Genomic DNA, 57422 nt, shown 5'->3' with positions numbered 1-57422 from the left:
TCCTGCGTCTGCATCACAGCCGTGGTCAGATCGAAGGTCTTGAGGTACTCCACCAGCGACCCCGAGTCGCCCTGCTTCGCGATCCACCTGCCGAGAGCGGCCGGCTTCGATTCGGGAACCTCGAGCCCGATCACATCCGCCAGCTCGATGATCGTCGAGGGTCGCACCGCGCCGTCGAGATGGTCGTGCAGCGACACCTTGGGAAGGCTGCGCAGGGATGCCCCCTGGATGGTGACATCGCCGTTCGCGTCGATCGACATGGGGATTCCTCTCGGTCGCGGATTCGCTCTGTTCAGGCTAGCGGTCGGCGGATCAGGCCGTGATGCGCTCCCGCACGATCGGCCCTGCGGCCGGAGCCTCGTCGCCGATCGCCCAGGACCCCTCGAGCGCCTCGAGAGCGCGGGGGAACCGAGCCTCGTCGGCTGCCGAGAGCGTGAACAAGGGCTGTCCGGCCGCTACTCGATCACCGGGCTTGGCGTGCAGGTCGATCCCGGCCTCGAAGATCACCGGGTCCTCAGCCCGCGCACGCCCCGCACCGAGACGCCACGCCGCGATGCCGAACGGCAGCGCGTCCATCTGCGACACCACGCCGTCGCGGGGAGCCGTGACCACATGGGTCTCGCGGGCCGTGGGCAGCGGTGCGTCGGGGTCGCCGCCCTGAGCGCGGATCATGGCCTTCCACCCGTCCATCGCGCGTCCGTCGTCGAGAGCGGCCTCCACGTCGGCATCCGGCTGTCCTGCGAGCGAGAGCATCTCGCGCGCCAGGGCGATCGTCAGTTCGCGGACGTCGGCGGGTCCTCCTCCGGCGAGCACCTCGACGGACTCGCGAACCTCGTTCGCGTTGCCGATCGCGCGACCGAGCGGCACGTTCATGTCCGTGAGGAGGGCGGTGGTGGCGACGCCGGAGTCCGTGCCGAGTGCGACCATGGTGCGCGCGAGCTCGCGTGCCCGGTCGATGTCCTGCATGAACGCACCGGAGCCGAACTTCACGTCGAGCACGAGAGCGTCGGTGCCCTCGGCGATCTTCTTCGACATGATGCTCGAGGCGATCAGCGGGATCGCCTCGACGGTGCCGGTGACGTCGCGCAGCGCGTAGAGCTTCTTGTCGGCGGGCGCGAGGCCTGAGCCTGCCGCGCAGATCACGGCGCCCACATCGCCCTGCATCTGGGCGAACATCTCCTCGTTGCTGAGCGCGGCGCGCCAGCCGGGGATCGACTCGAGCTTGTCGAGCGTTCCGCCGGTGTGGCCGAGACCGCGACCGGAGAGCTGCGGGACCGCCACCCCGAAGACCGCGACGAGCGGAGCGAGCGGAAGAGTGATCTTGTCGCCGACGCCGCCCGTGGAGTGCTTGTCGACCGTCTTCTTGCCGAGGGTCGCGAAGCTCATCCGCTCCCCCGACGCGATCATCGCGTCGGTCAGCACGCGGATCTCGTCGCGCTCCATGCCGCGCTGGAAGATCGCCATCGCGAACGACGCCATCTGTGCGTCCGAGACGTAGCCGCGGGTGTAGGCGTCGACCATCCAGCGCAGCGCCTTCTCGGGCACCGCACCGCCGTCGCGCTTGGCACGGATCACATCGACGGCGTCGAAGGGCTCAACGCTCATCGGGCGTCCTCCAGGTCTCGGGGGCCGAAGGCGTCCGGCAGTACTTCGTCGATGGTCCGGATGCCGGAGACGGTCTCCAGCAGCATTCCGGGCATCGCGTGTTCGTAGAGCAGCTGACGGCAACGGCCGCACGGCATGATGGTCTGCCCGTCGTTGTTGACGCACACGAAGGCGACGAGCTGGCCGCCGCCCGACATGTGCAGGTCGCCCACCAGCGCGCACTCGGCGCACAGCGTCACCCCGTACGAGGCGTTCTCGACGTTGCAGCCGGCCACGATGCGGCCGTCGCCGACGAGCGCGGCGGCTCCGACGCGGTAGCGGGAGTACGGCGCATAGGCCTTGGTCATGGCGTCGGTCGCGACCTGACGGAGCTCGTCCCAGTCGATGTCTGTCATGTCTCTCCTAGGACTTGATGTACGGCTTGCCGCTGGCTGCCGGACCGCGGATCTGACCGGCGAAGCCGGCGACCGCGAGCAGCGTCACGACATACGGGAGCATCAGCATGAACTCGCCGGGGATGGGGGTCTTGAGGATCGACAGCAGGTTCTGCAGGTTCGTGGCGAAGCCGAACAGCAGCGCCGCGAGCGTCGCGCGGATCGGATCCCACCGGCCGAAGATCACCGCGGCGAGGGCGATGAAGCCGAGGCCGGCGGTCATGTCCTTGCCGAACTGCGGCACCGAGACCAGCGTGAAGTACGCTCCACCGATTCCGGCGATCGCGCCCGCGAGCAGCACATTCCAGAACCGGGTCGCATTGACCTTGATGCCGACCGTGTCCGCGGCCTGCGGGTGCTCGCCGACCGCACGGACGCGGAGTCCCCACTTGGTGCGGTAGAGCCCCCAGGCGACGATCGCGACGGTGATGAACATCAGGTACACGATGAAGGTCTGATTGAAGAGCACCGGGCCGATGATCGGGATGTCGCTCAGCAGCGGGATCTCGATGCGGCTGAAGCGCACCGGCGTGTTGAGTGCGGCCTCGTTCGGCGCGAGCAGTGCGCCGTAGAGGAATCCGGTGAGCCCACTGACGAGCACGTTGAGCACGACACCGACGATGACCTGCTCGACGAGGTACTTGATCGCGAATGCGGCCAGCACCGCGGCGACGAGCACGCCGCCCAGCATCGCTCCGAGGAGTCCGACGAACGGGCTGCCCGTGACGCTCGAGAGCAGAGCGGCCGCGAACGCTCCGAGCAGGAGCTGACCCTCGATCGCGACGTTGACCACACCCGCGCGCTCGCCGATGACGCCGCCGAGCGCGCCGAACACGAGCGGGACGGAGAGCGAGACGGCTCCGAAGAGCAGGCTGCTGACGGGCACGAGTCCACCCGCGCCCGCCCAGACGAGGAACCCGAAGACGGCGAGCACGCTGAACGCGATCACCAGCCAGATCGACGGCTTGCGATACGACCACGCCCGAAGGAACGCGAGCACCGACAGCAGCGCGAGGATCACGATCACGACCCAGCTGGTCGGCCCGGTCGGCAGAGCGATATCGGGCAGTGCGAATGGCGACGACGGGTCGTTCAGCCGGAAGCTGCTGGTGCCGCTGCGAGGCACGAGCAGGAAGAGGAGCGCCAGCAGCACCGTGGCTGCGGCGAGGACGATCGGCGCCTTCAGGTGCCGCTCGCGCACGGTGGCGAGCTGCACGGTTCCGTCGGCGGCTTCGCTCTGGACGAGGGAGGTCATGCGGTCACCGCCTTCTTCGCGGCTTTGGCTCTCGCCTTGGCCGCCTTCTCCGCGTCGGTCTTGGGAAGGAAGAACACCGTGCGCAGCAGCGGCGGCGCTGCGATGAACAGCACGACGAGCGACTGCACGACGAGCACGATGTCGACCGGGATGTCCTGAGCCTGCATCGAGAACGAGCCTGCCTTCAGTGCGCCGAACAGGATGCCGGCCGCGAACGTGCCCCAGGCGCGACTGCGGCCGAGCAGTGCGACCGTGATGGCGTCGAAGCCGATGCCGGCGTCGATCGTCTCGGTGATGCCGGTCGTGACGGCGCCCTGCACCTGGTTCATGCCCGCGAGACCGGCGAGACCACCGGCGAGGAGCATGGCGTAGACGTAGACGCGCTGGACGCTGATGCCTGCCGCACGCGCGGCGTGCGGGTTCTCGCCCACGGCGCGCATCCGCATGCCGAGGGAGGAGCGCTCGATCAGCCACCAGACGAACAGGGTCGCGATGATGACGATCACGAATCCGAGGTCGAGCAGAGGGAACTGCGGGCCGAGGAGCGAGGGGAACTGCGCGCTCTCAGGAGTGGCATAGCCGAGCGCCTGGTTCGTTCCGGGCTTCTGGAGCAGTCCGGGGGTGCGGATCATCCACAGCAGCAGGTAGTACGCCACATAGTTGAGCATGATCGTGAGGATGACCTCGTGGGCGCCCGTGCGTGCCTTCAGCAGACCGGCGATCGCCCCCCACAGCGCACCACCGGCGATGCCGGCGATCAGCGTCACGGGGATGTGCAGCCAGAACGGCAGGTCGAGCTGGAACGTGAGGAGTCCTGCCGCGGCGACGCCGATCAGCATCTGGCCGCGGGCACCGATGTTGAACAGACCGACGCGGAACGCGAGGGCGACACCGAGACCGGCGGCGATCAGCGGCGCGGCGAATCCGAGAGTATTGGTCAGCGGACGGATCTGAGCGGCGAAGTCCGCACCTCGTGCGTTGAAGATCGCTCCGCGGAACAGCGCCTCATAGCCGTTGTAGACGGCGTTCCATGCGGCGGCGATCGTGTCGGTCGGACGCGAGAAGAAGTACCCGGAGGCCTCGATCACGTCTTCGTTGGTGAAGGCGATGAGGATGCCGCCGACCACCAGCGCGAGGAAGATCGCGAGGATCGTCGTGACGGCGCTGCCGCGGAGCATCTCCTTGAGGATCACGTTGCCGCGCGGCGGCGGCGGGACGTCACCCGTGTCGCGCTGCGTCGTGGTCGTGTTCAGCGAGAGCTGGTCGCCGGACACGTCGCCCGCCGGTCCACTCCCCTGTGGCGTGATACCGCTCATGCGGCCACCTCTCCCTCGGCGGCGCCCGCCATCATCAGTCCCAGCGTCTCGCGCGGGGTGTCGCCGGGAACGATCCCGACGATGGTGCCTCTGTACATGACCGCGATGCGGTCGGCGAGAGCCGCGACCTCATCGAGCTCGGTCGAGACGACGACCACGGGGATTCCCGCATCCCTGGTCTCGATGATCCGCTTGTGGATGAACTCGATGGAGCCGACATCGACTCCGCGGGTCGGCTGCGCAGCCACGAGCAGCTTCAGCTCGCGACTCATCTCGCGGGCGATCACGACCTTCTGCTGGTTTCCGCCCGAGAGCGTGCCGGCCGGCGTGTGCGGTCCCTGGGTCCGGATGTCGTACTCGCTGATCCGCGCCCGGGCGAAGTCGTCGAGCGCGGCACGGCGGATGGTTCCACCACGGCTGAAGTCGGCGTCGCCCGTGCGGTCGAGGATCAGGTTCTCCGCCACCGAGAACCCGGCCACGAGCCCGTCCTCCGTGCGGTCCTCCGGAACGAAGCCGACACCGGCGTCGAGGATGCCCCGCACGCTCTTGCCGACCAGTTCCGCGCCGCCGAGGGTGATCGATCCCTCGACCCTCGCCGCGAGGCCGACGATGGCCTCGACCAGCTCGGTCTGACCGTTGCCCTGCACGCCGGCGACGGCGAGCACCTCGCCGGGTCGCACGGAGAAGTCAACGCCGTCGACGACGATCGCTCCCGCGGCGGTGAGCACCCGGAGCCCCGAGACCTCGAGGCCGCCTTCGCCGAGCCGCGGCGGATCCTTGTGCACCGTCAGCTCGACGGCGCGTCCGACCATGAGGGAGGCGAGCTCCGCGTTGGTCGCGGACGGCGACGCCTCGCCGACGATCTTGCCGAGGCGGACGATCGTGATGGTGTCGGCGACCTCGCGCACCTCGCGGAGCTTGTGGGTGATGAAGACGATGGCCGTGCCCTCGTCGCGGAGCTGACGCATGATGCCCATCAGCTCGTCGGTCTCCTGCGGCGTGAGCACGGCGGTGGGCTCGTCGAAGACCAGGACCTTCGCGTCGCGCGAGAGCGCCTTGATGATCTCGACCCGCTGCTGCACGCCGACGGGCAGGTCGCCCACGATCGCGTCGGGGTCGATGTCGAAGCCGAAGCGGGCGGCGACGGCGCGGACGTGCTCACGCGCCTTCGTGATGTCGAGGGTGCCGAGTCCCTTGGTCTGCTCGTGGCCGAGCATCACGTTCTCGGCGACCGTGAAGACGGGGACGAGCATGAAGTGCTGGTGCACCATTCCGATGCCGGCGTTCATGGCGTCGCCGGGGCCTCGGAACCGCTGGACGACGTCGTCCAGGAGGATCTCGCCCTCGTCGGCCTGATAGAGGCCGTAGAGCACGTTCATCAGGGTGGACTTGCCTGCGCCGTTCTCACCGAGCAGCGCATGGATCTGACCCGGTTCGACCACCAGGTCGATGTGGTCGTTGGCCACCAGGGTTCCGAACCGCTTGGTGATACCGCGAAGTTCGAGCTTCATATCTGCACCTTATCCAGAAGTGTCATCCAGAGGAGTCCGAAGAATCTCCGGCGCATCGCACGGGGATCACCCGGATGCACCGTGAACAGTCGTCATGGTCCGTCCACGGCGCGGGGCGAGTGGCCACGTGCACCACTCGCCCCGCGCTGGAACTCGATGAATTACGGGGAGTTCGGGGACTCCACCGTGATGTCGCCGGCGATGATCTGCTCCTGCAGAGCCGAGATCTCGTCGAGCAGTCCGTCGGGCAGGTCACCCTCGAAGGAACCGAAGCCCGAGAGCTTCACACCCTCGTTCTCGAGCGTGCCGACGTAGGGAGCCGGGTCGAAGTCGCCCTCGGACGCGGCGATCGTCGCATCCTCGACCGCGACGTCGATGGCCTTCATGATCGAGAAGAGGGTGACGTCCGCCACGCTCTCATCGGCGACGGCGAGGTCGCTGTCGACACCGACGAGGAGCGTGTCCTTGCCGCTGTCCGCGATAGCGGCCGCAGCGCTCTGGTAGATCGGTCCGCCGACGGGAAGGATGACGTCGACGCCCTGGTCGAGCACGCCCTGAGCGGTCTGCTTGGCCGTGTCGTTGGCGTCGAAGCCACCGGTGAACGAGCCCTTCTGCGTGGCGGTGTCCCAGCCGAAGACCTCGACGGCGCCCGACTTGTCCTCGTTGTACTTCTCGACACCGAGCTGGAAGCCGTCCATGAACACGGCGACCGACGGGATCTGCATTCCGCCGAAGGTGCCGACCTTGTTCACGCCGGACTCAGCCGACCAGCCGGCAGCGGCGTATCCGCCGAGGTAGGCGGCCTGAGCGGTGTCGAAGACGAGGGGCTTGATGTTCGGGGCATCGGTGGTGCCGTCGAAGTCGTTGTCCGCGTAGTCGTCGATGATCGCGTAGTTGATCTCGGGGTTCGCCAGCGCCGACTCGACGGTCGCGGCCGACAGCTTGAAGCCGACGGCGACGATGAGCGAGCAGCCTTCCGAGACGGCGGTCTCGAGGTTGGGCGCGTAGTCGTTGTCGTTGGCCGACTCGAACTCGAGCGGCTTGACGCCGAGCTCGTCAGCGGCACGGTCCATGCCCTCCTTGGCGGACTGGTTGAACGACTTGTCGTTCCAGCCGCCCGCGTCCGAGACGAGGCAGGGAAGGAAGTCGGACTCAGCCTCGCCGCCGCCGGTGCCGCCCGATTCGGTCGGAGCCTGGCCGCAGCCGGCGAGTGCGAAGACGACGCCAGCGGCGATGGTTGCGCCGAGCAGCTTCTTGGTGGTGGAGATGGTCAACTCATGCCTCCTGAACGGTGCCGCGGCCCTCGCGGATCGCTCAAAGTTACCTAGTGTTTCGACTTTTGTGCACGTGCGAGGGCGAGGCGCTGACGAATGGTTACAAACCTGAAACCAAGACAGCCGATGAGCGGCGACCCCTGCTCATCAGAGCACGTCGCCCCGTCCGGTCAGCTTCAGGGACTCCACCACGCCCTTCACGCGCTGCGCGTGCTGCACCGTCGTCACGAGCAGAGCGTCCGGTGTGTCGACCACGACGATGTCCTGCACGCCCACGAGGCTGATCACCCTCGATGTCTGACTGACCAGGATGCCGCTGGCCGCGTCGGAGAGCACCCTGGCGTTCGGGCCGAGCACGGCCAGATCGTTCTTGCGCCCGTTCGTGATGAGCTTGGTGAGGGAGGCGAAGTCCCCGACGTCGTCCCAGTCGAAGTGTCCTGGCACGACCGCGAGGCGTCCGCGACGTGCCGCCGGCTCGGCCACCGCATAGTCGATCGCGATCTTCTTCAGTCCCGGCCAGATGCGATCGACCGCAGACCCCCGACGATCGCGATCATCCCAGGCTTCGGCGAGTTCGATCAGGCCGGCGTGGAGTTCCGGCTCGTTGGCCGCGAGTTCGTCGAGGAGGACGCTCGCCTTCGCGATGAACATGCCCGCGTTCCAGAGGTAGCCGCGATCCGCGATGTACGCCTGAGCCGTGGCGAGGTCGGGCTTCTCCACGAAGCTCTCGACGAGGGCTGCCTCGCGCGCGCCGTCGACGACCAGCTCCGGCCCCTTCTTGATGTAGCCGAAGCCGACGGCCGGCTCGGTCGGCGAGATGCCGATCGTGCAGATGTACCCCTCGCGCGCGACCTCCACGGCGTCGCGCACGGCAAACTCGAACACCCGCGTGCCGCGGATCACATGGTCGGCGCTGAAGGATCCGATGATGACGTCGGGATCACGGCGGTGCAGGATCGCCGCGGCGAGGCCGATCGCAGCGGCGGACTCCCGCGGCTCGGACTCGAGGAAGACGTTCAGATCCGGTATTCCGGGCAGTTCGGCCTCTACCGCCGCCCGGTGAGCCCGGCCGGTGACGACGGCGATGCGATCGGCGCCGGCCAGTGGCTCGAGCCGGTCCCAGGTGTCCCGGAGCAGCGAGTGCCCCGAGCCGGTCAGGTCGTGCAGGAATTTCGGCGCGTCCGCGCGGGACAGAGGCCACAGCCTGCTGCCGATGCCGCCGGCGGGAATGACGGCGTAGAAGTCCTCGATAGGTTCGCTCACAGAGTCAGGGTATCCCGACGAAACCTCTCGACATCGAGACACTTAGGCTCGCCTTCGTCGCCCGCACCCGTCACACGGGAATAGGATGGTGTCCGATCGGCCGTGCCTGACGACAGCAGGCTCACGCTTGGAAGACGCATCGCACGCGACCGAGTCACATCGATCCAGGGAGGACGACCGTGTCCACAAGCGCTCGCTTGACACCGTCGATTTCGGAAACCACTTCCAAGACGCCGCGCGGCACCCTCTACCGGGGTCGCGAGGGCATGTGGTCGTGGGTGCTTCACCGCATCACCGGAGTCGCCATCTTCTTCTTCCTGTTGGTGCATGTGCTCGACACTGCACTCATCAGGGTGTCGCCCGAGGCCTACAACGCGGTCATCGGAACCTACAAGAACCCGATCATGGCCCTCGGCGAGGTCGTGCTGGTCGCAGGCATCGTGTTCCACGCGATGAACGGCCTCCGCATCATCGCCGTCGACTTCTGGTCGAAGGGCGCGAAGTACCAGCGTCAGCTGTTCTGGGGCGTGCTCCTCGTCTGGGGCATCATCATGGCCGGCTTCGTGCCGCGTCACCTGATGCTCGCGTTCGCCGGCTTCGGAGGAGGACACTGATGGCCGCTCAGACCGTCGCCGCGCCCATCCGCCGTCAGCGCGGCTTCAACCTCGAGAAGTGGGGCTGGGTGTTCATGCGCGCCTCGGGCGTCGTGCTCGTCGTGCTGATCTTCGGCCACCTCTTCATCAACCTGATGGTCGGCGAGGGCATCCATGCCCTCGACTTCGCGTTCATCGCGGGCAAGTTCGCCACGCCGTTCTGGCAGTGGTGGGACGTCCTGATGCTGTGGCTGGCACTGATCCACGGCGCCAACGGCATGCGCACGATCGTCAACGACTACGTGACGAACAACACCGCTCGCAAGGCGCTGACCTGGGCCCTCGGCCTGGCCGCGGCGCTGCTCATCATCCTCGGCACCCTGGTCGTCTTCACCTTCGACCCGTGCCTCGGCGTGACCGAGTCGAGCACACTGTGGGAACAGTGCCAGACGCTGGGCAAGTAGAAGAGAAGGCATACGAGAAGTGACTACCGAGACCCAGGATTCCGTCGTGCGCGACGGCGTGCATTACCACCAGTTCGACATCGTCATCGTGGGCGCCGGCGGCGCCGGCATGCGAGCGGCCATCGAGGCCGGCTCCGGCGCGAAGACCGCGGTCATCTCCAAGCTCTACCCCACTCGCTCGCACACGGGTGCGGCGCAGGGCGGCATGGCGGCGGCGCTGGCCAACGTCGAGGAGGACAGCTGGGAGTGGCACACCTTCGACACGGTCAAGGGCGGCGACTACCTCGTCGACCAGGATGCGGCGGAGATCCTCGCCAAGGAGGCGATCGACGCGGTCATCGACCTCGAGAACATGGGTCTCCCCTTCAACCGCACGCCCGAGGGCAAGATCGATCAGCGTCGATTCGGCGGCCACACCGCCGAGCACGGCAAGACCCCGGTACGCCGGGCCTGCTACGCCGCTGACCGCACCGGCCACATGATCCTGCAGACGCTCTTCCAGAACTGCGTCAAGCTCGGCATCAACTTCTTCAACGAGTTCTACGTGCTCGATCTGCTCACGGTGAAGGATGCCGACGGCAAGACCCAGGTCTCAGGCGTCGTCGCCTACGACCTCTCGACGGGCGAGCTGCACGTGTTCCAGGCCAAGGCCGTGATCTTCGCGACCGGCGGCTTCGGCAAGATCTTCAAGACGACCTCCAACGCCCACACCCTGACGGGTGACGGAGTCGGCATCGTCTGGCGCAAGGGCCTCCCCCTCGAGGACCTCGAGTTCTTCCAGTTCCACCCGACAGGTCTCGCCGGCCTCGGCATCCTCCTCACCGAGGGAGCGCGAGGCGAGGGCGCGATCCTGCGCAACGCATCGGGCGAGCGCTTCATGGAGCGCTACGCTCCGACCATCAAGGACCTCGCGCCTCGTGACATCGTCGCGCGCTGCATGGTCCAGGAGGTCGCGGAGGGCCGCGGTGCCGGCCCGCACAAGGACTACGTGCTGCTCGATTGCACCCACCTCGGCGCAGAGGTCCTCGAGACCAAGCTGCCCGACATCACCGAGTTCGCACGCACGTACCTCGGCGTCGACCCGGTCGTGGAGCCGGTTCCGGTCATGCCGACCGCGCACTACGCGATGGGCGGCATCCCCACCAACAACGCCGCCGAGGTGCTCGCCGACAACACCACCGTCGTGCCCGGCCTCTACGCGGCCGGCGAATGCGCGTGCGTCTCGGTGCACGGCGCCAACCGGCTCGGAACCAACTCGCTGCTCGACATCAACGTGTTCGGCAAGCGCGCAGGACGCAACGCGGTGGAGTACGTCAAGACCGCCGAGTTCGTGCCGCTGCCCGAGAACCCCGCGGCATTCGTCTCCGACATGCTCGAGGGCCTGCGCAACAACCAGGGAACCGAGCGCATCGCCGTCCTGCGCAAGGCGCTCCAGGACGAGATGGACAAGGGCGCGCAGGTGTTCCGCACGCACGACTCGCTCGAGCACGTCCTCGGCGTGATCGCCGAGCTGCGCGATCGCTACAAGAACGTGCACGTCGACGACAAGGGCAAGCGGTTCAACACCGACCTGCTCGAGGCTGTCGAGCTCGGCTTCCTCCTCGACATCGCGGAGGTCGTCGTCTACGCGGCCCAGAACCGTGAGGAGAGCCGTGGCGGCCACATGCGCGACGACTTCCCCACGCGTGACGACGAGAAGTACATGCAGCACACGATGGCCTACCTGACGGGTGACCCGCACTCCTCCACTCCGAGCGATCACATCAAGCTCGACTGGAAGCCGGTCGTCTTCACGAAGAACGAGCAGGGCGAGTTGAACTACCCGCCGATGGAGAGGAAGTACTGAGCATGTCGAACGCCATCGCCGAAGCTCCCGCGGACACGACGGAGGAGACGGGCATCCAGTCCTTCATCGTCACGTTCAACATCCGCCGGTTCGATCCGGAGATCGACTCCGAGCCGCACTGGGTCGACTACGACGTGGAGCTCTACTCCACGGACCGCGTCCTCGACGCACTGCACAAGATCAAGTGGGAGGTCGACGGGTCGCTGACGTTCCGGCGCTCGTGCGCCCACGGCATCTGCGGCTCCGACGCCATGCGCATCAACGGCCGTAACCGCCTCGCCTGCAAGACGCTGATCAAGGATCTCGACATCTCGAAGCCGATCTACGTCGAGGCGATCAAGGGTCTGCCTCTCGAGAAGGACCTCGTCGTCGACATGGAGCCTTTCTTCGCGTCGTACCGCGAGGTGCAGCCGTTCCTCGTCGCGAACTCGGTGCCCGAGAAGGGCAAGGAGCGCGTCCAGAGCATCGCCGATCGCGAGATCTTCGATGACACCACCAAGTGCATCCTGTGCGCCGCATGCACCTCGTCGTGCCCGGTCTTCTGGACCGACGGACAGTACTTCGGACCGGCGGCGATCGTGAACGCGCATCGGTTCATCTTCGACTCCCGCGACGACAACGCTGCGGTCCGTCTCGACATCCTCAACGACAAGGAGGGCGTCTGGCGCTGCCGCACGACCTTCAACTGCTCCGAGGCGTGCCCCCGCGGCATCGAGGTCACGAAGGCCATCGCCGAGGTCAAGCAGGCGGTCCTGCGCGGTCGTCCCTGACACCGTCGCCGACCTGAGAACGGGCGGGCACCTTGATGGGTGCCCGCCCGTTCTCGTCGCTTGGATAGGGTGAGGACGTGTCCGAACACCACGCCGCCCCCGAGCCCGGTCGCCTGGACGCGGCCGTGGAGAGGGCGACCGCTCTGACCCAGCGCACTCTGGGCCTGTTCCCCGTGCGTGTCTGGCGTCATTTCCTGCAGCACAACGGATTCCTTCTCGCTGCCGGGGTGAGCTATCAGGCCCTCTTCGCGATCTTCGCGGCTGTGTACCTCGCCTTCGCCATCATCGGCATCTGGCTCGGTGGCAGCACGGAGGCGGTCGACGGTCTGATCGTCATCATCAACAGCTACGTTCCCAATCTGATCCTCGATCAGGGCGGGGTGTTCACCCCGGATCAGGTGAAGGAGATCGCCGCGAGCACGGCCAGCCTCCTGGGAGTGACAGGTCTCATCGCCCTCGGCACGGTGATCTGGACCGCGATCGGGTGGGTGACCTTCTCACGTCGCGCCACGAGGGACATCTTCGGCCTCCCCCCGGACACTCGCAGCTACGTGATCCTCAAGGCTCGGGATCTTCTCGCCGCGCTGATCTTCGGCGTCTCGCTCATCGTGGGGTCGATCCTCAGCTCCGCCAGTGCGGCGATGCTGAGCTGGCTCCTGAGCCTCCTCGGCTGGGACTCGGGATCCGACGGGCTGAACCTCAGCATCCGCATCGGCACGGTCATCGTGTCGTTCGTCCTGATGTCCGCCGCTCTGGCCGCGATGGTGCGCTTCCTCACGGGGACGACGCTCCACTGGCGCACGATCTGGCCCGGCGCGATCCTCGGCGGCGCCGCGATGACGGTGCTGCAGTACGGTGCAGGATTCCTCCTCAGCTACACGCCCTCCAACCCGCTTCTGGCGACGTTCGCGATCTTCATCGGCCTGCTGCTGTGGTTCCGGGTGAACGGGGTGGTGATGCTCGTGGCATCGTCATGGATCGCCGTCGCCGCCCAGGACCGGGATCTGCCGCTGCTGGCTCAGTCCGAGGCCGAGCGTCGGATCGTCGAGCATGAGACCCTGCTCATGGCCGCCCGCATCCGCGTCCGCGACGCGCACGCGGCACGCGACACCGCACCCTGGTACGGCGTATGGGGCGCGCGTCGAGCCGTGCAGGCGGCGGAGCGGGAACTGGCGGAGCTGGAGGCGTCCGCGCCCCCGCCCGTCGACACCGCGTCGCCACTCGCGCAGCGGCTGCTGGCCGAGCTGCAGCGGACACGCGATGTCGGTGGCGCTCGTTAGGCTGGAACCATGCCTCATCTGCGAATCGCCACGGTCAATGTCAACGGGATCCGAGCGGCGGCTCGCAATGGCATGAGCGCGTGGCTCGACGCGGCAGACGTCGACGTCCTCACTCTGCAGGAGGTCCGCGGCCAGGACGAGCATCTCGAAGCGGCCTTGCCCGGATGGACGTTCGTGCACGACGAGGCGACCGCCAAGGGTCGCGCCGGCGTGGCCATCGCCAGCCGGCTGCCGGCTCTCGCCTCGCGCACCGACTTCGGCGATGCCGACTTCGACTCGAAGGGTCGCTGGATCGAAGCGGACTTCCTCATCGGCGACCGCCCTCTCACGGTCGTGAGCGCTTACGTACACAGCGGCGAGGCCGACACTCCGAAGCAGGAGGAGAAGTGGAAGTTCCTCGACGCGTTCGGTGACCGGCTGGCGGAGCTCGGCGCGGACGACGGGGCACTCGCGCTCGTCACCGGGGACCTGAACGTGGGCCACCGCGAACTCGACATCAAGAACTGGCGCGGCAACCGCAAGAAGGCGGGATTCCTGCCCCGTGAGCGGGCGTACTTCGACAGATTCCTCGGAGCGGCGGGTGAGACCGTCGAGGGCGTCGACGGCTCGACCGGCACCGGTCTCGGCTGGGTCGACGTGGGCCGGGTGTTCCACGGCGAGGTCGAGGGGCCGTACACCTGGTGGTCGATGCGCGGGCAGGCGTTCGACAACGATTCCGGGTGGCGCATCGACTACCACCTCGCCACTCCGGCTCTCGCCGAACGGGTCACTGCCTATCACGTCGCCCGCGCGGCCGCCTATGACGAGCGCTGGAGCGACCATGCTCCGGTGGTCGTCGATTACACCTACTGAACAGCAGGCGGCGCCCGGGTTCGGACGGACCCGGTTCGCGCGGTCCGGCACGACCGGCGCCGCCTAGGATTGATGTCGTGACGAAACCTCGCCTTTACTCAGGAATGCAGCCCTCCGCCGACTCGCTTCAGATCGGCAATTACATCGGAGCGCTCCTGCAGTGGCGGGATCTGCAGAGCTCGTACGACGCATACTTCTCCGTCGTCGATCTGCATGCGCTCACCGTCGCACAGGATCCCGCCGAGCTGCGCGAGAAGACCCGCCGCACCGCTGCTCAGTACATCGCCGCCGGCATCGAGCCCTCCCTCTCGACGCTCTACGTGCAGTCTCACGTCCGCGCGCACGCCGAGCTGGCCTGGATCCTGTCGACGATCACCGGTTTCGGAGAAGCCGGTCGCATGACGCAGTTCAAGGACAAGTCAGCGCGCTACGGAGCGGATGCCACCAGCGTCGGTCTCTTCACCTACCCGGTGCTGATGGCAGCTGACATCCTGCTGTATCAGACCGATGTCGTGCCGGTCGGCGACGACCAGAAGCAGCACGTCGAGCTGACCCGCGACCTCGCCGAGCGCTTCAATTCCCGTTTCGGGGACACGTTCGTCGTGCCCCGCCCCGTGATCCAGAAGGACACGGCGCGCATCTACGACCTGCAGAACCCGACGTCGAAGATGTCGAAGTCCGCCGAGAGCGATGCGGGAGTCCTCTGGATGCTCGACGACCCGGCGAAGTCGGCGAAGAAGATCATGCGGGCCGTCACGGACAACGAAGGATCGGTGCGCTTCGACCGCGACACCAAGCCCGGCGTGTCCAACCTGCTGACCATCTACGCCGCGCTGTCGGGACGTCAGGTTCCGGCGATCGAAGATGAGTACGCGGGCCGCGGTTACGGGGACTTCAAGAAGGGACTCGCCGAGGTCGTCGTGAACGAGTTCGAGCCGGTGCGTGCCCGCGCGCTCGAGCTGCTCGACGACCCTGCTGAACTCGATCGGATCCTCGCGCAGAACGCCGCGCGTGCGGATGCCGTCGCCGACGCCACTCTCGGAGCGGTCTACGACCGGGTCGGACTGCTTCGTCGCGTCTGACCTGGCCAGCCATAGGATGGGGGCGTGACTGATCCGCAGCAGCCCCCGTCCGGTGCCGTCCCTCCTGTGCCTCCCGCGCCCCGATCGGCCGACGAGCAGCAGCAGTTCGCGCCGCCCGTGCCGCCAGCGCCCGCTGCGTACGCGTCGACTCCCCCGGTGCCGCCCGCATACCAGAGCGCTCCCCCGGCGTATCAGGGTGCGCCGCCCGCATACCAGAGCGCTCCCCCGGCCTATCAGGGCGCTCCCCCGGCCTATCAGGGTGCTCCGCCCTCGTACCAGGGCGCTCCCGCACCGCAGGCGGCTCCTCCCGGCGCCTACCAGGTTCCGGTCGGAGGCTACGCAGCGCCCGCCGGCGCATACCAGGCACCGGTGATCGCGGAGAAGAAGTCAGGGCTGCTCGGCATCCTGGCTCTGGTCCTGGCGATCGTGGCAGCCGTGGTCACACCGATCGTCGCCGGCATCATGGGCTTCGAGATCGGACGTCGTCTTCCGGGCGGTCTCGACACGACGGCACCGGACTTCCTGTCGATCCTCTCTCCCGCGAGGGACCAAGTCCTGTGGGCGGAGATCTCGTTCTGGACGGGGACCATCCTCGGCATCGCCGCCATCGTCATCGGCATCATCGCCATTCGCAAGAAGCGGGCGCGCGGTGCGGGCATCGCCGCCCTCGTGGTCGCCGTGCTCGGCCCGATCATCTTCTGGGTCGTGCTGCTGGTGACACTGTCGACGGGAACGGCGACCGGCTTCCTGCCGTAGCCGCGGGGCACGCGACGGGTGCACCGCCCCGTCTCTCACCGTGGAGCGTGGTGCTTCTGCTGAGCGGCGAGCAGTCCGTCCTCGACGAGCAGCTCGACCGCGTCCGCCGCGTCGGACACGAGGATGGGCAGGTTCGCGCGCTCGTCCTTGCCGAACGGCGAGAGCACCCAGTCCGCGGGGTCCTGGCGCCCCATCGGTCGACCGATGCCGACCCGCACCCGCGGGAAATCCGGAGTGGTGATGGCACGGGCGATGTCTCGGACGCCGTTGTGCCCGCCGTGGCCTCCGCCGATCTTGAGCTTGACGGTGTCGAACGGGATGTCGAGCTCATCGTGGACGACGATGATCTGCTCCGGCGGCACCGAGTAGAACCGCGCCAGGGCGGCGACCGGCGTCCCGGACACGTTCATGAACGTGTTCGGCTTGGCGAGCACGAGCTTGTCGCCGCCCGGGCGCAGCCAGGTCTCGACGACGCGCGCGCCGCCCTTGTGCTCCCGAAAGTTCTCGCCGCGGCGTGAGGCGAGCTCATCGACGACCATCTGGCCGATGTTGTGACGCGTATCCGCGTATCGGGGGCCGGGGTTGCCGAGTCCCACCACGAGCCAGGTGGATGCCATGTGGTCGTCCTCTCGGAATGCGGGCCCTTCGCGGTGCCCGGGTCAGAATACGACAGAGGGGGCGCGATATGCTCGCGCCCCCTCTGTGTTGCAGTCAGCTGTGCGCTGCGCCTGCGGAGATCACTCCGCGGCGGGAGCCTCCTCGGCGGCAGCCTCGTCGGCGCCGGCCTCGTCCTCTTCGAGCGACTCCTCGGCCGGGATCGAGATCGCGACGACGAGAACCTCGGGGTCGGTCAGCAGCGTCGAGCCCTTGGGGAGCTTGACCTCGGCGGCGGTGATGTGCGTGCCGTCCTCGAGACCCTCGACCGAGACCTCGACGTTCTGCGGAAGATGCGTGGCCTCGGCCTCGATCGACAGCGTGTTCGCGTCCTGGTTGACGATCGTTCCGGGAGCCGACTCTCCGGTGACGACGACGGGAACGTCGATCGTGACCTTCTCGCCCTTGCGGACGACGAGCAGGTCGATGTGCTCGATGATCTGGTGCACCGGGTCGCGCTGGACGTCCTTGACGAGGGCGAGCTGGTCCTTGCCGTCGATGTCGAGCTCGAGCAGAGCGTTCGCACGGCGGATGATCAGCGAGACCTGGTGGCCGGGCAGTGCGACGTGCACCGGGTCGGTGCCGTGGCCGTAGATCACGGCGGGGATCTTGCCTGCGGCGCGCAGACGACGGGCGAAGCCCTTGCCGAAGCTCTCGCGGAGCTCGGCCTTGACCTTGGTGTCTTCAGACATGGGGTTCTCCTTCGGGGCACGCAGCGACAGCTACGCGGTGGTCTTGGAATTGTTCTCGAACGCAGACACGTGAGGAAAGCCACCGGCTTGCTTCGCCGCGTCGATAACGGATGCCAGCGCACGCGCAGAAGCATCCCTCGCCGAGGTACTCCTCTCATGGTACCGGATGAGCCGGTAGGCTGAGAACACCGATCCCCTCTCTGCAGAACACGGAGTTCTCTCATGCTCGACGGCGTCTTCTTCTCCCACGCGATCGCCTGGCTCATCGGCGCGATGACCGTGTGCGCCGCAGGCTTCACCTTCGCGGCCCTGTTCTCCCTGGGGCGCTCGGGATACCGCAAGGACTGACCTCCTCGCGTCCGTCACCACCCGTCACACGGGAGCACCACCCCGGACGCCGCGATAATCTGGGAGCATCCCCTTCTTCTCGATCTAGGAGCCATCTGTGCCCGAAGCATCAGCGAACATCGGAGTCGTCGGACTCGCCGTCATGGGTTCGAACCTCGCCCGCAACCTCGCCAGCCGCGAGGGCAACACGGTGGCGATCTTCAACCGCAGCTACGAGAAGACCGCGACGCTCGTCTCCGATCACCCTGAGGCCGGCTTCATCCCCGCCCAGACCTACCAGGAGTTCGCCGACTCGCTGCAGAAGCCGCGCACCGCGATCATCATGGTCAAGGCCGGCGGCCCGACGGACGCCGTGATCGACTCGCTGGTCGAGGTCTTCGAGCCGGGCGACATCATCGTCGACGGCGGCAACGCGTACTTCCCCGACACGATCCGCCGCGAGAAGGCGGTCCGTGAGACCGGAATCAACTTCGTCGGCGCCGGGATCTCGGGCGGCGAGGAGGGCGCACTCACGGGCCCGTCGATCATGCCCGGCGGCTCGGACGAGTCGTGGATCACCCTCGGCCCGATCCTCAAGTCGATCGCCGCGATCGCCGAGGGCGAGCCGTGCGTCACGCACGTCGGACACGACGGTGCCGGACACTTCGTCAAGATGGTGCACAACGGCATCGAGTACGCCGACATGCAGCTCATCGCCGAGGCCTATGACCTCATCCGCCGCGGCACGGGCAAGTCGCCCGCCGAGATCGCCGAGATCTTCGCCGAATGGAACAAGGGCGAGCTCGAGTCGTACCTGATCGAGATCACCGCAGAGGTGCTGCGCCAGGTCGATGCCGAGACCGGCAAGCCGCTCGTCGACGTCATCCTCGACCAGGCCGGAGCCAAGGGCACCGGAGCGTGGACTGTCCAGACCGCGCTGTCGCTCGGCGTTCCCGTCTCCGGCATCGCCGAGGCCACGTTCGCCCGCTCGCTGTCGTCGCACCCCGAGCAGCGCGAGGTCGCCGGAGCCCTCCCGGGCCCGGACGAGGAGTTCGTCGTCGCCGACGAGGCCGCTTTCATCGAGGACGTCCGTCTCGCGCTCTACGCATCGAAGATCGTCGCGTACTCGCAGGGCTTCGACGAGATCCGCGCCGGCGCTGCCGAATACGGCTGGAACATCGACCTGGGCGCCATCAGCAAGATCTGGCGCGGCGGCTGCATCATCCGTGCGCAGTTCCTCAACCGCATCGCCGACGCATACGCGGCAGAGCCCGGTCTTCCCGTGCTGCTGACGGCTCCGTACTTCACCGAGGCGATCACGCGCGCTCAGGCGCCGTGGCGTCGCGTCGTGGTCGCGGCGGCACAGGCCGGCATCCCGGCTCCGGCGTTCTCGTCGTCGCTGTCGTACTACGACGGCATCCGCGCCGACCGCCTCCCCGCAGCCCTCGTGCAGGGCCAGCGCGACTTCTTCGGGGCGCACACCTACAAGCGCATCGACAAGCCGGGCACCTTCCACACGCAGTGGTCGGGCGACCGCACCGAGATCGAAGCCGAAGACACGCACTGAGCGCGTCGCAGACATGACGAAGGCCCCGGCGATTCCGCCGGGGCCTTCGTCATGTCTCACCGGGTGATGTCCTGCACCGTGCCCTTCGCCAGCCGAAGGCGTCTGGTGGCCCGGCGCGCCACCGCCGAGTCGTGAGTGACGACGATCATGGTGATCCCTTCCGCGCACAGCCCCTGGAGCAGCGTGAGGATCTCATCGCGCATGCTCTCGTCGAGGTTGCCTGTGGGCTCGTCCGCGAGCAGCACGCGGGGTCGCTTCACGATCGCCCGCGCGATCGCCACACGCTGCTGCTGACCGCCCGACAGCTCGGTGGGCAGGTGGTCGCCGCGGTCGGCGAGCCCGACGTGAGCGAGAGCCTCGGCGACGCGAGCCGTCCGTTCGGTCCGGCTCAGGTCGGTGGGCTCGAGGGCCATGTCCACGTTCTCGGCCGCCGTCAGCGTGGGGATGAGGTTGAACCCTTGGAACACGAAGCCGATCTCTTGGGCACGGATGCGGCTGAGCTCCCTCGCGGATGCCGACGCCAGCTCGATGTCACCGAGCTTCAACGAGCCGGAGGAGGGCTTGTCGAGCGCGCCCAGCATCTGCAGGAGAGTCGACTTGCCCCCTCCGGTCGGCCCCTGGATGGTGACGAACTCACCGGGAAGGATCGTGAGGTCGACCCCCGTGAGCGCCTTCACCGTGCGTCCCTTCTGCGTGTACGTGCGAGTGACACCCTGCGCGCGGTACAGCGGCGCCGCGGCATCCGTGCCGCTCGCGGAAGGGGCGATGTCTGCGATGGTCATGTCGTATCTCCTTGTCGTGCGATGGGTGATCGAGGGTCCGTCAGGCGACGGAGCGCAGTGCCTCTGCCGGGCTGAGGCGGGCCGCGCGCCAGCCTCCGAATGCTCCTGCCACGAGACCGCCGAGCACGGCGAGGCCGACCGCGGCGACCAGCACCCACGGTGTGAACGGTGCGTGCAGCACGATGTCGGCCGCCTGTTGCGTCTGGAACATGTCGCCACCTCCGGTGGGCCCGCCGCCCATCCCGCCGGGGCCACCTTCCGCGGTGCTCGCGGCAGCAGCCGCGACGGTCGGCTTCACGAGATCGATCACAACGATGCCGGCGATGCCGAGTGCGAGCCCCACGACGCCACCGATCAGCCCCTGGACCATCGACTCGCCCGCGACCTGGCGCACGACGCGACCGTTCGACCAGCCGATCGCCTTGAGCGTGCCGAACTCGCGGGTGCGGCGCGAGACGCCGGACAGCGTCAGCAGCACCGAGAGCAGCACGGCCACGGCGAGCACGATGATCGACAGCCAGGTGCCGAGGTTCGTGATCAGCGACGTGGCACTGGACAGCGAACCGGAGACGGTGGCGGCGAGCTCGGACTGCGAGGTGATCGTCGCGTCGGGCAGCTCTTCTGCGAGGGCCGCCTGCACCGTGTCGATCGACGATGCCGACTCGGCCTGCACGTACACCGTGGAGACGACGTCTCCGGCGCCGGAGAGATCCTGCGCCGTGTCGAGGGGCAGATAGACGTCGGCAGCGGTGTCGGCGGAGTCCGCGGTGGAAGCCACGATCCCCACGATCTCCACATCGGAGCCTGCGACGTCGATGGTGTCGCCGACGGCGATCTCGTTCGTGGTCGCGTAGGTCGCGTCGACGAGCGCGACGAGTGCCCCGGCGTCATCCGTGTCGAGAGCCCGGCCATCGCCGACCTCGACCGAGGCGAGCGGACCCACTGACGTCACGGCCGGGTCGATGCCGAGCACGGTGAATGAATCGACGCCGAACGAGCCGCCACCCGTGCCACCCGCTCCACCTTGCGGCGGCGCCTGACCCTCGGCCGGCGCAGTGCCCTCTGTCGTGGCGTCCTGCTCACCGAACCCGCCGCTCGGCAGCTCGCCCGAGAACGTCGAGTTCGTGAGGCTGAGAGCAGCGGATGCCGCCGTCACCCCATCCGTCGAGGTCACCGTGTCGAGCACGGACGCGTCGAGCGTGCCGCGCATGAAGTCCGTCATGAGAGTCGACTGGCTCAGTGTGGTCGTGTCGCCCTCTGTCGCGCCGTCCTCCGAGCCGAAGTCGAAGCGCTGCCCGCCGCCCTCCCCCGGTTCCACCGCGGCACCGGTGACCGTGAGGTCGGTGCCCACGCCGTACACCGATTCCAGCGCCTGCGCCTGCGCATCCCGAACTCCTGCCGTGAGGGCGTTCACGATGATCACCAGGGCGATCGCGATCGCGAGTCCGATCGCGACGATCATCGTCTGCTTCTTGCGGCCCGCCAACTCGCGCCGTAGATATGTCCCGTACATGTGTCTCCTTCTGCCGCGCCGTTCGCGGGGCCGATGTCGACGCTAAAGACCGGACTTTTGCGAGATCGAGGGACCGATGATGAGAAGGCTATGGGTGCTTTCTCACAGGCGACGCATAGCGCACTCCATAGAAACCCCATAGGTGATTCCGCAGAATGTACTCATGAGCACCGATCTTCCCGAACTGCGCCGCCCCGACGGCTCCCCCCTGCGCATCCTCGCCGTCGACGACGAGCAGATGCTCACCGACCTGCTCGCGATGGCTCTGCGGATGGAGGGCTGGGAGGTGCGCACGGCGTCGTCCGGCCTCGAAGCTCTGCAGGTCGCGCGCGAGTTCGAACCCGACGCTCTCGTGCTCGACATCATGATGCCCGACCTCGACGGCATGGCCGTGCTGCGGCGCCTCCGCGAGTCGGGCAGCCTCGTGCCCGTGCTGTTCCTGACCGCGAAGGATGCCGTGGGCGACCGCGTCGCCGGCCTCACCGCCGGCGGCGACGACTATGTCACCAAGCCGTTCAGCCTCGAAGAGGTCATCGCACGTCTGCGCGCGATCATCCGTCGCACGGGACATGCGACCGCCGACGACGGTCAGTCGATCCTCCGCGTCGCCGACCTCACCCTCAATGAGGACAGCCACGAGGTCATGCGCGATGGCACCGAGATCGAGCTGACCGCGACCGAGTTCGAGCTGCTCCGCTACCTCATGCGCAACGAGCGCAGAGTGCTGTCGAAGGCGCAGATCCTCGATCGCGTGTGGAGCTACGACTTCGGCGGCAAGTCCTCGGTCGTCGAGCTGTACATCTCGTACCTCCGCAAGAAGATCGACGCCGGACGCGCCCCGCTGCTGCACACCGTGCGCGGTGTCGGCTACATGATCAAGGCGCCTCAGTGAGCAGCACGGGGATGGCCAGACGGCCGATGAGTCTGCAGACACGGCTGATGACAGCCGTGATCGGCTTCGTCTCGCTCATCCTCGTGATCGTCGCCGTGATCACCAGTGCGCTGCTCGGCAGCACGCTCGAACGGCAGCTCGAGGATCGCCTGCACAGCTACTCGAATCAGGTGACGCAGTGGGTCAGCCGGGTACCGGCCCAGTTCGCGAACATGGACAACATCCTCGAGATCAACGATGCGCGGGTTCCGGGACTCCTGCTGGCGGTGTCCAGCACCGAGGGTGGCACCAGCGGCGTGCTCTTCCCCGACACCAAGGACGAGTGGGGCGGCGTCCCGCAGAAGTTGACCAGCGCGGACCTCGAACGGATCGACGCAGCACTTGCCGGCCAGCCCAGCGCCACCGTCGCCCTGGACGACTTCGGTTCGTACATGGTCTTCGCGAAGCAGGCGCCCAACGGTGTGAATGTGGTCACCGGTCTCCCCCGGACCGAGATCCAGAATCAGCTGGCCACACTGCTCACCGTGATCGCCCTCGCGACGATCGGCGGTCTGATCCTCCTCGCTCTCACGACGGCGATCACGATCCGCGTCGGACTGAGACCGCTGCGTGCGGTCGCCGCGACGGCGACGCGGGTGGCGAACCAGCCCCTCGACCGCGGAGAGGTGCAGATCACCGAGCGGGTGCCTGCCGCGGAGGCCGATCCGCGGACCGAGACGGGTCTCGTCGGCTCCTCCCTCAACAAGCTGCTCGACCATGTCAACGCCTCTCTCGCCTCCCGTCAGAAGAATGAAGAGCGGATGCGTCGATTCGTCGCCGACGCGAGCCATGAACTGCGCACGCCTCTGTCGTCGATCCGGGGCTACTCCGAGCTCTCTCTGCGTGCGCTGAAGCAGCAGGGCGGAGAGGCGGCCGTCGAGAGCACCACGACGTCGCTCGAGCGCATCCAGGCCCAGTCCCTGCGCATGACGCGCCTGGTGGAGGATCTGCTGCTGCTCGCCCGTCTCGACGAGGGACGAGAACTCGTCTACGGCACCGTCGATCTGACGCAGCTCGCGCTGGAGGGGCTCTCCGACGCGCGCCCGACCGCAGCCGACCACCACTGGAACATCGAGGCGCCGGACGAGCCCATCGTCATCGTCGGCGATGCGGGCCGCATGCACCAGGTCGTCGCGAACCTGCTCGCGAATGCGCGGACGCACACGCCTGCCGGTACGTCGATCACCCTCAGCGTGGCCCGCGAAGGCGACGAGGCCGTGCTGCGCGTGCACGACAACGGCCCGGGCATCGACCCCGGGGTGCGAGAGGAGCTCTTCGCACGCTTCGCCCGCGGTGACAGCTCCCGCGCCCGCCAGACGGGCGGCACCGGGCTCGGACTGGCCATCGCGAAGGCGATCGTCGAAGGACACGGCGGTCACCTCACGGTCGACAGCGAGCCCGGAGACACGACCTTCAGCGTGCGGCTCCCGATCAATCCGGCGTCCGCCTCGGACTGACCGCGTCTTCGTCTCCCCTCGGTCCCGCAGAGCCGTCTGCGGGACCGAGGCACTTCTGCAAGGCGAACCGACGACTTCGGTCCTGCAACCGTGCTCTCGTCCTGCAGACGGAACACGCCCCTCTCTGCGCCGGCCCTCCCCCCGGGCCGGTTGCGGGGCCGCGGCACGCTTGCAGGACGAACCGACGACTTTGATCCTGCAACCGTGCTCTCATCCTGCAGACGGAACACGCTCCCCTCTGCGCCGGCCCTCCCCCCGGGCCGGTTGCGGGGCCGCGGCACGTTCGCAGGACGAACCGACGACTTCGATCCTGCAACCGAGCTCTCATCCTGCAGACGGTGAAGCAGACGACCGCACGGACCCACGACTTCTCTTCTGCACAGGTCGGGCTATCAGCCGATACCTTCCACGACCCTCGATTCCGATCCGTCCCCCGCCTCAGAACGGGCAGGATCGATCAGATGCCGACCGCCGCACACGTCCTCTCTCACCTGGGTGATCTGGCCAGGGGTACGACTCTTCGCCAGTTCGGGCTGAGCAGACGGATGCTCTCATCAGCCGTTCGCGACGGCACGATCACTCGCGTCCGCAACGGCGTGTTCGCGACGCCATCCGCTCCCGCCGACGTTCTCACCTCTGCCGCGCACGGAGGCGCACTGACCTGTTCTCGTGCACTGCGGCTGCACGGCATCTGGACGCTCGAGGACGATACGAATCCGCATGTCTGGCTCGGCACTCACGGCCGAAACCACCACATCGCATGCACCTGCACCGGCCATTACTTCGACGGACGGACGGTTCTCGGCCTCGCTCCCCTCGAGGACGCCCTTGTGCACGTCTATCTCTGCAAGGGCGATGAGTCGTTCTTCGTCTCGATCGAGTCGGCCCTGAAGCTGCGCAAGATCGGAGCGGCAGGCCGCGCCCGCGTCCGATCCCGCCTGCCGGCGAAGGCTCGGTGGCTGGTCGATCTGGCTCGGACGGATGCCGACAGCGGCCTCGAGTCCCTGCTACGTCTTCGGCTTCACCTGCTCGGGATCCGTCTCGAATGTCAGGTCGACATACCTTCGGTCGGACGCGTGGACTTCGTGCTCCATGAGCTGCTCATCCTCGAAGCCGACGGGGCGGAGAATCACGACAGCGCATCGCACCGCCATCGAGATCTGCTGCGCGATGCGGAGGCATCCAGGCAGGGATATGAGACGTTGCGCTTCGACTACGCGATGATCGTCCACGACTGGCCGGTCGTGGAAGCCGCCATCCTTGCGGCCGTCGATCGCCTTCGCGCACGCATCTGACGTACCGGTTGCAGGACCAAGGCACGAATGCAGGATGGAATCAGGAAAACCACCCCGCAGAACGTGCCTGGGTCCTGCAACCGGCACAGGACGACCCACCCCCGCGATCTACAGAGCGCTCCGTCGACGCACGGCCTGTACCCACTCGCAGGACCGAGGCACGAATGCAGGACGGAATCAGGACAACCGGCCCGCAGAACGTGCTGGCGTCCTGCACGTGGCGCCGGGCGACGCCGAACAGACCGGACTCAGTACCCGGCGAAGGCGTCTGTCGTGAGCGACCGCGCCTTCTGCAGGGCGGGAGCGAGGTCGGCGATCAGCCGCGGCGGGCCGGAGATGTAGGAATGCCTCTCGCCGATGTCCGGGACGTAGTGCTCGAGAGCCGCCGCGTCGAGGCGCACACCCTGGGCCCAGGTCCAGCGCGAGGGCAGGTCGACAGGCTCGTCCCGGGTGAACACGATCACGCGCGCACCGGTCGCGGCCAGCTCGTCGCGGAACGCGAGCTCCGAGCTGTCGGATGCCACGTAGACGAGAACCACGTCACGCTGCTGCTCGGTCAGCATCAGCTGTCGCAGCTGCGACACGAACGGCGTGACGCCGATGCCCGCGGCCACCATCAGCACCGGGGTCTCGGCGCGTGGAAGCAGGAAGTCGCCCCATGTGCCGGTCACCGCGAGCGCAGCACCCGGCTCGGCGGCCGCCAGCGCGCGCTTGTAGCTCGAGGGATGCTTCTGATCGCCGTCCTTGTAGGCGATGCGCAGCGTCGGGAGGTCGGCAGGCGCCGAGACGATGCTGAACTCGCGACGGGTTCCGCGCGCATCCGGGCGGGAGTGCGGCACGTCCAGCTCGAGGTACTGCCCCGGCAGGAACTTCAGCGTGCCCTTCGCGTGGAACGTCAGCTCCTGAGCCGTCGGCGTGATGAACTGCCGCTTCTCGAGCACGAGACGCACGGATCCGCGCAGCGCGAAGGCGAAGGCCAGGAGGTTTCCGATGAGCAGAGCACGCTCCTGCCCGAGCGTGAAGAGGCCGCCGATCGCGATCGGCCAGCCGGCGAGCACGCCGACGAGAACTGCCACCGAGAACTGCTGCCACCGGCGCGGCGGCAGAGTCAACGGCTCCGACAGCATGAACGCACCGAGGAACAGGAACGGAGACTGCAGGATCGCGAACGAGAGGGCGGAGCCGGCGTCGAAGTCGATCGCGAACTCCTGCGCCTGCACGGCCTGACGAAGGACCGAGACGGCGATGGCGACGACGAGGAACACGAAGACGATCCGCACCTTCTCGGTGCGCCACAGCACGGCGAGCCCGAGGATCAGGACGGGGATGAAGAGTGACGGGGTGCCCACCCACCAGGACGACGAGGTCCCGAGCCATTCGAACGCTCCGAACGACCCGAGGATCGACACGACGGCAGCGCCGAACGCCGCCGGGTTGAGGATGTGCCGACCTCGCCACGCGATCAGGTACTTGGAGAGGCTCGCGACGGCTCCGGCGATGGCGAGGCCGAGCAGGGCATTCGGCTCGATGCCGGGGCGGAGCACGAAGAGCAGGATCAGCGCGGTGACCAGCGACGACTCGATACGCCATGGAAGGCGCAGGATTCGCTGGGCCGCTGCGTCCACCAGCGAGATGACCATGGCCAGGACGACGAAGGATGCGAGGATCTCGACCGGCGTGGGTGAGACGATCACGCCGAGAGCTGAGAGCACCACAGCGATGAGCGCCAGCGTCAGCAGCGCGAACAGCACCAGGCGATACATCGAGATGCCGCCGAGCAACGCAAGGACCCGCTGCCGCAGTGCGGTGATGGAGGTGATCACAGGTCTACTCTTCCCTACTTCGTTGATTCAACGGCGGGTGGTGAACAGCTGAGCGGGGCAGCCGTTCGAGCGTTCCGCCCGCCCGTCGGTCGTCATCCGCACCCACTCCACGCCCCACGATGCGGCGATCTCTGGCCCGCCCTCGAAGAACAGCGCTGTCGCGACCGCGTCCGCTCGCATCGCGTCGGGGGCGATCGCCCACGTGGCCGCCCATGTCCGCACGGGCACGCCGGTGCGAGCGTCGAGGACGTGATGCAGTCCGTCGCCCCACGCACGGCGATTGACCGCCGAGGCGCACAGCGCGGCATTCTGCAGTTCGATCACTCCGATCGCCTTCGTCGGGTCGTATGGATGCTCGAGGCCCACCCGAACGACATCACCGCGAACTCTCATGTCACCGCCGGCATCGACCACGACACTCCCGGGAACGTCGGACAGCACCGCGGCGACGACGTCGACGAGGCGCCCCTTGCCGAGGGCGCCGACATCGAGGAGGGCGGGAACGGATGCCGTGGCCTCCCCCGGCGTCCAGCCCAGCAGGGACGTCCAGTCGCCGGGCGCAGCGACGGGATCGTGCGCGACGAGCGAGTACGACGAGTCGTAGCCCAGGGCCGACAGGCTGTCGGCGACGAGCGGGTTGACCGCCCCGTGGGTCGCGCGGGACAGCTCGCGGAAGGCATCGAGCATGGTTCCCGCATCAGGCGAGGAGATCGAGCCGCCGTCACGGCCGACCCGGGTGACCGAGGAGTCGTCACGGAACCGCGACCACTCTCGGTCGAACCGCTCGATCTCGGCCCCGACTCGCTCACGGTCATGCTCGTCGAGCTCGTGCGACGTCTCGATCTCCCAGGCCGTGCCGATCGCGTCGAAACGCCAGATCGCCATACGTGGTCAGGCGCCTCAGGCGGCCGCCTGCTCCTTGATCGACTCGACGGCCTCGTTGAACCCGCCGCTGGTGAGCGACGATCCGGCCACTCGACTGACCTCGATCTCGTCGAGCGACTTGCCCACGACCTCATCCGAGATCCCGTCGATGAACTGCCCCTGGTACTGCTCGCTCTCGCGTGCCTGCGGGTCACCGGTCACCTCGACCTCGGTGACCAGGCCGTCGGCGACGGTGAGGGTCACGCTGATCTTCTCGACCGTCTCGGGGGTCTGGTACGAACCGTCGGCCGTGTACGTGCCGTCGGTGTAGTCGCCGCTCGTCGATGCGCCCGAATCCGTCGACTCGGTGCTCGTGTCGGTTCCGGCGTCGGTGGACTGGTCTTCGGCATCCGCGGTGGCGGAGCAACCGGCGAGCACGAGGAGCCCGGCGACGCCGACCAGGGCGGCGCTCTTGCGAACAGAAGTCGGTACAGTCGTGCGGATCATGATGGTCCTCCCGGCCTTGATCGATGTGTTGATTCGACCGTAGGGAGCCCGTCTATGTGCAGGCTGTGCCCGATATATGAGTCGCTTACGCGTCTCCGCCGAACATGCTCGTGACGGATCCGTCTTCGAAGACCTCGTGGATCGCACGCGCGAGCATCGGGGCGATCGGGAGGACCGTCAGCTTGTCCCAGCGACGCGACTCGGTGAGCGGGATCGTGTCGGTGATCACGACCTCGTCGATCGAGGCGTCCTGCAGACGCTCCGAGGCCGGATCGCTGAAGATCGCGTGCGTCGCAGCGACGATCACGCGATGCGCGCCGTTGGCCTTGAGCGCCTGCGCGGCCTTCACGATGGTTCCACCGGTGTCGATCATGTCGTCGACGAGCAGGCAGGTGCGACCCTCGACCGCTCCGACGATCTCGTGCACCGAGACTTGGTTCGCGACCTTCGGGTCGCGTCGCTTGTGGATGATCGCCAGCGGGGCGCCGAGGCTGTCGGACCATGTGTCGGCCACGCGGACACGACCCATGTCGGGCGAGACGACCGTGAGGATCTCTCGGTCGGCGGGGCTCAGCGTGCGCTGGAAGTACTCGAGCAGCACGGGCTTGGCGAACAGGTGGTCGACGGGACCGTCGAAGAAGCCCTGGATCTGTGCGGCGTGCAGGTCGACGCTCATCACGCGGTCTGCGCCGGCGGTCTTCAGCAGGTCGGCGACGAGGCGGGCGCTGATCGGCTCACGGCCGCGGCCCTTCTTGTCCTGACGCGAATACGGATAGTACGGGGCGACGACGGTGATGCGCTTGGCGGACGCGCGCTTCGCGGCGTCGATCATGATGAGGGTCTCCATGAGCCACTCGTTGACCGGCTCACCGAAGGTCTGGATCAGGAAGAGGTCGCAGCCTCGGATCGACACCTCGAACCGGGCGTAGATCTCACCGGATGCGAAGGTGCGGTGCTCGGTCGGCACGACCTCTGTTCCGAGCGACGCGGCCACTGCCGCGGTGAGCTCGGGGTGCGATCGACCACCTGCGACCACGAGTCGCTTCTTGGTCTTGGCAACGAGACCCGGAGCGATGCCGTTGTCCCTGTCCAGATCGACCGTCTTCTTCTTGCGCGCCATCGTTCTGCCTACTCCGCCACTCGGGTTCGGGCTGCGGCGTCTGCCGCGCCCGTGCCTGCCCTGTTCTTCTCTACCCAACCCTCGATGTTGCGCTGAGGGGCGACGCTCATGGCAAGGGAGCCGGCGGGGACGTCCTTGCGGACGACAGCGCCAGCACCTGTCTTGGCGCCGGCTCCCAGCCTAACGGGCGCGACGAGGGTCGTGTGCGAGCCGGTGTGCACCTCGTCCTCGACCACCGTGCGGTGCTTGTTCACGTCGTCGTAGTTCGCGGTGATCGTGCTCGCACCGAGGTTGACGCCTCGCCCGATGGTCGCGTCTCCGACGTACGACAGGTGCGGCACCTTGCTGCCTTCGCCGATCTCGGCGTTCTTGGTCTCGACGTAGGCGCCGATCTTGCCTCTGGCCCCCAGGACGGTGCCCGGCCGCAGGAACGAGAACGGTCCGACCGTGGCCTCGGCACCGATCACCGCGAGCGTCGCATCGGTGCGGCGGACGATCGCGTCCTCTCCCACCTCGCAGTCGACGAGGGTGGTGTCCGGTCCGATGATGGCGCCCTCGGCGATCGTCGTCGCCCGCAGGATGTGCGTGTTCGGGAGGATCGTGACGTCGGGCGCGAGGGTCGCGTCGTCGTCGATCCACGTCGTCGCCGGATCGATCACGGTGACGCCCTCGAGCTGCCAGCGCCGCACGATGCGGCGGTTGAGCAGACGACCGACCTCCGCGAGCTGAGCGCGGTCGTTGACGCCGTAGGTGACGGTGACGTCGGAGACGACGGATGCCGCCACACGGCTGCCATCGCGGCGGAGGAGCCCCGGCACGTCGGTCAGATACATCTCGCCCTGCGCGTTGTCGACGCCCACCGACGGCAGGTACTTGCGGAGCGTCGAGACGCGGAACACGTACATGCCTGCGTTGATCTCGCTGACGGCAGCCTCTTCGGTCGTCGCATCCTTCTGCTCGACGACGCGATCGACGCCGCCGTCGGCGTCGCGGATGACGCGGCCGTAGCCGGTCGGGTCCTCGACCACGGCGGTCATGAGGGTCGCCTCCGCCTGCGCGGCGCGGTGCGCGTCGAGGAACGAGCCCAGCGTGTCCGCATCCGCGAGAGGGCAGTCGCCCGAGAGCACGAGCACGTCGCCGTCGAAGTCGGCAGGGAGCGCGTCGACAGCCACCTGCACTGCGCGTCCGGTGCCGGGGACGTCGTCCTGATCGATGAAGACCGCGGTCGGGTAGTCCTTCTCGAGTGCGGCGACGACCTGGTCGCGTTCATGCCGCACGACGACCTCGATGTGATCGGCGCCGAGTCGCGTCGCGGTGGTCAGCACGTGGCCGACGAGCGGACGCCCGCCGATCGGATGCAGCACCTTCGGAAGACGCGAGCGCATGCGGGTGCCCTGGCCTGCGGCGAGGACGATGATCGCGAGATTGTTCCCAGTCATGCTCCGCCGCCAGGACTCGAACCTAGACCTAACAGCTCCAAAGGCTGTCGTGCTGCCATTACACCACGGCGGACCGCGGCCCCCGAGGGCGCCGCGGATCAAGTCTGCCACGTCCACCTGCGTGCTACCGGCGATAATGGACGGATGACTGAGGCGGATGAGGTTGATCGGATCGTCGGCGCCTGGAACACCCAGCGCCCCGACCTCGACTTCTCGCCTCTCGAGGTGCTGTCGCGGATGGATCGCCTGACCAGGCTGCTCGACCGGGCTCGCAGAGATGTGTTCCGACGCAGCGACCTGGAGGCTTGGGAATGGGACGTGCTGTCGGCTCTCCGCCGCGCGGGCGCGCCCTTCCAGCTCTCCCCCAAGCAGCTGCTGCAGCAGACGCTGGTGTCGAGCGGCACCATGACCAATCGCATCGACCGTCTGGTCGGCCGACGTTTCGTGCGACGGGAGGGCGACCCGGCCGACGGCCGCAGCGTGCTCGTGACGCTCACGGACGACGGACGCATCCGGGTGGATGCCGCGATCACGCGCCTCGTCGACGTCGAGGACGACCTGCTGCAGGCGCTGTCCCGCGGTGACCGCGATCGGCTCGCTGCGTTGCTGCGCAAGCTGAGCCTGAGCTTCGACGCGTGAGGGGCTGACGGATGGGCATGCTCTCCCCTCTTCCGGTGCGCGACGGCGTCGGCGCGACGCGTCTGCACGTGCCGATGAGCGGCGAATGGCCGACCGTCGGCGCGTACATGATCGAGCGCTTCTTCCACCTCGATCCCGAGGGGCTGCTCAGCCGCTTCGATCGCGGTGAGATCGTCGCCCGCGACGGCACCCCTCTCGCACGGGACACGCCCTTGGGGGTCGAGGAGTTCATCTGGTACTACCGCGACCCGCCCGTCGAGACCCGTCTCCCCGTGGAGATCGAGGTCCTCCATCAGGACGACGATCTGGTGGTCATCGACAAGCCGCATTTCCTGCCCACCATCCCCGGCGGGAAGTTCCTGCAGAACTCGGCGCTGATCCGACTGCGCAACCTTCTCGACAACGACGAGCTCGCCCCCATCCACCGCTTGGACAGGGCCACGGCAGGAGTGCTGATGTTCTCGGCGCGACCGGCCACGAGAGGGCCGTATCAGCTGCTCTTCGAGACGCGGCAGGTGCAGAAGGTGTACGAGGCCGTGTCGGCTCGTCCGGCCGATTGGGATGCCTCACGATTCCCGCTCGTCTACCGCAACCACATCGTGAAGCTCCGCAATGAGCTGAAGGTCCAGGTCGACGACGAGCGGGAGCCGAACGCCGAGACGCAGATCGATGTGATCGATGCCGACGATCGCGTCGTGCACACGCTCCTGCACCCGCACAGCGGCAAGATGCATCAGCTCCGCGTGCATCTCGCCGCGCTGGGGCTCGGCATCCTGAACGATCCGTTCTACCCCGAGTTGCGTGGCGAGAAGCCCGACGACTTCGAGAAGCCGATGCAGTTGCTCGCGCGCGAGCTGCACTTCGTCGATCCGCTGAGCGGCGCGCCGCGGGTCTTCACCACGACGCGCACGCTGCAGGAGGCTCCCGTCAGCGCCGCATGATCCTGCGCGCGAGCCACGTGCCGAGCATCTGCACGAGGTGGACGAAGACGACGATGAGGACGATCGCCGTCCACATGACGACCGGCTCGAACTGCCGGAAGCCGTAGATCTGGGCGAACGCGCCGAGGCCGCCGCCGCCGATGAGGCCTGCCATCGCGGTCATGTCGATCAGTGCCACCACGATGAACGTGTAGCCGAGGATCAGCGGTCCGAGCGACTCGGGGATCGCGACCGTGAACAGGATGCGCGCGGGACCTGCGCCCATGGCGCGCGCGGCTTCGATCACGCCGGGCGACACCGACACGAGGTGCTGCTCGACGATGCGGCCGATGGCGAACGCCGCGGCCAGACCGATCATGAACGCGCCGGCCGTGGTGCCGATGCCGGTGCCGACCACCGCGCGGGCGAACGGCTGCGCCACGGCGACGAAGAGCACGAACGGGATCGGGCGGAAGAAGTTCACCCCGAGGTTCGCGATGACCGACACGGCCCGGTTCTCGGCGAGCCCGCCCGGACGAGTGACATACAGGATGACGCCGATCGCGAGACCGAGGACGCCGCCCAGCACGAGTGCGAACGACGTCATGTACAGGGTCTCGAGGGCGGCCTTCCAGAGGTCGGGCCACAGTTCGTTCAGACGATCCATCAGCGTGCCTCCTCTTCTGCGATCTCGGTGACTTCGACGCGCTGGCCGATCTGTTCGAGCGCGCGGTCGATCACGGCGCTCTCACCCCGGATCGCGAGTGTGAGGTGGCCGAAGGCGCGCCCCCGGATGTCGTTGATCCCGCCGTACACGAGCTCGAAGTCGAGTCCGGCGCCGGCGAGGTCGAGGAAGACCTGAGCCTGCGACGAGTCGCCGTCGCGGAACGAGAACGTGACGAGGCGGCCCCGGTGGCGCTCCCGCAGCACGCCGAGCTCAGACGGCGACGGGACGCCCTTCACGACCGTTCCGACGAAGCGCTGCGAGGCCGGATTCTGTGGGGCGGAGAACACGTCGAAGACATCGCCCTGCTCGATCACCCGTCCGTTCTCCATGACCGCGACCTTGGTGGCGATCGTCTGGATGACGTCCATCTCGTGGGTGATGACGACGATCGTGACGCCCTGCTCCTGGTTGACCCGCTTGAGCAGGTCGAGCACCTCATGCGTGGTCTGCGGGTCGAGTGCGCTGGTGGCCTCGTCGGCGAGGAGGATGGCCGGGCCGGTGGCGAGGGCGCGGGCGATGCCGACGCGCTGCTTCTGGCCACCGGAGAGCTGTTCGGGGTACGCCTTCGCCTTGTCGGCCAGGCCCACGAAGCTCAGCAGCTCGGCGACCCGCTTTTCGATGTCCGGCTTCGACCATCCGGCCAGCTTGAGCGGGTAGGCGATGTTCGCCTTGACGCTGCGCGAGGAGAACAGGTTGAACTGCTGGAAGATCATCCCGATGCCGCCGCGGACCTTGCGCAGCTCGCTCTCCTTGAGAGCTGTGATGTCGACGTCGTCGACGGTGATGGTCCCGCTCGTCGCCGGCTCGAGCGCGTTGATCAGTCGTACGAGCGTGGACTTGCCGGCGCCCGAGTATCCGATGATCCCGAAGACGTCGCCCTTCTCGATCGACAGGGTCACGTCGTCCACGGCCACGACCTCGGACTCGTCGCGCGTGCGGGAGGGGTAGGTCTTCGAGACATTCGTCAGGGTGACGATCGGCATACGGTGCTCCGGTCTGTCTGCTTCGGGAACGAAGAATCGGGTGACGCACGAAGCGCCACCCGATTCTCCCTCATCGGACGGGGGTGTCACCCACCCCGGTCGTCCTACTTGTTGGCCTCGGTGTCCTTCTGGACCTTCTCGAGCGAGGCGACGAGATCCTCGACCGGGGTCTGCAGCGGCACGGCGGTGTCACCCGACGACTCGAGCAGGCCGGCCTGGACGTCCTCATTGGTCTGGAAGATCTCGACGAGCTTCAGGTACGTCTCGTTGTCGGCGTCCTCGGCGCGGGCCGCGAAGATGTTCACGTACGGAAGCGCGTTCGGGTCTTCAGGGTCGTCCTGCGCGATCGCGTCCTCGAAGGTCAGACCCGCATCCTCGACGAAGTCGTTGTTGATGATCGCCGCCGCGACGTCGGGCAGCGACGTCGGGATCAGCGCGGCCTCGAGCGCGGTGACCTCGACCTTGGACTTGCCCGTGTCGATGTCGGAGAGGTCGGAGAAGATCGTGCCGCCGCTCTTGAGCTCGATGAGTCCGGCCGACTGCAGCACGAGCAGCGCGCGAGCCTGGTTCGATGCGTCGTCGGGAACCGCGACGGTCTCCCCCTCGGGGATGTCGTCGACATCGTCGTACTTCTGCGAGTACAGGCCCAGCGGGTAGATCGCCGTCGAGCCGACCGGCGTCAGGTCGGAGCCGGATGCCGTGTTGTACTCGGCGAGGTACACGATGTGCTGGAACTGGTTGAGGTCGATCTCACCCTCGGTCAGAGCGGGGTTCGGCTGCTCGTACGAGCCGAAGTCGACGAGCTCGACCGTGATGCCCTCGTCAGCGGCTGCCTCGACGAAAGGAGCCCACTGTGCGTCTCCCTTGCCGACGACACCGATCTTGACGGTCTCGTCCTCGGAGCCGCCGGAACCGGCGTCGGACGATGCGGTCGCGCAGCCTGCGAGTGCGACGAAGAGCGGGACCGCGGCGAGCGCGGCGATGACGGATGTGGTCCGACGGGATGCTGTGATGGACATGAGTGTTCGGGTTCCTCTCTTGGGGGACTCGAATACGTTAGGCAGGGCGACGCGCTGCGCGACAATCGAGTGTCACAGAGCGTCACAGCTCTCAGTCGTAGTCCTCGATGCCCTGCAGCCGGACCTGTTCGAGGTCGAGTCGTGCCGAGATCCGACGGACCACGAGGTCGTCGACCGTCCCGTCTCTGCGCAGTCCGAGCAGCACCTCGCGTTTGCGGTCGATGAGCGCGAGCTTGAGGCGTGTGTGCTCCTCGTGACGCAGCAGCGGCGACCGCTGCATGACGTCGACGTCGGCCGAGGTGGCGATCATCTGCAGAGTCCTGACCTCGCCGTCCGCGAGCTCACCGTCGTCGCCGACACGAGTCGCGTCCGGCAGTCGCAGCGCGACCGACGCCTCCGCGGCACCGGCATCCGCTCCCCCGTTCATCTGCTGGCCGCCGCCCAGCGGATCGGGCTCGTCGAGCATGACGTCGAGCGCCTGGGCCTCGGCATCGACGATCGCCTGCTCGCGCGCCAGCGCACGCGCGTTCGAGAACTCGAGCATCTGGTAGCCCTCGGCACGCACCTTGTCTCGGATCTCCTGACCAACGCCGTGCTCGACGGCGAGGTCGTCGAGGGCGGCCAGTGCCGCGCCCGAGATCGTCCGCTCGGCGAGCTCGTACTCCTCGGCCTCCATGTGATCGACCGGGAAACGTGCCCAGCGAACGATCGCCGGCAGCAGCGGCCCCTGTACGAGCAGACTGAGCAGGATCACTCCCGCCGTGACGAAGACGATCTCGTCGCGTCCGGCGATCTCGCCCTCGGTCGCGCTGGCGGCCGGAACCGACAGCGCGATCGCGAGCGAGACGGCACCCCGCATGCCTGCGACCGTCGACACCGCCATCGATCGCGCCTTGGCACCACGGGACGGAAGCGCCGGATTGCGTCGCTGGAAGGGCGCGTTCAGCAGCTGGAAGAGATATCTGACGACGAGCAGCGTCCCCCACACCGCGAGGGTGATGAGCACGAGCCGGCCGATCGCCGCCGCGGAGATCTCATGTGCGACGAACTGCACCTCGAGCCCGATCAGCACGAACAGCGCTCCGTTGAGCAGGAAGACGCCGAACGGCCATGCGGCGTCGGCCTGCCGCCGCGACGAGGCTGTCGTCACCCGGGGCGATACATAGGCGACGATGAGACCGGCCACGACGACGGCCAGCACGCCGGAGGCGTGCACGATCTCCGCGAGGAGAAACGCGCTGAACGGGATGAGCAGCAGCGCGACGTTGATGACGATCGTCGAAGAGGTGCGACGCAGCAGCAGGTACCCGAGGCCTGCGATCACGACACCGGCCGCTATTCCTCCGACATAGGAGGTGAGCACCGACATCGTCACCGACAAGGGCGTGATGTTGCCGCCGAGAGCCAGCGAGACGGCGATCGCGTAGAGCACGAGCGCGGTTCCGTCGTTCGTGAGGCTCTCGGCCTTGAGCTTCATGAACATGCGCCGGGGCAGCAGCCTGCCGAGGGCTGCCACGGCCGTCGCATCCGGAGGGGCCACTGCGGCGCCGAGGATCAGCGCGGTCTCCCACGGCATCCCGAACAGCAGACCGATGCCCGCGACGGCGAATGCGGATGCCACGACGAGCACCGTGCTCATCGGGAGGATGTAGCGGAAGTCACGGCGGATCGATCGCAGCGAGGTCGTGAGGCTCTCCCAGAACAGCATCACCGGGAGGAACAGCAGCAGGACCGTCTCAGGGGGCAGCTGGATCTCGCGGAGCTGCGGGACGAAGCCGAGCAGGAGTCCGAAGATCACGAGGACGAGCGGCAGCGCGAGTCGAACGCGCGGCGCGATCAACGTGCCCACGAGGATCGTGAGTCCGATCAGGACGGTGACCTCGAGTCCTTCCATCTGAACCTCCCGGGTACCGCAGGATCAAGCTGTGCGATCCCGGCTGGCATCGAACCCCGCCCAGAGCACAGCGCATTCGACTGCCACCGTATTCCCGCGAGGGCGGAAGGGCCAGACCTCTCGTCAGTCGAGCTCTTCGGTCAGCTCGAACCAGCGGAGTTCGAGTTCCTCGATCTCGGCCTGCTGGTCGCTGATCGCCTTCATCTTGTCGCCGAGGCCGGCGAAGTCCGACTGGTCGTGATCCGCCAGAGCGGTCTTCGCCTTGTCGACCTGCTGCGTGAGCTTCTGGATGCGGCGCTCGAGCGACGAGACCTCTTTCTGGGCGGCGCGCAGTGCGGCACCGTCGAGGCTGGGTGCCTTCTTCTCAGTGTTGACGGCCGTCTGCGACCTGCCCGGTGCCGAGGTCTGCAACTGGCGCAGGCGCAGGTACTCGTCGACGCCGCCGGGCAGGTGCCGCAGGTGGCCGTCGAGGATCGCGAACTGCTGATCGGTGACGCGCTCGAGGAAGTACCGGTCGTGGCTGACCACCAGCAGGGTCCCCGACCACGAATCGAGCAGATCCTCGATGGCCGCGAGCATGTCGGTGTCCAGGTCGTTGGTGGGCTCGTCGAGGATCAGCACGTTGGGCTGGTCGAGGAGCACGAGAAGCAGTTGCAGGCGGCGCTGCTGACCTCCGGAGAGATCCTTCACGGGGGTGGAGAGCTGCGCCGAATCGAAGCCGAGCCGCTCGAGGAGCTGGCCCGGCGTGAGCTCCTGCGCCTTCGAGCCGGATCCCATCGTGTACGAGGTGCGCAGTCGCGAGATCACGACACGCACCGGCTCGCGTCGGACGTCCTCGAGTTCGTCGAGGCGCTGCGTGAGCGTCTTCACCTTCACGGTCGTGCCGCGCTTCACACGGCCGACGGTGGGCTCGACGGTGCCCGAGATCAGCCCGAGCAGCGTCGATTTGCCGGCGCCGTTCACACCGAGGATGCCGGTGCGCTCCCCCGGCGCGATGCGCCACTCGACGTCGCGGAGGACTTCGCGGGTGCCGCCGTCGGCGGTCGGATAGGTCACTCCGACGTCGAGCAGGTCGACGACGTCCTTGCCGAGACGAGAGACGGCGAGCGACTGCAGGGAGACCTTGTCGCGGATCTCCGGCACGTCGGCGATGAGCTCGTTGGCCGCATCGATGCGGAACTTCGGCTTCGCGGTTCGCGCGGGTGCGCCTCGACGGAGCCACGCGAGCTCCTTCTTGGCGAGGTTCTGACGCTTGGCCTCTGTCGCCGCCGCCATGCGGTCGCGCTCGACCCGCTGCAGGATGTACGCCGCATAGCCGCCCTCGAAGGGCTCGACGATGCGGTCGTGCACCTCCCAGGTCTCGGTGCAGATCTCGTCGAGGAACCACCGGTCGTGAGTCACGACCATGAGCGCTCCGGAGTTCGGGCTCCACCGCTTCTTGAGGTGTCCGGCGAGCCAGGTGATGGCCTCGACGTCGAGGTGGTTGGTGGGCTCGTCGAGCGCGATGACGTCCCAATCCCCCGTCAGCAGCTTGGCGAGTGAGACGCGTCGGCGCTGGCCTCCGCTGAGGGAGCCGATCTCCGCATCCCAGGGCAGGTCCTTCAGCAGTCCCTCGATCACGTCGCGGATGCGCGGGTCGCCGGCCCACTCGTACTCCGGGGTGTCACCGACGACCGCCGCGCTGATGGTCAGGTCGTCGCTGAGGGTGTCGGCCTGGTCGAGGACGCCGATGGTCGTGCCGCCTCGCACCGTGACGCGGCCCGAGTTCGGCTCCTTGATGCCGGCGAGCATTCCGAGGAGGCTCGACTTGCCGTCTCCGTTGCGGCCGACGATGCCGATGCGGTCACCTTCTTCGATGCCGAGGGTCACGGAGTCGAAGACGACCCTCGTCGGATATTCGAGATGAAGGGCTTCTGCCCCGAGAAGATGTGCCATGTCACTCCCCAGGGTAGTCGCGCGGTCTGGGTGACCCGGTCAGCCTCCTGTCACGGCTGCCTCGTCATCCGGCACCCTGCGCACGAGCGCGCCGGCCGAACAGCTCCGGGAGCGACGCCGTGAACTCCTCGAAGTGGCTGTACCAGACAGTGTGCGCGGCTCCGGGGATGCTGCGCACGTCGATGCCGTTCGCCTCGAACCGGGAGACGTCGGCGGCGGTCACCCAGTCGCTCGGGTCGGCGCGGACGATGATCGACCCCGGGTCGGGAAGCCACATGTGATCGCGGCCGCAGGAGACGGATGCCATGGTCGTCGCGTCGAAGCGGCGGGCGGCGAGTGCCTCGATCTCGGCATCCTTCTCCGAGTAGAACGGACGCGAGGCGCGGAGGTTCTCCGGCGACTGTCGCGCTTCGCGATCGCGAACGTACCGCTCGATGAGATCGTCACGGTCGCTGCCGCCGGGGAGGACGAGTGCGGCATCGACATAGATGCCCGGTTCAGGTCGGAGCAGCGGGGCCGCCTGTGCGAGCACGCTCGCACCGAAGGAGTGTCCGACGGCCGCGAGCGGCCGCCCCGGGGCGAGACTTCGGACGGTCTCGACCACCGACGATGCGGCCCGCTCGATCGTCAGACGCGGGTCTCGCGGGGACAGACCGTGACCGGGGAGATCGATCGCCAGCACACGGAAGCCCTGTGCAGCGAGCACCGGCATCACACGCCACCAACTGTCGGCCGAGCCCATCATCCCGTGGAGCAGAACCACCGTACGAGGACCGTCGCCGACGTCGACGGCGTGAAGGAGCATGACGTCAGTGTCGCACGAGTGATCACTCTTCCGGGATCATGTCGGTTCGGGAATGTCTCGAAGCTTCGTTCGAATGTCGGTGGTCCGTGATCTACTCGGAGACATGACAGCACTGCTCGACGCGACGGACACGCAGATCGCGAATCTCGCCGATCTCGTCGCCGCGTTGCAAGTCGCAGAGGCGACAGTGAGCAGCATGAGCGCCGCGCGCGACGGGCTGCTGGCGATCGCCGGTCGGCTCGCGGTCGACATCGCGAAGCAGGGTGATCACCCGGACCGGGGAGATCATTCGATCAGGACCATCGCGGCCGAGATCGGAGCCGTGCAGCATGTCAGCGATCGCACCATCGAGCGCCGGATGGCGGCGGCGGAGCTGCTGGTCGATCGGTTCCCCGCCGTCTGGGCCGCACAGGGAGCGGGGCGGATCAGCGCCGCGCACTCCCGTGTCATTGTCGACGCAGGTTCGGGCCTCGAGTCGCCCGATCACCGCGAGGCATATTCCGCGGTGATCCTTCCGCTGGCGGAGGTGGAATCGCCGAACCGACTGCGCGCGCTGGCGCGCCGTGTGGCCGAGCGCTTCGCTCCGACGACAGTGTCGGAGCGGCATCGTCGCGCCAGATCTCAGCGGCGAGTCTGGGCGACGGATGGCGAAGACGGGATGGCAACGCTGCACACGCACGCGCCTGCCGCGCTCGTCCACGGCATGTTCGACCGTCTCTCGCAGATGGCGCACGCACTGCGCGTCGAGAACCTTCGCGCGAAGCGGCGGGCGGCTCGCGACGGCGATGAGTTCGAGGCGGATGATCGGACGGTCGACGAGATCCGCGCCGACCTGCTCGCCGACCTCGTGCTCAGCGGCCAGCCGACCGGGCACGACAGCGAAGACGGACTGCTGGCGGCCATCAGTGCGCGCATCGAGATCACCGTTCCGGTGACGACCCTGATGGACGACGAGGCGCACGAGGGGTCGGGTGCTCCGGATACCGAGGCGGCGCCGCCCGCCGAGCTCGACGGCGTGATTCCGATCGACGTCGATACCGCGCGCCGGATGGCCGGGCAGACGAAGGGATGGGAGCGGGTGCTGACGCATCCGATCACCGGTCGCGTCCTCGCCGTCGACCGATACCGACCGAGCCGCCACCTGCGCAGGCACCTGCGGGCAAGAGATCAACGATGTCGATTCCCGGCGTGCGGAGTGGCGGCGCGGAAATGCGACCTCGACCACAACCATGCTGCCTCGACGGGTGGCGCGACCTGCGAATCGAACCTGGCATCGTTCTGTCGCCGACATCACGTTCTGAAACATCACACGCCATGGCAGGTCGGGCAGAAGCCCGGCGGGGTCATGGAGTGGACGAGTCCCATCGGGCGGACGTACATCGACACTCCCCCTGCACCGAACACGGTGATCTTCACCGAATCGGATGCCGTGCGCGCGCCGTTCTGAGCGGAGACGTTCGCGCTGGCGCGGACCTGTGGAGAAACGCGACGCGAGCCTGGCCGATTTCACTACGGTGGCGCGGTGACTCCTCCTCCATTGCGCCCCTTGTCCGTTCTTGCGATTCGTCACGGCAGAGGCGGTGGTGCGGCAGTTCCACGGTTGGGCGCGCGCATAGTTGCTGTCGCCGTAGTGGCGTTGGGGGTTGGCGCTCTCGCGGGATGCACCACTGAACCCGAGCCCGCCCCTACGCCCACCGCGGCCTTCGCCAACGAGGAGGAGGCGTTCGCTGCAGCGGAGGCTGTGTACCGGGCGTATAACGAGGCGTTGAACGAACTCGATCCGGCGCTCCCGGAGACGTTCGAACCGCTGTTTCTGCTAGCGAGCGGGGGTCTTGAGGCTGCGGATCGAGAGAACTTCTCGGTGATGCACGCGGAAGGCCACATCATCAGCGGCGACGCAAGGGTGGCGAGCTTCGAAGGCGAGTCGAGCTCGCCGCCCTATGACCTTGTCATCGCCGCGATATGTCTGGATGTGAGCGCGGTAAATGTGATGGATGCCAACGGCAATTCACTCGTCGCACCCGGGCGGCCGGACATGTACGCCCTATCCGTTGAGTTCGTGGCGGGGGATGACCGGCCGCTCACCATGGACTCCTCACGTCGCGTGGGAGACGAACAATGCACCGACTGATAGCTGTTGCTGCAGTCGCGGGCGCGCTCTGGTCGATGATGGCTACGGCTGACGGAAGCGACAGCGCGGGCGACTATCTGTACGGCACAGATGGTTCCTCCCTCACCATCTCCGGCACCCAGCAGCAGCCGAGCACTGATCCCGGCACCGACTCGAATTGGAGTGATGGCGGTCCGGGCGACGGCACGGGTCCGGGTGAACCGTCGGGACCGAGCCAGGAGGCGATCGACCTCGCGGCATGCATGGACGACTCGGGCACCACGCGCTGTGCGCCGCGCCCGAACCGGCCCGCTCCCCCGGCCTCCGCTCCGTCGACGCCGGGCGCGCCGACGATCACCATCTCTGACCTGGCGCGATTCGCACCGGCATCAATCCGTGCGACCGCCGAACCCGGCAACGTCGGGATCGTCGGGATGCCGACGAACTTCACGGCCGCAGCATCCACGCAGATCCAAGACGGCGAGCTGTTCGGCGCCCCGCTGCGTGTGCGCTTCGCGCCGGCCAGCTACATCTACACCTACGGCGACGGGAGCTCGGCGACCGTGACCACGCCGGGTCAGACGTGGGAGGCGCTCGGTCAGGCGCAGTTCACGCCGACCCCGACCAGCCACGTCTACCGCGAACCCGGCGTGTACCCGGCCCGCGTGGACATCCGATTCACCGCGCAGGTGGACCTCGGCGGCGGATGGATCGACATTCCCGGGCAGCTCACGACCAGCGGCGCCACGCAGGAGATCCGCATCCTCGAGGCCCGCACCGCGCTCGTCGCCCACACCTGCCACGAGAACCCGGCCGGCGTCGGCTGCTGAAGAACGCACCACAGCAGCACGACAACAAGAAAGAGCCGCCGGCCCCGAAGGTCCGAGCGGCCCTCTTCTGCCCGATGGCTGATCGCTTTCTCGTACGACTCGACGATCTCGAGGAGGCTCGGCCTTCCGAGAGCAAGTTCGCCTACGGCGCTCTGCTCCTCGAGAGGCAGCCGCCGACCGATCCCCTCCGGCTTAAACTAGGCAGGTGCCATGGAGTCGCCGGGTGTTCTCGCTCTCACTAGCCGACCGCACGGCAAAGCTGGTGCAGTCGAGAAGGCGACCCGGTCGCTTCGAGCTCAGCGTGGATGGAATTGCGCAGTCCGTCGTCTCGATGACCGAGCCGACCGACCTCGAGTACAGCTACACCCAACACATCGCCCGCGCAATGGATGCCGCCGCCGAGCCTGGTGCGCCGCTGTTCACCGTGCATCTGGGGGCCGGAGCACTCACGCTGGCACGCTACGTCCAGGCGACGCGCGCCGGATCACCTCAGCTGGTGGTGGAGTTCGAACCCGCGCTCTACGCCGCCGTCATCGACGCGCTGCCATTGCCTCACGGGTCTGACATACGAGTCATCCTCGGTGACGCTCGAACGGTCGCGGACGCCGCTTTTCCGAATGAGAAGACATCGCCGGTGCAGTCATCTCCGTCCCCCGGACTTGACGACGCCGCGAGTTATCGCACCGCAATCGACACCGATTGGGTGGAGGCGTGCTTCACCGTCGTCGATCTCTGGGATGCCGCCGTCATCCGGCATCGTGTGGCCAGCCAGGAGTTCTATCGCCGGGTCGCCGCGCGCTCCGCAGCAGCGGGCGTGGTCGCCGTGAACCTGCTCGACGGGCATCCGTTCGAATACTCACGACGACAGGCCGCGACCCTGAGCACCGTGTTCGATCACGTCGCTGTCGTGCTCGACGCAGAGCCGGAAGATGCGGAAGGGCCACTCGGCAACGTCGTCATTTTCGCGAGCGATGAGCCGCTGGACAAGGTCACCGCCTCCGTTTTGCTCGACACACCGCGGCCTCATCTCCTCCGCGATGGCCCTCTGACGTCGTGGATCGCTGAAGCGCGCATCATGACAGATGCCGACGGCACAGACTCTCCCGATCCCGACGACCCCGTCTGGGGCTAGCGCCGTGTGCGGACGTCCTCCGACAGGACGTCCGCTTCCCGCCAGCGGCTCGTCCGCGCGCGGTGTGAAAAGTCGACCCGACATGGCGAAGAGCCGCCCGGACCCGAAGGTCCGGACGGCTCGTCTGCGGTGAGTGCGATGTCGCTTACTGGTACGACTTCACGATCTCGAGGAGGCTCGGCACGTTGGCGTACGCCTCAGCAGCGTTCTCCTTGGTGACGATGATCGGGTCGAGCAGGTACGCCGGAACGACCTTGGCGCCGTTGTCGTACGACTCCTCGTCGTTGACATCGACGGTCTCGCCCTTCTGCAGCTGGCCGACCATCTTGATCGACTGCTCGACGAGCAGTGCGGTGTCCTTGTTGATCGTGGAGTACTGGATGCCCTCCATGATCGACTTCACCGACTCGACCTCGGAGTCCTGACCCGTGACGACCGGAACCGGCTTGCCGGCCTGCTGCACCGAGGTGATGATGGCGCGAGCAAGGGTGTCGTTCGGCGACAGCACGCCGTCGACCACGGTGTCACCGCTGTACGACGAGGTGAGCAGCGTGTCCATACGGTTCTGCGCGTTCTCCGGAAGCCATCCCTCGGTCGCGGTCTGCGCGATCTCGGTCTGCTTCGACACGACCACCAGGTTGCCGTTGTCGATCTCCGGCTGGAGCACGTCCATGGCGCCGTCGAAGAAGACCTTCGAGTTGGCGTCATCCGGCGAGCCGGAGAAGAGCTCGATGTTGTACGGAGCCTCGTGGCCCGCACGCTCGGCGAGACCGTCGAGCAGGGCCTGGCCCTGCAGCTGGCCGACCTTGAAGTTGTCGAACGCGACGTAGTAGTCGACTGCCTCGGTGTTCTCGATGAGACGGTCGTACGCGATCACGTATGCGCCGGCATCCTTGGCCGCCTGCACCTGGGTGGCGAGCTGCTTGCCATCCTTCGCGCCGATGATGATGACCTTGGCGCCGTTGGTGACCATGGCCTGGATCTGGTTCTGCTGCTCGGCGACCGTGTTGCTCGCCGGAGCGTACTGCACGTCTGCCTTGAAGCCGGCCTCTTCAAGGCCGTCCGTGAAGAGCTGACCCGCGAGGACCCAGTTCTCACTGGTCTTGTCGGGAAGGGCGACACCGATCGAGGAGTCGGCGGCGAAGCCTGCTTCGGCCTCTTCGCCGGATCCCGTGTCGGTTCCGCCGCCGCGCTCACCGGAGCAGCCCGTGAGTGCGAAGGCAGCCGTCGCGACGAGCGCTGTCGCTGTGACGATGATCTTCTTCATGTGATCTCTTTCTGTGTGATGTGACGGATTCTGCGTGCGAGCACTGCGCGGAGAGTCCGCTTACTCGGCCCTCGTCTTATCGACGGGAGGGGCTTGGTAAGTCCTGTTGGGTTCGAAGGTCGCGGTGGCCTCCGGGTCGCTCCTGCGGCCCGACCGGCGGGTCAGGAGACCGATGAGCGACGGACGGCCCTGCTGCTTGTTCCAGACGTCGATGCCGACCGCGAGCAGCAGCACGAGGCCCTTGATCATCGAGACGACGTCGGCACCCTGGCCGAGCAGAGCGAGACCGTTGTTGAGGAACGCCATGACCAGACCACCGATGATCGAGCCGATCACGGTACCGATACCACCGGCGACCGCAGCACCACCGATGAACACCGACGCGATCGCGTCGAGCTCCCAGCCGGTGCCGTCGTTCGGTCCGGATGCCTGCGAACGGGCGACGAAGATCATGCCGGCGAGTGCGGCCATCATCGACATGTTCATCATGACGAAGAAGTCGACCCAGCGGTCCTTCACGCCGGAGAGGCGTGCGGCCTGGCGGTTGCCACCCACGGCGTAGATGTGGCGACCGAAGACGGTGTTCCGCGTGATGAACGAGTAGATGATCACGAGGGCGAGCAGGATCAGACCCGGAACCGGGAAGCTCGTGCCCGGGCGACCCGTCGCGAACATCCACGCAGCGGCGAGCACGACGACCGAGAGCAGCACGACCTTGACGACGCTGACCCACAGGGGCGCACTGTCGGAGCCCATCTTGTGCTGCTGGCGACGGGTGCGGATCTCCCAGAAGACCAGCCACGCCACCGCGACCAGTGCGAGGATCATGGTCGGCACGTTGAAGTCCAGCGGGAGCCCGACCTCAGGAAGGTAGCCGGTGCCGATCACCTGGAAGCCCTTGGGCACCGGGATCGTCTGAGCGTCACCGATCCACTGCTGCGCGCCACGGAAGAAGAGCATGCCGGCGAGCGTCACGATGAACGCGGGCACCCCGACGTAGGCGACCCAGAACCCCTGCCAGGCGCCCACCAGGGCACCGACGCCGAGGCCGAGCAGGATCGCCAGCGGCCAAGGAAGGTTCCAGTCGGCCATCGACTTCGCGACGATGATGCCGGTGAAGGCCGCCACGGAGCCGACCGACAGGTCGATGTGCCCCATGATGATGACCATCACCATGCCGATCGCGAGGATCAGGATGAACGAGTACTGGTTGATGACGTTGATCAGGTTGCCCGACGTCAGCGTCGCGCCGTTCGGTCCGTTGCGCAGCAGCGTCAGCACCTCGAAGAGGACGATGATGACGATGAGGCTGCCCAGGATGCCGAACTGGCGCAGTGACGAGGTGCCGTTGCTTCCGAACATCTTGCGGATGTCGCCGAAGTGGAAGCCGCGCTTCGTTGTCGTGAGGTCGGTGGTCATGCGGATGCTTTCTGAGTCGCGGAGGTCATGCTGCGCATGAGAGCCTCGGGTGTCGCCTGGTCGGCCGGGATGCAGTCGGTGACCCGACCTTCGAAGACTGTGTAGATGCGGTCGGAGATGCCGAGCAGCTCGGGCAGCTCGCTGGAGATGACGATGACGCCCTTGCCCTGGGAGGCGAGCTCGTTGATGATCGCGTAGATCTCGTACTTCGCGCCGACGTCGATGCCGCGCGTGGGCTCATCGAGGATCAGCAGGTCGGGGTCGGTGAACATCCACCGGGCCAGCACGACCTTCTGCTGGTTTCCTCCCGAGAGCTTGCCGACGCCCTCTTCGACGCTGGGCGTCTTGATGCGCAGCGCCTTGCGGTAGCGCTCAGCGACCGAGTATTCCTCGCGCTCGTCGACGACGCCGCGCTTCGAGATCTTCGACAGCTTCGCCGCCACGACAGACCGCTTGATGGTGTCGAGCAGGTTGAGCCCCAGCACCTTGCGGTCCTCGCTGACGTACGCGAGTCCGTGCTTGATCGCCGAGGAGACGTCGGGGATGGTGATCTCCTGGCCGTCCTTGACGATCTGTCCGCCGAGGAACGTGCCGTAGGAGCGACCGAAGATGCTCATCATGAACTCGGTGCGGCCCGCGCCCATCAGACCGGCGATGCCGACGACCTCGCCACGACGCACGTTGAGGTTCGACCCCTTGACGACCATCCGCTCAGACACGGTCGGGTGCTGCACCCACCAGTCCTTGACCTCGAAGAACACGTCGCCGATCTCGGGGGTACGGTCGGGGTAGCGGCTCTCGAGCGAGCGGCCGACCATGCCGCGGATGATGCGGTCCTCGTTGATCTCGCCGCGCGAGATGTCGAGCGTCTCGACCGTGCGACCGTCGCGGATGATCGTGATCTCGTCGGCGATCTGCTCGATCTCGTTGAGCTTGTGGCTGATCATGATCGACGCGATGCCCTTGGCCTTCAGACCCAGGATCAGGTCGAGGAGGTGCTGCGAGTCGTTCTCGTTCAGTGCCGCGGTGGGCTCGTCGAGGATGAGGAGCTTGACGTCCTTGTTGAGGGCCTTCGCGATCTCGATCAGCTGCTGCTTTCCGACACCGAGCGTCTTGATGGCGACGTCGGGGTCTTCGCGCAGGCCGACGCGGGCCAGCAGCTCGACCGTGCGCTGACGCTGGGCGCGCCAGTCGATCGCGCCGAAGTGGCGGATCTCGTTGCCGAGGAAGATGTTCTCGGTGATCGAGAGCTCAGGGATCAGCGCGAGCTCCTGGTGGATGATCGCGATCCCGGCCTGCTCGCTCGCCGCGATGTCGCGGTAGCGCTGCTCCTCGCCGTAGAGCAGGATCTCCCCCTCGTACGTGCCGTAGGGGTACACGCCGGAGAGGACCTTCATCAGGGTCGACTTCCCGGCGCCGTTCTCGCCGCAGATCGCATGGATCTCTCCGGCCCGGACGGTGATGGACACGTCGGACAGCGCCTTGACACCCGGGAACTCCTTGGTGATGCTGCGCATCTCCAGGATGGGGCCTGACACGACCGGCAACGTTGCTGTGGTGCTCACAAGATCTTCCTCGCGACGGGCGGTCACCTTCGATGTGACCGTTCACATTGGATTACATAGTCTACGCTCGCTGAGACGGTGTCAAGACCACTCGCGAAAATGTGGCCTTATCGAGGCGCGGACGATTCCCGCGTTCGAAGGGTCGTCTGCAGGGGCCCGAACTGCGGCACCTGCTCACCACGGATCTGCGCGAGCAGGATGCGCACGGCGCGGCGACCCAGCTCGGGGAAGTCCTGATGCACCGTGCTCAGCGTCGGGGCGACATGCGCCGCGACCGGGATGTCGTCGAACCCGACGACGCTCACGTCCTCGGGCACGCGGATGCCGGCATCCCTGAACCCGTGCAGCAGCCCGATCGCCATCTGGTCGTTCGCGACGAACACGGCCGTGAAGTCACGCCGTCGGGCGAGCTCCTGCCCCGCGAAATAGCCGAAGTCGGCCGTCCAGTCTCCGCGGATCGGCGGGAAGGTGGGCAGATCGGCCTCCCGCAGAGCATCGAGGTATCCGCGCATGCGCGACTCGGCCTCGATCCAGTCCTGCGGCCCGGCGATGTGGATGATGTCGCTGTGTCCGAGCCCGATCAGATGCTCGGTGGCGGTGCGCGCGCCCGCGACCTGGTCGGCCGACAGGGTCACCCCGTCGGAGCCGGAGGCCGTCTGCAGCGAGACGAACGGCATCTCGACCGCCATGCCCTTCAGCACATGGAACGCCCGGACCTGCGGGGCGAGCACCACGATGCCGTCGACCTGCTCGCGTGCCAGCTGCCGCAGGGCGTTGCCGATCGCCTCGGGCGTCGTGGCCGAGAGGTTCAGGGTCGAGACCGAGTACCCCTCCTCGCGAGCGGCGTCCTCGATGCCGACGATCGACGACGTCGGTCCGAACTCCCCCACCGTGGCCGAGAGGATGCCGAGCATGTTGGACTTGCTCGTCACGAGCGCCCGCGCCGCGAGGTTGGGGCGGTAGTCCAGCACGGCGATGGCGTCGAGGACTTTCGCCTTCGTCTCGGGACGGATGCTAGGGTGGTCGTTCAGCACCCGCGACACGGTCTGGTGCGACACCCCCGCGAGTCTCGCGACGTCGCGGATGCTCGGCATCCGGGCACGCTCGGAGGCAGTCGACATCACAGACCTCCTTGTATGTGCACGGTCACATCGTCTCTTCATTATGTATGCCAGGCGCGCGGAGCGCACCTCGCCGAGGCGAGGATGCGGGCGGGCCGGGTCAGGCGAGGATGCGCGCGCCGGGCACCGGCCCGTGCACGTGCAGCGACTCGAGTCCGTGCTCACGCAGCAGCGACTGGACCTCCTGCGCACCCTCGGGGCTCGCGCAGAGGAGAGCGACGGTGGGTCCCGACCCCGACACGATGCCCTGCAGAGCGCCGGCGTGGATGCCGCGCAGGATCGTGGTCTCCAGCTCGGGCCGCTCGTACAGGGCGGCCTCCTGCAGGTCGTTGTAGATGCTCTCGGACAGCAGCTCGGGATCGCCGGAACGCAGCGCCTGCAGCACGGGAGCCGGCACCTCGAGCGACAGCGGCGGATCGTCGGCGAGCGAGCCCTCAGCGTCTCGCAGCGCATCGAGTCGCGCATACACGACGGGCGTGGACAGCCCGTCATCGCTCGGGACGAGCACCCAGTCGAAACGCCCCCTCGCCAGCGCGGGATTCAGCTGATCTCCTCGGCCGGTTCCGACGGCGGTGCCGCCGTGCAACGCGAACGGGACGTCCGCGCCGAGCCGGGCGGCCAGCTCATGCAGGCGGGCGGTCGAGAACCCGGTACCCCACAGTGCGTCGCACGCGACGAGAGCGGCCGCGGCATCCGCCGACCCGCCGCCCATGCCTCCGGCGACAGGCACGCTCTTGCGGATCTCCAGCGCCACCCCGCCGTCGTACTCGGCCGCGGTCGCGAGCAGCTTGGCGGCGCGCATCGCGAGGTTGCGATCGTCCAGCGGCACGGTGTCGGGGTCGTCGACGCCCGAGACGGTGATCGAGAAGTCGTCGGCGTGCCGGGCGATCACGTCCTCATAGAGCGAGACCGCCTGGAACACCGTGGCCAGCGCGTGATACCCGTCGTCGTGGCGGCCGCCCACACCGAGATAGACGTTGATCTTGCCGGGCGCGCGCACGTGCACGGAGTCGACGGGGGCGGCGAAGCTCATGTCGGTGTTCCCGTCACAGCTCCGTCGACGTCGCCCACAGGTCGACGTCGATGGCACCGGCCGCCTCGTCGATGCGGCCGAGCTCGTCGTCGGTGAATGCCGGACCGTTGACGGCGGCGATGTTCTCGTCGAGCTGCTCGGGACGCGATGCCCCGACCAGCGCGGAGGCGACGACCGGGTTGCGCAGCGTCCATTGGATCGCCATCTGCGCCAGGGACTGCCCACGCTGCTCGGCGATGGCGTTGAGCGAGCGGAGGGTCTGCACGGCGGCATCCGACAGCGGCGCATCCGGCAGCGAACCGCGCTTCTGCGCACGGGCGGCCGTGCCGTCGCCGAGGTACTTGTCGGTGAGGAGCCCCTGCGCGAGAGGTGTGAACGCGATCGCACCGACGCCGGACTGCTCGAGGGTGTCGGTGAGGCCGTCTTCGACCCAGCGGTTGAGGATCGAGTAGGCGGGCTGGTGGATGACGAGCGGGGTGCCGAGGTCGGTGGCGACGGCGACGGCCTCGGCCGTGCGCTCGGCGCTGTACGACGAGATGCCGACGTAGAGGGCCTTGCCCTGGCGCACGAGCGTGTCGAGCGCCCCGATGGTCTCGGCGACCGGCGTCACGGGATCGGCGCGGTGCGAGTAGAAGATGTCGACGTGGTCGAGGCCCATGCGGGTCAGCGACTGCTCGGCGCTCGCGAGGATGTACTTGCGGCTGCCGAAGTCGCCGTACGGACCCGGCCACATGTCCCAGCCCGCCTTCGACGAGATGATCAGCTCGTCGCGGTAGGGGCGGAAGTCCTCGGCGAAGATGCGACCGAAGTTCTTCTCGGCCGAGCCGTAGGGCGGGCCGTAGTTGTTCGCGAGATCGAAGTGCGTGATGCCGCGGTCGAAGGCGTGACGCAGCAGCGCGCGCTGGTTGTCGAGCGGGATGTTGTCGCCGAAGTTCCACCACAGGCCCAGCGAGATGGGCGGCAGGAACAGCCCCGAGGTGCCGACCTGGCGGTACTCGAACTGCTGGTAGCGGCTCTCATCGGCGGCGTACGGCCGGTGGAGCTCAGGGACGTTCGGACGGAAGCGGGGGGACTCGGTCACCGTGCCAGATTAGCCGGTGACGGCGGCGTCTTCGATCTGCGCGACATGCTGAGCGACACGATGGTAGTCCTCGACCGTGAGATCCTCCCCGCGAGCGGTGGGGGCGACTCCGGCCGAGATCAGCACTTCGGATGCCGCGGCGGAGCTGCCGAAGAGTCCGGACAGCGCCTGACGCAGCATCTTGCGTCGCTGGTTGAAGGCGGCATCCACGATCTGGAACGTGCGACGGCGCTCGTCCTCGGGGCCGCGCTCGCCCTCCGACCGGTCGAATCCGACGAGCAGGCTGTCGACGTTCGGGACCGGCCAGAAGACCTGACGGGAGACCGTGCCCGAGAGCTTCCATTCGCCGTACCAGGCGGCCTTGACGCTCGGCGAACCGTAGATCTTCGACCCGGGCTTCGCGGCGAGACGCTCGGCGACCTCGGCCTGCACCATCACGACACCGCGCTTCAGGTAGGAGAAGTTCTCGAGGAAGTGCAGCAGCACGGGGACCGAGACGTTGTAGGGCAGGTTCGCGACCAGCACGGTCGGCTCGCCCGGCAGCTCCGTGATGCGCAGCGCGTCGGCGTCGACGACCGTGAGCATGTCGGCGGGAACGCCGTGCTCCTCGGCGGTCTGGGCGAGCCGGGCGGCGAGCCGGTGATCGATCTCGACAGCGGTGACGGATGCGCCGGCCTCGAGGATCGCGAGGGTGAGGGAGCCGAGACCCGGGCCCACCTCGACGACCCGCTCCCCCTGCTGGACGCGGGCGGCGTGCACGATCTTGCGCACGGTGTTCGCGTCGACGACGAAGTTCTGTCCGAGCTTCTTGGTCGGGGTGACATCGAGCTCGGCGGCGAGCCGGCGGATCTCGGTGGCGCCGAGCAGGGTGACTGTCATTGCTCCATTGTCCCCCACCCCCGCCGGTGTCCGAGCCGCCCAGTAGTCTGCTGTGATGCCCTCCCTCGGTGAACTGATCGCACCACGGCGCATGGGCAGGGATTTCCGCTGGCTGCTCGCATCATCGTGGACGAGCAACGTCGGAGACGGCGTCGCCCTCGCGGCCGCTCCCCTGCTCATCGCGTCGATGACGTCGTCGCCCATCCTCGTCGCGTCCGGGGCGATCCTGCAGTTCCTCCCGTGGCTGCTGTTCGGGCTGCACGCCGGAGCCATCGCCGACCGGTTCGACCGTCGGCGCCTCGTGATGTTCGCCAACGCGGCACGGGCCGTGGTGCTCGCGGGGCTCTGTGCGTTCCTGCTCACCGGCACCGCGAACATCTGGATCGTGCTCGCCGTGGCCTTCCTCTACGGCACGGCGGAGGTCTTCGTCGACACCGCCGGCAGCACGCTGCTGCCGATGCTCGTGAAGCCGGCCGACCTCGGCATCGGCAACGCGCGGCTGCAGGCCGGGTATCTGGTCGCGAACCAGTTCGCCGGGCCGCCGCTCGGCGCGTTCCTCTTCGCCGCCGGCGCGGCGTGGCCGTTCCTGCTCGAGATCCTCTGCGTCCTCCTCGCGGTCGTGCTGATCTCGCGCATGGCCCGCACCCCCGTGCCGCCCCGGTCAACGGGAGACGGCGTGAAGTCGCACGTGCACACCGACATCGGCGAGGGACTCCGCTGGCTGTGGCAGAACCCGCCGGTGCGGATGCTGGTGCTGATCATCCTCGTCTTCAACGTCACCTGGGCGGCCCCGTGGGGCGTGCTCGTGCTCTATGCCACGGAGTATCTGAACATGGGCGCGGTCGGCTACGGCGCCCTGACGACCGCCTCGGCGGCCGGAGGAATCCTCGCCACCCTCTGCTTCGGCTGGCTCGAACGCCACGTGTCGTTCGCGACGCTGATGCGCGTCGTCCTCTCGCTCGAGGTGCTGATGCACCTCGCGTTCGCACTCACCACCGCGGGCTGGGTGGCGCTCGTGATCATGTTCGTGTTCGGCGCCTACGCGTTCGTGTGGGGCACGATCTCGACGACCGTCCGTCAGCGTCTGGTCCCCGCCGAGCTGCAGGGCCGCGTGGCCTCGGTCAACATGGTCGGCGTGTTCGGCGGAATGGTCATCGGCCAGGCCCTCGGCGGGGTGATCGCCCAGGTCTGGGGTCTCACGGCTCCGTGGTGGTTCGCCTTCGTGGGCGCCGCGCTGACCCTTGTCCTGGTCTGGAAGCCGATCTCGCAGATCGTCAGTGCCGCACCGGCGGATCAGTCGGTGAACGAGCCGTAGACCCGCAGGGTGTTCGCGGCGAGTCGGGTCGACAGCTCGTCGACCTCGATGCCGAGCTCCGCCGCCATGAACCGCACCGTGATCGGCACGAGATAGGGGGCGTTCGGACGACCGCGCAGCGGCGTCGGGGTGAGGAACGGCGCATCGGTCTCGACGAGGATGCGGTCCAGGGGCGTCACCTTCAGCGCGTCGCGCAGGTTCTGCGCGTTCTTGAACGTGACGTTGCCGGCGAAGGACAGGTGGTAACCCGCATCCGCGCAGATCCTCGCCATCGCATCGTCGCCGGAGAAGCAGTGGAAGACCGTCCGCTCGGGCGCCCCGACGCGACTCAGCGTCTCGAGCACCGCGTCATGCGCGTCACGGTCGTGGATCTGCATCGCGATGCCGTGCTTCTTCGCCAGCGCGATGTGCGCCTCGAACGACTCGAACTGCGGCGCTCGGCGCTCGGGCTCGGTGCGGAAGAAGTCGAGACCCGTCTCGCCGATCGCCCGCGTTCGCGGGTGCGCCGCGAGCTCGTCGATCACCGCGATGGCCTCATCGAGACGACCCTCCTCGGCGTAGGCGGGCGCATCATTCGGGTGGATCGCGACAGCCGCGAGCACGCGCGAGTCCGACTCGGCGGCCTCGACCGCCCACCGGGACGACTCGATGTCACCCGATGCTTGCACCACCCCGGCGATGCCCACGGCCGCCGCACGATCGAGCTGCTCGGTCAGCGACAACGGCTCATCGCCGTCGAGGATCTCGAGATGCGCGTGATTGTCGTAGACGGGCACGGCAAGGGGCTCCGGAGCCGCGGGATACCGGAGATCCTTGCGCCCGCCGCCGTCTCGCTGCTGCACGTACGTCATGCTCAGGCGGTGGACTCCACGCGCGGGAACAGCGGGGTGAGACCGTTGACGCTGGTGCCGGGACGCAGCACGCCCCAGGCTCCGGCCTCGCGGATCGGCTGGTCCTGCAGACGTCCGAGGCTCTCTGCGGCGCCGAGGGCGACCCAGAGCTTCTCCGTCGACTGCGGCATCACGGGCGAGAGCAGCACGGCGAGCGCGCGAAGTCCCTCGGCGCACGTGTAGAGAACGGTGCCGAGACGGCCGCGCTGAGACTCGTCCCGTGCTAATGCCCACGGCTCGTTCTCCGTGATGTAGCCGTTGAGAGCGTCGACGATCGTCCAGATCGACGAGATGGCCTCGTCGATGCGGAACTGCTCGATCGCGGCATCCGCGTTCGAGGCGGCATCCGCGACGATCCGCTGGATCTCGAGATCCTTCTCGGTGTAGTCGGCGGGCGGCGGCACGATGCCCTCGAAGTACTTCTCGATCATCGCCGTGGTGCGCGAGGCGAGGTTGCCGAAGCCGTTGGCGAGCTCCGCCTGGTAGCGGGCCGAGAGGTCCTCCCACGAGAACGAGCCGTCCTGGCCGAACGCGATCGCCGAGAGGAAGTAGTAGCGGTAGGCGTCGGATCCGAAGACGTCGGTGATCTCGGTCGGCGCGATGCCGGTGAGCTTCGACTTCGACATCTTCTCACCGCCGACGAGCAGCCAGCCGTGCGCGAACACGCCCTTGGGCACATCGAGCCCTGCGGCCATCAGCAGAGCCGGCCAGATCACCGCGTGGAAGCGCAGGATGTCTTTTCCGACCACGTGATAGGCGGGCCAGCGGCGGTCGAAGGTCTCCTGATCGGAGCCGTAGCCGACGGCGGTGGCGTAGTTGAGCAGCGCATCGACCCACACGTAGATGACGTGCGACTCGTCCCACGGCAGCGGGATGCCCCAGTCGAACGTCGAGCGCGAGATCGAGAGGTCCTTGAGACCCTGACTGACGAAGGAGACGACCTCGTTGCGCGCCGAATCGGGGCGCACGAAGTCGGGCTGGGTCTTGTAGAGCTCGAGCAGACGGTCCTGGAACTCGCTCAGCTTGAAGAAGTAGTTCTTCTCCTGCAGCAGCTCGAGCGGCTTCGAGTGGATGGCGCAGACCTTGAGGCCCTCGAACGGACCGGTGCCGTCGACGATCTCGGACTCGGGCTTGAACTCCTCACAGCCCACGCAGTACAGCGCCTCGTACTCGCCCGCATAGATGTAGCCACGGTCGTAGAGACGCTGGAAGAACGTCTGCACGTTGGTCTCGTGGCGCTCCTGCGTCGTGCGGATGAAGTCGTCGTTCGCGACGTCGAGCGTCTCGAGCAGGGGGAACCACGCCTCGGTGACGAGCTTGTCGACCCACTCCTGCGGAGTGACGTTGTTCGCGGCCGCGGCACGGAGCATCTTCTGGCCGTGCTCGTCGGTGCCCGTCAGCATCCAGGTGTCATCGCCGCCCTGCCGGTGCCAGCGCGCGAGCGCGTCGACCGCCACCGAGGTGTACCCATGACCGATGTGGGGCACATCGGAGGGGTAGTAGATGGGCGTGGTGATGTAGAACGATTCGCCTGCGGGCATGGGGACAATTCTAGGTGGGATGCAGGGGGTCGTTACGCTCAGGCGACAGACACCTCGATGCGGTGCCACCCCTGGGCGCCGTCGGGCACGACATCGGCCGGATCCGAGGTCTGCGTCTCCCCGTCGGCGCTGATCGCGCGACACTCGATCGTGTGCGCTCCACTCTCGGCCGCCCAGTCGAGACGCCACTGCACCCAGGTGTCGTCGGAGATCGCGGCGCCGAGCTCGGCGCGACGCCACTCACCGTCGTCGATCCGCACCTCCACACCCTCGACGCCCACGTGCTGCTGCCACGCCATGCCCGCGATGACGGCGTCGCCGGCCTCGATCCTGGTCCCCCGCCGGGGCACGTCGATGCGCGACTGCAGCTTCACCGGTCCGCGCTCCGACCATCCGCGGTCGGTCCAGTAGGCGGTCGTGCGGTCGAACCGGGTGACCTCGAGGTCCGTCACCCATTTGGTCGCCGACACATAGCCGTAGAGGCCCGGCACCACCATGCGCACCGGGAAGCCGTGTTCGAGAGGCAGCGCATCGCCGTTCATGCCGACCGCGAGCAGGGCATCGCGCTCGTCGGTGAGCGCCTCGATCGGCGTCGAGGCCGTGAACCCGTCGGATGAGGTCGACAGCACCATGTCGGCGTCGGGATCGACTCCCGCTCTCGCGAGCAGATCGCGCACCGGATGCCCGAGCCAGAGGGCGTTGCCGATCAGGTCCCCGCCGACCTGGTTCGACACGCAGGCGAGGGTGACGTGCGACTCCTGCATCGGCAGCGCGACCAGTTCGTCCCACGTGATCACGATCTCGCGATCGACCATCCCGTGGATGCGCAGCGACCAGTCGGCCGGGTCGATGCGCGGCACGATCAGTGCGGTGTCGATGCGGTAGAAGTCGGCGTTGGGGGTCACGACAGGAGCCAGGCCGGGGATGTCGAGCTCTGCACCGGCCGGCACCATCGGCGCGGGGGCGGCAGCCTTCGGCAGCCGCAACGTCGAGCGGATCGCCTCGATCGACCTCGTCGCGCCGCGGGCTGCGCCGCCGATGACGA

The 57422-nt window shown here is 67.5% G+C and carries 53 protein-coding genes and 1 tRNA gene (2 of these 54 cut by a window edge); 20 read left to right on the top strand and 34 right to left on the bottom strand.

Annotation, left to right across the window (positions count from 1 at the left end):
• From QRN21_RS12355 to QRN21_RS12320, 8 genes are all read right to left on the bottom strand, one after another.
• Positions 1–260: the 5' portion of an adenosine deaminase gene (locus QRN21_RS12355; RefSeq protein ID WP_285364247.1), read on the bottom strand. The gene continues 856 nt to the left of window position 1, outside the view; 260 of the gene's 1116 nt are visible here — the first part of the coding sequence; it begins with the start codon at positions 258–260; its stop codon lies off the left edge, out of view.
• Between the two features lie 52 nt (positions 261–312).
• A complete protein-coding gene (locus QRN21_RS12350; protein ID WP_056280056.1) occupies positions 313–1605 on the bottom strand; it encodes a thymidine phosphorylase in 1293 nt (430 codons plus the stop codon).
• Positions 1602–2000 (bottom strand): cytidine deaminase, encoded by a 399-nt coding sequence (locus tag QRN21_RS12345; RefSeq protein WP_042536471.1) that lies wholly within the window; start codon positions 1998–2000, stop codon positions 1602–1604. The genes QRN21_RS12350 and QRN21_RS12345 overlap by 4 nt, the downstream gene beginning before the upstream one ends.
• A 7-nt stretch (positions 2001–2007) precedes the next feature.
• Positions 2008–3294, bottom strand: coding sequence for an ABC transporter permease (locus QRN21_RS12340; RefSeq protein WP_056280054.1), 1287 nt, complete (start codon positions 3292–3294; stop codon positions 2008–2010).
• Positions 3291–4610: an ABC transporter permease gene (locus tag QRN21_RS12335; RefSeq protein WP_053097017.1), complete on the bottom strand. Its 1320-nt coding sequence runs from the start codon at positions 4608–4610 to the stop codon at positions 3291–3293. Before QRN21_RS12335 ends, QRN21_RS12340 begins: the two co-directional genes overlap by 4 nt.
• The gene (locus tag QRN21_RS12330) at positions 4607–6121 is read right to left on the bottom strand and encodes an ABC transporter ATP-binding protein (protein WP_053097019.1); all 1515 of its coding nucleotides are present in this window, start codon (positions 6119–6121) and stop codon (positions 4607–4609) included. Before QRN21_RS12330 ends, QRN21_RS12335 begins: the two co-directional genes overlap by 4 nt.
• A 161-nt stretch (positions 6122–6282) precedes the next feature.
• Complete coding sequence (locus tag QRN21_RS12325; RefSeq protein WP_053097021.1) at positions 6283–7395, bottom strand: BMP family lipoprotein; 1113 nt, start codon at positions 7393–7395, stop codon at positions 6283–6285.
• 147 nt (positions 7396–7542) lie between these two features.
• Positions 7543–8658 carry a mannose-1-phosphate guanylyltransferase gene (locus QRN21_RS12320; protein ID WP_053097023.1) on the bottom strand — a complete coding sequence of 372 codons (1116 nt, stop codon included), beginning with the start codon at positions 8656–8658 and terminating at the stop codon, positions 7543–7545.
• 179 nt (positions 8659–8837) lie between these two features.
• On the opposite strand from QRN21_RS12320, the gene sdhC reads away from it, so the two are divergent.
• From sdhC to QRN21_RS12280, 8 genes are all read left to right on the top strand, one after another.
• Positions 8838–9272, top strand: coding sequence for a succinate dehydrogenase, cytochrome b556 subunit (sdhC, locus tag QRN21_RS12315; protein WP_072591539.1), 435 nt, complete (start codon positions 8838–8840; stop codon positions 9270–9272).
• The gene (locus QRN21_RS12310; RefSeq protein WP_053097025.1) at positions 9272–9715 is read left to right on the top strand and encodes a succinate dehydrogenase hydrophobic membrane anchor subunit; all 444 of its coding nucleotides are present in this window, start codon (positions 9272–9274) and stop codon (positions 9713–9715) included. The genes sdhC and QRN21_RS12310 overlap by 1 nt, the downstream gene beginning before the upstream one ends.
• Before the next feature lie 19 nt (positions 9716–9734).
• Complete coding sequence (gene sdhA / locus QRN21_RS12305; RefSeq protein ID WP_053097027.1) at positions 9735–11561, top strand: succinate dehydrogenase flavoprotein subunit; 1827 nt, start codon at positions 9735–9737, stop codon at positions 11559–11561.
• 2 nt (positions 11562–11563) lie between these two features.
• Positions 11564–12331: a succinate dehydrogenase iron-sulfur subunit gene (locus QRN21_RS12300; protein WP_053097029.1), complete on the top strand. Its 768-nt coding sequence runs from the start codon at positions 11564–11566 to the stop codon at positions 12329–12331.
• 77 nt (positions 12332–12408) lie between these two features.
• On the top strand, positions 12409–13611 hold the full coding sequence (locus QRN21_RS12295; RefSeq protein WP_056280051.1) for a YihY/virulence factor BrkB family protein: 1203 nt from the start codon (positions 12409–12411) through the stop codon (positions 13609–13611).
• 9 nt (positions 13612–13620) lie between these two features.
• The gene (locus QRN21_RS12290) at positions 13621–14463 is read left to right on the top strand and encodes an exodeoxyribonuclease III (RefSeq protein WP_072591540.1); all 843 of its coding nucleotides are present in this window, start codon (positions 13621–13623) and stop codon (positions 14461–14463) included.
• Between the two features lie 77 nt (positions 14464–14540).
• On the top strand, positions 14541–15545 hold the full coding sequence (gene trpS / locus QRN21_RS12285) for a tryptophan--tRNA ligase (RefSeq protein ID WP_072591541.1): 1005 nt from the start codon (positions 14541–14543) through the stop codon (positions 15543–15545).
• 24 nt (positions 15546–15569) lie between these two features.
• The gene (locus tag QRN21_RS12280) at positions 15570–16301 is read left to right on the top strand and encodes a hypothetical protein (RefSeq protein ID WP_285364244.1); all 732 of its coding nucleotides are present in this window, start codon (positions 15570–15572) and stop codon (positions 16299–16301) included.
• 35 nt (positions 16302–16336) lie between these two features.
• On the opposite strand, the gene pth is transcribed toward QRN21_RS12280, so the two are convergent.
• Positions 16337–16918: an aminoacyl-tRNA hydrolase gene (gene pth, locus QRN21_RS12275; RefSeq protein WP_053097037.1), complete on the bottom strand. Its 582-nt coding sequence runs from the start codon at positions 16916–16918 to the stop codon at positions 16337–16339.
• Positions 16919–17038: 120 nt separating this feature from the next.
• Entirely contained in the window at positions 17039–17647 is a 609-nt protein-coding gene (locus QRN21_RS12270; RefSeq protein ID WP_053097039.1) for a 50S ribosomal protein L25/general stress protein Ctc, read from the bottom strand.
• A gap of 222 nt (positions 17648–17869) precedes the next feature.
• Here QRN21_RS12270 and QRN21_RS12265 point away from each other — a divergent pair, with 222 nt between their 5' ends.
• Entirely contained in the window at positions 17870–17995 is a 126-nt protein-coding gene (locus tag QRN21_RS12265) for a hypothetical protein (protein WP_256381367.1), read from the top strand.
• 97 nt (positions 17996–18092) lie between these two features.
• Complete coding sequence (gene gnd, locus QRN21_RS12260) at positions 18093–19541, top strand: NADP-dependent phosphogluconate dehydrogenase (RefSeq protein WP_053097041.1); 1449 nt, start codon at positions 18093–18095, stop codon at positions 19539–19541.
• Between the two features lie 56 nt (positions 19542–19597).
• Here gnd and QRN21_RS12255 read toward each other — a convergent pair whose 3' ends face one another.
• Complete coding sequence (locus QRN21_RS12255) at positions 19598–20323, bottom strand: ABC transporter ATP-binding protein (RefSeq protein WP_082586682.1); 726 nt, start codon at positions 20321–20323, stop codon at positions 19598–19600.
• 40 nt (positions 20324–20363) lie between these two features.
• The gene (locus QRN21_RS12250; RefSeq protein WP_285364243.1) at positions 20364–21836 is read right to left on the bottom strand and encodes an ABC transporter permease; all 1473 of its coding nucleotides are present in this window, start codon (positions 21834–21836) and stop codon (positions 20364–20366) included.
• Between the two features lie 163 nt (positions 21837–21999).
• Here QRN21_RS12250 and QRN21_RS12245 point away from each other — a divergent pair, with 163 nt between their 5' ends.
• The 3 genes from QRN21_RS12245 (at position 22000) to QRN21_RS12235 (ending at position 25519) form a co-directional block, all read left to right on the top strand.
• On the top strand, positions 22000–22728 hold the full coding sequence (locus tag QRN21_RS12245; RefSeq protein ID WP_067120752.1) for a response regulator transcription factor: 729 nt from the start codon (positions 22000–22002) through the stop codon (positions 22726–22728).
• A 26-nt stretch (positions 22729–22754) separates the two neighbouring features.
• Positions 22755–24224, top strand: a complete 1470-nt coding sequence (locus tag QRN21_RS12240; protein WP_053097046.1) for a sensor histidine kinase — start codon at positions 22755–22757, stop codon at positions 24222–24224.
• 461 nt (positions 24225–24685) lie between these two features.
• The gene (locus tag QRN21_RS12235) at positions 24686–25519 is read left to right on the top strand and encodes a DUF559 domain-containing protein (protein WP_285364242.1); all 834 of its coding nucleotides are present in this window, start codon (positions 24686–24688) and stop codon (positions 25517–25519) included.
• A 248-nt stretch (positions 25520–25767) separates the two neighbouring features.
• Here the strand turns inward: QRN21_RS12235 and QRN21_RS12230 are convergent, their stop codons facing one another.
• The 6 genes from QRN21_RS12230 to QRN21_RS12205 form a co-directional block, all read right to left on the bottom strand.
• Complete coding sequence (locus tag QRN21_RS12230) at positions 25768–27342, bottom strand: flavodoxin reductase (RefSeq protein WP_285364241.1); 1575 nt, start codon at positions 27340–27342, stop codon at positions 25768–25770.
• A 27-nt stretch (positions 27343–27369) separates the two neighbouring features.
• Positions 27370–28227, bottom strand: a complete 858-nt coding sequence (locus QRN21_RS12225; protein ID WP_285364240.1) for an FAD:protein FMN transferase — start codon at positions 28225–28227, stop codon at positions 27370–27372.
• Positions 28228–28242: 15 nt separating this feature from the next.
• Positions 28243–28713 carry an FMN-binding protein gene (locus QRN21_RS12220; RefSeq protein ID WP_285364239.1) on the bottom strand — a complete coding sequence of 157 codons (471 nt, stop codon included), beginning with the start codon at positions 28711–28713 and terminating at the stop codon, positions 28243–28245.
• An 85-nt stretch (positions 28714–28798) separates the two neighbouring features.
• The gene (locus QRN21_RS12215; protein WP_053097056.1) at positions 28799–29833 is read right to left on the bottom strand and encodes a ribose-phosphate diphosphokinase; all 1035 of its coding nucleotides are present in this window, start codon (positions 29831–29833) and stop codon (positions 28799–28801) included.
• Positions 29834–29841: 8 nt separating this feature from the next.
• Positions 29842–31272 (bottom strand): bifunctional UDP-N-acetylglucosamine diphosphorylase/glucosamine-1-phosphate N-acetyltransferase GlmU, encoded by a 1431-nt coding sequence (gene glmU / locus QRN21_RS12210; protein WP_072591547.1) that lies wholly within the window; start codon positions 31270–31272, stop codon positions 29842–29844.
• 1 nt (position 31273) lies between these two features.
• A tRNA-Gln gene (locus tag QRN21_RS12205) sits at positions 31274–31345 on the bottom strand.
• Positions 31346–31416: 71 nt separating this feature from the next.
• On the opposite strand from QRN21_RS12205, the gene QRN21_RS12200 reads away from it, so the two are divergent.
• Positions 31417–31911 carry a MarR family winged helix-turn-helix transcriptional regulator gene (locus QRN21_RS12200; RefSeq protein ID WP_053097060.1) on the top strand — a complete coding sequence of 165 codons (495 nt, stop codon included), beginning with the start codon at positions 31417–31419 and terminating at the stop codon, positions 31909–31911.
• Positions 31912–31928: 17 nt separating this feature from the next.
• The gene (locus QRN21_RS12195; protein WP_198032322.1) at positions 31929–32852 is read left to right on the top strand and encodes a pseudouridine synthase; all 924 of its coding nucleotides are present in this window, start codon (positions 31929–31931) and stop codon (positions 32850–32852) included.
• On the opposite strand, the gene QRN21_RS12190 is transcribed toward QRN21_RS12195, so the two are convergent.
• From QRN21_RS12190 to QRN21_RS12165, 6 genes are all read right to left on the bottom strand, one after another.
• Positions 32839–33498, bottom strand: coding sequence for a methionine ABC transporter permease (locus QRN21_RS12190; protein WP_285364238.1), 660 nt, complete (start codon positions 33496–33498; stop codon positions 32839–32841). The genes QRN21_RS12195 and QRN21_RS12190 overlap by 14 nt on opposite strands.
• Positions 33498–34541, bottom strand: a complete 1044-nt coding sequence (locus QRN21_RS12185) for a methionine ABC transporter ATP-binding protein (RefSeq protein WP_056280029.1) — start codon at positions 34539–34541, stop codon at positions 33498–33500. The genes QRN21_RS12190 and QRN21_RS12185 overlap by 1 nt, the downstream gene beginning before the upstream one ends.
• Positions 34542–34645: 104 nt before the next feature.
• Positions 34646–35560 (bottom strand): MetQ/NlpA family ABC transporter substrate-binding protein, encoded by a 915-nt coding sequence (locus QRN21_RS12180; RefSeq protein ID WP_053097067.1) that lies wholly within the window; start codon positions 35558–35560, stop codon positions 34646–34648.
• Between the two features lie 91 nt (positions 35561–35651).
• Complete coding sequence (locus tag QRN21_RS12175) at positions 35652–37454, bottom strand: Na+/H+ antiporter (protein WP_285364236.1); 1803 nt, start codon at positions 37452–37454, stop codon at positions 35652–35654.
• Between the two features lie 123 nt (positions 37455–37577).
• Complete coding sequence (locus QRN21_RS12170) at positions 37578–39389, bottom strand: ABC-F family ATP-binding cassette domain-containing protein (protein ID WP_056280025.1); 1812 nt, start codon at positions 39387–39389, stop codon at positions 37578–37580.
• 64 nt (positions 39390–39453) lie between these two features.
• The gene (locus QRN21_RS12165; RefSeq protein WP_285364235.1) at positions 39454–40194 is read right to left on the bottom strand and encodes an alpha/beta fold hydrolase; all 741 of its coding nucleotides are present in this window, start codon (positions 40192–40194) and stop codon (positions 39454–39456) included.
• 103 nt (positions 40195–40297) lie between these two features.
• Between QRN21_RS12165 and QRN21_RS12160 the strand changes: the two genes are divergently transcribed.
• From QRN21_RS12160 to QRN21_RS12145, 4 genes are all read left to right on the top strand, one after another.
• Entirely contained in the window at positions 40298–41641 is a 1344-nt protein-coding gene (locus QRN21_RS12160) for an HNH endonuclease signature motif containing protein (RefSeq protein ID WP_285364234.1), read from the top strand.
• Between the two features lie 99 nt (positions 41642–41740).
• A complete protein-coding gene (locus QRN21_RS12155) occupies positions 41741–42325 on the top strand; it encodes a hypothetical protein (RefSeq protein WP_285364232.1) in 585 nt (194 codons plus the stop codon).
• Positions 42313–43134 (top strand): hypothetical protein, encoded by an 822-nt coding sequence (locus tag QRN21_RS12150; protein WP_285364231.1) that lies wholly within the window; start codon positions 42313–42315, stop codon positions 43132–43134. The genes QRN21_RS12155 and QRN21_RS12150 overlap by 13 nt, the downstream gene beginning before the upstream one ends.
• A 301-nt stretch (positions 43135–43435) precedes the next feature.
• Positions 43436–44266 carry a polyamine aminopropyltransferase gene (locus tag QRN21_RS12145; protein ID WP_285364229.1) on the top strand — a complete coding sequence of 277 codons (831 nt, stop codon included), beginning with the start codon at positions 43436–43438 and terminating at the stop codon, positions 44264–44266.
• A 145-nt stretch (positions 44267–44411) separates the two neighbouring features.
• On the opposite strand, the gene QRN21_RS12140 is transcribed toward QRN21_RS12145, so the two are convergent.
• The 7 genes from QRN21_RS12140 to rsmA all read right to left on the bottom strand — a co-directional run bounded on the left by QRN21_RS12140 (position 44412) and on the right by rsmA (position 52631).
• Positions 44412–45533, bottom strand: coding sequence for a substrate-binding domain-containing protein (locus QRN21_RS12140; RefSeq protein WP_053097082.1), 1122 nt, complete (start codon positions 45531–45533; stop codon positions 44412–44414).
• Between the two features lie 60 nt (positions 45534–45593).
• Positions 45594–46952, bottom strand: a complete 1359-nt coding sequence (gene mmsB, locus QRN21_RS12135) for a multiple monosaccharide ABC transporter permease (protein WP_053097084.1) — start codon at positions 46950–46952, stop codon at positions 45594–45596.
• Positions 46949–48469: a multiple monosaccharide ABC transporter ATP-binding protein gene (mmsA, locus tag QRN21_RS12130; protein ID WP_222839478.1), complete on the bottom strand. Its 1521-nt coding sequence runs from the start codon at positions 48467–48469 to the stop codon at positions 46949–46951. The genes mmsB and mmsA overlap by 4 nt, the downstream gene beginning before the upstream one ends.
• A 155-nt stretch (positions 48470–48624) precedes the next feature.
• Positions 48625–49638: a LacI family DNA-binding transcriptional regulator gene (locus QRN21_RS12125; protein ID WP_053097086.1), complete on the bottom strand. Its 1014-nt coding sequence runs from the start codon at positions 49636–49638 to the stop codon at positions 48625–48627.
• A 100-nt stretch (positions 49639–49738) separates the two neighbouring features.
• Complete coding sequence (locus QRN21_RS12120; RefSeq protein ID WP_053097087.1) at positions 49739–50671, bottom strand: 4-(cytidine 5'-diphospho)-2-C-methyl-D-erythritol kinase; 933 nt, start codon at positions 50669–50671, stop codon at positions 49739–49741.
• A gap of 13 nt (positions 50672–50684) precedes the next feature.
• On the bottom strand, positions 50685–51752 hold the full coding sequence (gene mgrA, locus QRN21_RS12115; RefSeq protein WP_072591554.1) for an L-glyceraldehyde 3-phosphate reductase: 1068 nt from the start codon (positions 51750–51752) through the stop codon (positions 50685–50687).
• A 9-nt stretch (positions 51753–51761) separates the two neighbouring features.
• The gene (gene rsmA, locus QRN21_RS12110; protein WP_285364227.1) at positions 51762–52631 is read right to left on the bottom strand and encodes a 16S rRNA (adenine(1518)-N(6)/adenine(1519)-N(6))-dimethyltransferase RsmA; all 870 of its coding nucleotides are present in this window, start codon (positions 52629–52631) and stop codon (positions 51762–51764) included.
• 55 nt (positions 52632–52686) lie between these two features.
• Here rsmA and QRN21_RS12105 point away from each other — a divergent pair, with 55 nt between their 5' ends.
• Complete coding sequence (locus tag QRN21_RS12105) at positions 52687–53946, top strand: MFS transporter (RefSeq protein ID WP_072591556.1); 1260 nt, start codon at positions 52687–52689, stop codon at positions 53944–53946.
• Here QRN21_RS12105 and QRN21_RS12100 read toward each other — a convergent pair.
• The 3 genes in view from QRN21_RS12100 to QRN21_RS12090 are tightly spaced (at most 38 nt apart) and all read right to left on the bottom strand, a layout consistent with a single transcriptional unit that may run on beyond the window.
• Positions 53925–54797, bottom strand: a complete 873-nt coding sequence (locus QRN21_RS12100; RefSeq protein WP_285364226.1) for a TatD family hydrolase — start codon at positions 54795–54797, stop codon at positions 53925–53927. The two genes, QRN21_RS12105 and QRN21_RS12100, sit on opposite strands and share 22 nt — an antisense overlap.
• 2 nt (positions 54798–54799) lie before the next feature.
• Positions 54800–56377, bottom strand: a complete 1578-nt coding sequence (metG, locus tag QRN21_RS12095; protein WP_053097093.1) for a methionine--tRNA ligase — start codon at positions 56375–56377, stop codon at positions 54800–54802.
• Between the two features lie 38 nt (positions 56378–56415).
• Positions 56416–57422, bottom strand: partial view of a molybdopterin-dependent oxidoreductase gene (locus QRN21_RS12090; RefSeq protein WP_285364225.1) — the 3' portion only. It continues 535 nt past the right edge of the window; the window shows 1007 of its 1542 coding nt (coding positions 536–1542); the start codon falls outside the window, past its right edge — the gene reads right to left on this strand; its stop codon occupies positions 56416–56418.

The sequence above is a fragment of the Microbacterium sp. LMC-P-041 genome (assembly GCF_030209555.1).
GTDB lineage: Bacteria > Actinomycetota > Actinomycetes > Actinomycetales > Microbacteriaceae > Microbacterium.
The sequence above is the reverse complement of the archived record's forward strand: the minus strand, read 5'-3'. Positions and strand labels throughout refer to the sequence as shown.

Bases quoted from the DNA above. Each gene is read 5' to 3' on its own strand.
- QRN21_RS12240 (WP_053097046.1), top strand. From the start codon at position 22,755: ATGAGTCTGCAGACACGGCTGATGACAGCCGTGATCGGCTTCGTCTCG.
- QRN21_RS12335 (WP_053097017.1), bottom strand. From the start codon at position 4,610: ATGAGCGGTATCACGCCACAGGGGAGTGGACCGGCGGGCGACGTGTCC.
- QRN21_RS12125 (WP_053097086.1), bottom strand. From the start codon at position 49,638: ATGTCGACTGCCTCCGAGCGTGCCCGGATGCCGAGCATCCGCGACGTC.
- rsmA (WP_285364227.1), bottom strand. From the start codon at position 52,631: ATGACAGTCACCCTGCTCGGCGCCACCGAGATCCGCCGGCTCGCCGCC.
- QRN21_RS12290 (WP_072591540.1), top strand. From the start codon at position 13,621: ATGCCTCATCTGCGAATCGCCACGGTCAATGTCAACGGGATCCGAGCG.
- mmsA (WP_222839478.1), bottom strand. From the start codon at position 48,469: ATGCGCAGCATCACCAAGGAGTTCCCGGGTGTCAAGGCGCTGTCCGAC.
- mmsB (WP_053097084.1), bottom strand. From the start codon at position 46,952: ATGACCACCGACCTCACGACAACGAAGCGCGGCTTCCACTTCGGCGAC.
- QRN21_RS12105 (WP_072591556.1), top strand. From the start codon at position 52,687: ATGCCCTCCCTCGGTGAACTGATCGCACCACGGCGCATGGGCAGGGAT.
- pth (WP_053097037.1), bottom strand. From the start codon at position 16,918: ATGGCATCCACCTGGCTCGTGGTGGGACTCGGCAACCCCGGCCCCCGA.
- QRN21_RS12330 (WP_053097019.1), bottom strand. From the start codon at position 6,121: ATGAAGCTCGAACTTCGCGGTATCACCAAGCGGTTCGGAACCCTGGTG.
- QRN21_RS12220 (WP_285364239.1), bottom strand. From the start codon at position 28,713: ATGATCCGCACGACTGTACCGACTTCTGTTCGCAAGAGCGCCGCCCTG.
- QRN21_RS12175 (WP_285364236.1), bottom strand. From the start codon at position 37,454: ATGGAAGGACTCGAGGTCACCGTCCTGATCGGACTCACGATCCTCGTG.
- QRN21_RS12270 (WP_053097039.1), bottom strand. From the start codon at position 17,647: ATGTCTGAAGACACCAAGGTCAAGGCCGAGCTCCGCGAGAGCTTCGGC.
- QRN21_RS12120 (WP_053097087.1), bottom strand. From the start codon at position 50,671: ATGAGCTTCGCCGCCCCCGTCGACTCCGTGCACGTGCGCGCGCCCGGC.
- QRN21_RS12180 (WP_053097067.1), bottom strand. From the start codon at position 35,560: ATGTCCATCACAGCATCCCGTCGGACCACATCCGTCATCGCCGCGCTC.
- QRN21_RS12340 (WP_056280054.1), bottom strand. From the start codon at position 3,294: ATGACCTCCCTCGTCCAGAGCGAAGCCGCCGACGGAACCGTGCAGCTC.
- QRN21_RS12300 (WP_053097029.1), top strand. From the start codon at position 11,564: ATGTCGAACGCCATCGCCGAAGCTCCCGCGGACACGACGGAGGAGACG.
- QRN21_RS12255 (WP_082586682.1), bottom strand. From the start codon at position 20,323: ATGACCATCGCAGACATCGCCCCTTCCGCGAGCGGCACGGATGCCGCG.
- QRN21_RS12225 (WP_285364240.1), bottom strand. From the start codon at position 28,227: ATGGCGATCTGGCGTTTCGACGCGATCGGCACGGCCTGGGAGATCGAG.
- QRN21_RS12215 (WP_053097056.1), bottom strand. From the start codon at position 29,833: ATGGCGCGCAAGAAGAAGACGGTCGATCTGGACAGGGACAACGGCATC.
- QRN21_RS12100 (WP_285364226.1), bottom strand. From the start codon at position 54,797: ATGACGTACGTGCAGCAGCGAGACGGCGGCGGGCGCAAGGATCTCCGG.
- QRN21_RS12250 (WP_285364243.1), bottom strand. From the start codon at position 21,836: ATGTACGGGACATATCTACGGCGCGAGTTGGCGGGCCGCAAGAAGCAG.
- QRN21_RS12235 (WP_285364242.1), top strand. From the start codon at position 24,686: ATGCCGACCGCCGCACACGTCCTCTCTCACCTGGGTGATCTGGCCAGG.
- QRN21_RS12195 (WP_198032322.1), top strand. From the start codon at position 31,929: ATGCTCTCCCCTCTTCCGGTGCGCGACGGCGTCGGCGCGACGCGTCTG.
- QRN21_RS12140 (WP_053097082.1), bottom strand. From the start codon at position 45,533: ATGAAGAAGATCATCGTCACAGCGACAGCGCTCGTCGCGACGGCTGCC.
- QRN21_RS12170 (WP_056280025.1), bottom strand. From the start codon at position 39,389: ATGGCACATCTTCTCGGGGCAGAAGCCCTTCATCTCGAATATCCGACG.
- QRN21_RS12165 (WP_285364235.1), bottom strand. From the start codon at position 40,194: ATGCTCCTTCACGCCGTCGACGTCGGCGACGGTCCTCGTACGGTGGTT.
- QRN21_RS12245 (WP_067120752.1), top strand. From the start codon at position 22,000: ATGAGCACCGATCTTCCCGAACTGCGCCGCCCCGACGGCTCCCCCCTG.
- QRN21_RS12190 (WP_285364238.1), bottom strand. From the start codon at position 33,498: ATGGATCGTCTGAACGAACTGTGGCCCGACCTCTGGAAGGCCGCCCTC.
- QRN21_RS12200 (WP_053097060.1), top strand. From the start codon at position 31,417: ATGACTGAGGCGGATGAGGTTGATCGGATCGTCGGCGCCTGGAACACC.
- glmU (WP_072591547.1), bottom strand. From the start codon at position 31,272: ATGACTGGGAACAATCTCGCGATCATCGTCCTCGCCGCAGGCCAGGGC.
- QRN21_RS12345 (WP_042536471.1), bottom strand. From the start codon at position 2,000: ATGACAGACATCGACTGGGACGAGCTCCGTCAGGTCGCGACCGACGCC.
- QRN21_RS12350 (WP_056280056.1), bottom strand. From the start codon at position 1,605: ATGAGCGTTGAGCCCTTCGACGCCGTCGATGTGATCCGTGCCAAGCGC.
- QRN21_RS12265 (WP_256381367.1), top strand. From the start codon at position 17,870: ATGCTCGACGGCGTCTTCTTCTCCCACGCGATCGCCTGGCTCATCGGC.
- QRN21_RS12310 (WP_053097025.1), top strand. From the start codon at position 9,272: ATGGCCGCTCAGACCGTCGCCGCGCCCATCCGCCGTCAGCGCGGCTTC.
- metG (WP_053097093.1), bottom strand. From the start codon at position 56,377: ATGCCCGCAGGCGAATCGTTCTACATCACCACGCCCATCTACTACCCC.
- QRN21_RS12160 (WP_285364234.1), top strand. From the start codon at position 40,298: ATGACAGCACTGCTCGACGCGACGGACACGCAGATCGCGAATCTCGCC.
- QRN21_RS12150 (WP_285364231.1), top strand. From the start codon at position 42,313: ATGCACCGACTGATAGCTGTTGCTGCAGTCGCGGGCGCGCTCTGGTCG.
- QRN21_RS12185 (WP_056280029.1), bottom strand. From the start codon at position 34,541: ATGCCGATCGTCACCCTGACGAATGTCTCGAAGACCTACCCCTCCCGC.